Annotated in this window: 46 protein-coding genes, 1 tRNA gene and 1 other RNA gene; 15 read left to right on the top strand and 33 right to left on the bottom strand. The window is 55.1% G+C overall.

The features are described from left to right. Nucleotides 1-81: 81 nt before the first annotated feature. The 13 genes from FOI68_RS21420 to secG form a co-directional block, all read right to left on the bottom strand. Entirely contained in the window at nucleotides 82-1281 is a 1200-nt protein-coding gene (locus tag FOI68_RS21420) for an ATP-grasp domain-containing protein (protein WP_143864240.1), read from the bottom strand. Further along, on the bottom strand, nucleotides 1278-1985 hold the full coding sequence (locus FOI68_RS21415) for a methyl-accepting chemotaxis protein (protein WP_185973999.1): 708 nt from the start codon (nucleotides 1983-1985) through the stop codon (nucleotides 1278-1280). Before FOI68_RS21415 ends, FOI68_RS21420 begins: the two co-directional genes overlap by 4 nt. A gap of 139 nt (nucleotides 1986-2124) precedes the next feature. Beyond that, nucleotides 2125-2958, bottom strand: a complete 834-nt coding sequence (locus FOI68_RS21410; protein WP_143864238.1) for a lipid II flippase family protein — start codon at nucleotides 2956-2958, stop codon at nucleotides 2125-2127. Between the two features lie 74 nt (nucleotides 2959-3032). Further along, a complete protein-coding gene (locus FOI68_RS21405) occupies nucleotides 3033-3578 on the bottom strand; it encodes a TlpA family protein disulfide reductase (RefSeq protein WP_143864237.1) in 546 nt (181 codons plus the stop codon). A 21-nt stretch (nucleotides 3579-3599) separates the two neighbouring features. Beyond that, on the bottom strand, nucleotides 3600-4157 hold the full coding sequence (locus tag FOI68_RS21400; protein WP_143864236.1) for a MauE/DoxX family redox-associated membrane protein: 558 nt from the start codon (nucleotides 4155-4157) through the stop codon (nucleotides 3600-3602). Further along, entirely contained in the window at nucleotides 4154-5989 is a 1836-nt protein-coding gene (locus tag FOI68_RS21395; protein WP_185973998.1) for an ABC transporter ATP-binding protein, read from the bottom strand. Before FOI68_RS21395 ends, FOI68_RS21400 begins: the two co-directional genes overlap by 4 nt. A gap of 10 nt (nucleotides 5990-5999) precedes the next feature. Beyond that, nucleotides 6000-6527 carry a thioredoxin domain-containing protein gene (locus tag FOI68_RS21390; protein WP_143864234.1) on the bottom strand — a complete coding sequence of 176 codons (528 nt, stop codon included), beginning with the start codon at nucleotides 6525-6527 and terminating at the stop codon, nucleotides 6000-6002. 128 nt (nucleotides 6528-6655) lie between these two features. Continuing rightward, the gene (locus FOI68_RS21385) at nucleotides 6656-6874 is read right to left on the bottom strand and encodes a hypothetical protein (RefSeq protein WP_143864233.1); all 219 of its coding nucleotides are present in this window, start codon (nucleotides 6872-6874) and stop codon (nucleotides 6656-6658) included. Between the two features lie 331 nt (nucleotides 6875-7205). Then, on the bottom strand, nucleotides 7206-7583 hold the full coding sequence (locus FOI68_RS21380) for a hypothetical protein (protein ID WP_143864232.1): 378 nt from the start codon (nucleotides 7581-7583) through the stop codon (nucleotides 7206-7208). A 658-nt stretch (nucleotides 7584-8241) separates the two neighbouring features. Next, nucleotides 8242-8598, bottom strand: a transfer-messenger RNA (tmRNA) gene (ssrA, locus tag FOI68_RS21375). Between the two features lie 303 nt (nucleotides 8599-8901). Then, nucleotides 8902-9375, bottom strand: a complete 474-nt coding sequence (gene smpB, locus FOI68_RS21370) for an SsrA-binding protein SmpB (RefSeq protein ID WP_029098170.1) — start codon at nucleotides 9373-9375, stop codon at nucleotides 8902-8904. A gap of 97 nt (nucleotides 9376-9472) precedes the next feature. After that, on the bottom strand, nucleotides 9473-11929 hold the full coding sequence (gene rnr, locus FOI68_RS21365) for a ribonuclease R (RefSeq protein ID WP_143864231.1): 2457 nt from the start codon (nucleotides 11927-11929) through the stop codon (nucleotides 9473-9475). Between the two features lie 157 nt (nucleotides 11930-12086). Further along, complete coding sequence (gene secG / locus FOI68_RS21360; protein WP_029098168.1) at nucleotides 12087-12329, bottom strand: preprotein translocase subunit SecG; 243 nt, start codon at nucleotides 12327-12329, stop codon at nucleotides 12087-12089. 216 nt (nucleotides 12330-12545) lie between these two features. Between secG and FOI68_RS21355 the strand changes: the two genes are divergently transcribed. The 3 genes from FOI68_RS21355 to FOI68_RS21345 all read left to right on the top strand — a co-directional run bounded on the left by FOI68_RS21355 (nucleotide 12546) and on the right by FOI68_RS21345 (nucleotide 14514). Further along, on the top strand, nucleotides 12546-12941 hold the full coding sequence (locus FOI68_RS21355) for a YqzM family protein (RefSeq protein ID WP_029098167.1): 396 nt from the start codon (nucleotides 12546-12548) through the stop codon (nucleotides 12939-12941). Nucleotides 12942-13018: 77 nt separating this feature from the next. Further along, nucleotides 13019-13756: an ABC transporter ATP-binding protein gene (locus FOI68_RS21350; protein WP_143864230.1), complete on the top strand. Its 738-nt coding sequence runs from the start codon at nucleotides 13019-13021 to the stop codon at nucleotides 13754-13756. An 11-nt stretch (nucleotides 13757-13767) separates the two neighbouring features. Further along, nucleotides 13768-14514 (top strand): ABC transporter permease, encoded by a 747-nt coding sequence (locus FOI68_RS21345; RefSeq protein ID WP_143864229.1) that lies wholly within the window; start codon nucleotides 13768-13770, stop codon nucleotides 14512-14514. A 284-nt stretch (nucleotides 14515-14798) separates the two neighbouring features. Here FOI68_RS21345 and FOI68_RS21340 read toward each other — a convergent pair whose 3' ends face one another. From FOI68_RS21340 to FOI68_RS21325, 4 genes are all read right to left on the bottom strand, one after another. Continuing rightward, a complete protein-coding gene (locus FOI68_RS21340; RefSeq protein ID WP_029098164.1) occupies nucleotides 14799-15455 on the bottom strand; it encodes an ABC transporter ATP-binding protein in 657 nt (218 codons plus the stop codon). Further along, nucleotides 15452-17104, bottom strand: coding sequence for an ABC transporter permease (locus FOI68_RS21335; protein WP_035288971.1), 1653 nt, complete (start codon nucleotides 17102-17104; stop codon nucleotides 15452-15454). The genes FOI68_RS21340 and FOI68_RS21335 overlap by 4 nt, the downstream gene beginning before the upstream one ends. Nucleotides 17105-17106: 2 nt before the next feature. Continuing rightward, complete coding sequence (locus FOI68_RS21330; RefSeq protein WP_029098162.1) at nucleotides 17107-18204, bottom strand: Fe(3+) ABC transporter substrate-binding protein; 1098 nt, start codon at nucleotides 18202-18204, stop codon at nucleotides 17107-17109. 207 nt (nucleotides 18205-18411) lie between these two features. Then, nucleotides 18412-19401 carry an ABC transporter substrate-binding protein gene (locus tag FOI68_RS21325; RefSeq protein ID WP_143864228.1) on the bottom strand — a complete coding sequence of 330 codons (990 nt, stop codon included), beginning with the start codon at nucleotides 19399-19401 and terminating at the stop codon, nucleotides 18412-18414. 96 nt (nucleotides 19402-19497) lie between these two features. Between FOI68_RS21325 and FOI68_RS23645 the strand changes: the two genes are divergently transcribed. The 5 genes from FOI68_RS23645 to FOI68_RS21305 all read left to right on the top strand — a co-directional run bounded on the left by FOI68_RS23645 (nucleotide 19498) and on the right by FOI68_RS21305 (nucleotide 23027). After that, nucleotides 19498-19638, top strand: coding sequence for a hypothetical protein (locus FOI68_RS23645; protein WP_160297119.1), 141 nt, complete (start codon nucleotides 19498-19500; stop codon nucleotides 19636-19638). Nucleotides 19639-19833: 195 nt separating this feature from the next. Further along, nucleotides 19834-20844: a FecCD family ABC transporter permease gene (locus tag FOI68_RS21320; protein WP_044898998.1), complete on the top strand. Its 1011-nt coding sequence runs from the start codon at nucleotides 19834-19836 to the stop codon at nucleotides 20842-20844. Further along, complete coding sequence (locus tag FOI68_RS21315; protein ID WP_044898997.1) at nucleotides 20841-21878, top strand: FecCD family ABC transporter permease; 1038 nt, start codon at nucleotides 20841-20843, stop codon at nucleotides 21876-21878. Before FOI68_RS21320 ends, FOI68_RS21315 begins: the two co-directional genes overlap by 4 nt. Before the next feature lie 20 nt (nucleotides 21879-21898). Then, a complete protein-coding gene (locus tag FOI68_RS21310) occupies nucleotides 21899-22723 on the top strand; it encodes an ABC transporter ATP-binding protein (protein WP_035299346.1) in 825 nt (274 codons plus the stop codon). Nucleotides 22724-22841: 118 nt separating this feature from the next. Beyond that, entirely contained in the window at nucleotides 22842-23027 is a 186-nt protein-coding gene (locus FOI68_RS21305) for a DUF4083 family protein (protein WP_238550937.1), read from the top strand. A gap of 64 nt (nucleotides 23028-23091) precedes the next feature. Here FOI68_RS21305 and eno read toward each other — a convergent pair whose 3' ends face one another. The 9 genes from eno to rpoN all read right to left on the bottom strand — a co-directional run bounded on the left by eno (nucleotide 23092) and on the right by rpoN (nucleotide 33367). After that, nucleotides 23092-24378: a phosphopyruvate hydratase gene (gene eno / locus FOI68_RS21300; RefSeq protein WP_029098156.1), complete on the bottom strand. Its 1287-nt coding sequence runs from the start codon at nucleotides 24376-24378 to the stop codon at nucleotides 23092-23094. A 110-nt stretch (nucleotides 24379-24488) separates the two neighbouring features. Further along, on the bottom strand, nucleotides 24489-26030 hold the full coding sequence (gene gpmI / locus FOI68_RS21295; RefSeq protein WP_143864227.1) for a 2,3-bisphosphoglycerate-independent phosphoglycerate mutase: 1542 nt from the start codon (nucleotides 26028-26030) through the stop codon (nucleotides 24489-24491). A gap of 13 nt (nucleotides 26031-26043) precedes the next feature. Continuing rightward, on the bottom strand, nucleotides 26044-26811 hold the full coding sequence (gene tpiA / locus FOI68_RS21290; RefSeq protein WP_143864226.1) for a triose-phosphate isomerase: 768 nt from the start codon (nucleotides 26809-26811) through the stop codon (nucleotides 26044-26046). A 14-nt stretch (nucleotides 26812-26825) separates the two neighbouring features. Continuing rightward, nucleotides 26826-28010 (bottom strand): phosphoglycerate kinase, encoded by a 1185-nt coding sequence (locus tag FOI68_RS21285; protein WP_029098153.1) that lies wholly within the window; start codon nucleotides 28008-28010, stop codon nucleotides 26826-26828. 101 nt (nucleotides 28011-28111) lie between these two features. Beyond that, complete coding sequence (gap, locus tag FOI68_RS21280) at nucleotides 28112-29116, bottom strand: type I glyceraldehyde-3-phosphate dehydrogenase (protein WP_029098152.1); 1005 nt, start codon at nucleotides 29114-29116, stop codon at nucleotides 28112-28114. A gap of 31 nt (nucleotides 29117-29147) precedes the next feature. Beyond that, entirely contained in the window at nucleotides 29148-30500 is a 1353-nt protein-coding gene (locus FOI68_RS21275) for a Na+/H+ antiporter NhaC family protein (RefSeq protein ID WP_143864225.1), read from the bottom strand. Between the two features lie 24 nt (nucleotides 30501-30524). After that, entirely contained in the window at nucleotides 30525-31544 is a 1020-nt protein-coding gene (locus FOI68_RS21270) for a sugar-binding transcriptional regulator (protein ID WP_035299339.1), read from the bottom strand. A 173-nt stretch (nucleotides 31545-31717) separates the two neighbouring features. Further along, nucleotides 31718-31987 (bottom strand): glutaredoxin family protein, encoded by a 270-nt coding sequence (locus tag FOI68_RS21265; RefSeq protein ID WP_044898990.1) that lies wholly within the window; start codon nucleotides 31985-31987, stop codon nucleotides 31718-31720. Nucleotides 31988-31990: 3 nt separating this feature from the next. Next, on the bottom strand, nucleotides 31991-33367 hold the full coding sequence (rpoN, locus tag FOI68_RS21260; RefSeq protein ID WP_143864224.1) for an RNA polymerase factor sigma-54: 1377 nt from the start codon (nucleotides 33365-33367) through the stop codon (nucleotides 31991-31993). A 274-nt stretch (nucleotides 33368-33641) separates the two neighbouring features. On the opposite strand from rpoN, the gene FOI68_RS21255 reads away from it, so the two are divergent. Together FOI68_RS21255 and FOI68_RS21250 are read left to right on the top strand one after the other, a co-directional pair. After that, nucleotides 33642-33719 (top strand) — tRNA-Arg (locus FOI68_RS21255). A 267-nt stretch (nucleotides 33720-33986) separates the two neighbouring features. Then, entirely contained in the window at nucleotides 33987-34361 is a 375-nt protein-coding gene (locus FOI68_RS21250) for an AAA-type ATPase lid domain-containing protein (protein ID WP_464165361.1), read from the top strand. A 75-nt stretch (nucleotides 34362-34436) separates the two neighbouring features. Here the strand turns inward: FOI68_RS21250 and FOI68_RS24140 are convergent, their stop codons facing one another. From FOI68_RS24140 to FOI68_RS21240, 3 genes are all read right to left on the bottom strand, one after another. After that, nucleotides 34437-34562: a hypothetical protein gene (locus FOI68_RS24140; RefSeq protein WP_255309701.1), complete on the bottom strand. Its 126-nt coding sequence runs from the start codon at nucleotides 34560-34562 to the stop codon at nucleotides 34437-34439. A 70-nt stretch (nucleotides 34563-34632) separates the two neighbouring features. Then, a complete protein-coding gene (locus FOI68_RS21245) occupies nucleotides 34633-35844 on the bottom strand; it encodes a branched-chain amino acid ABC transporter substrate-binding protein (protein ID WP_143864223.1) in 1212 nt (403 codons plus the stop codon). Nucleotides 35845-36238: 394 nt separating this feature from the next. Next, nucleotides 36239-36700 carry a copper amine oxidase N-terminal domain-containing protein gene (locus tag FOI68_RS21240; protein ID WP_143864222.1) on the bottom strand — a complete coding sequence of 154 codons (462 nt, stop codon included), beginning with the start codon at nucleotides 36698-36700 and terminating at the stop codon, nucleotides 36239-36241. Nucleotides 36701-36913: 213 nt separating this feature from the next. Here FOI68_RS21240 and FOI68_RS21235 point away from each other — a divergent pair, with 213 nt between their 5' ends. From FOI68_RS21235 to clpP, 5 genes are all read left to right on the top strand, one after another. Beyond that, a complete protein-coding gene (locus FOI68_RS21235; RefSeq protein WP_029098144.1) occupies nucleotides 36914-37135 on the top strand; it encodes a hypothetical protein in 222 nt (73 codons plus the stop codon). 123 nt (nucleotides 37136-37258) lie between these two features. Further along, nucleotides 37259-37864, top strand: coding sequence for an RNA polymerase sigma factor (locus FOI68_RS21230; RefSeq protein ID WP_065067337.1), 606 nt, complete (start codon nucleotides 37259-37261; stop codon nucleotides 37862-37864). After that, the gene (locus tag FOI68_RS21225) at nucleotides 37851-38411 is read left to right on the top strand and encodes a zf-HC2 domain-containing protein (protein ID WP_143864221.1); all 561 of its coding nucleotides are present in this window, start codon (nucleotides 37851-37853) and stop codon (nucleotides 38409-38411) included. The genes FOI68_RS21230 and FOI68_RS21225 overlap by 14 nt, the downstream gene beginning before the upstream one ends. Continuing rightward, nucleotides 38411-39550, top strand: a complete 1140-nt coding sequence (locus FOI68_RS21220; protein ID WP_143864220.1) for a bactofilin family protein — start codon at nucleotides 38411-38413, stop codon at nucleotides 39548-39550. Before FOI68_RS21225 ends, FOI68_RS21220 begins: the two co-directional genes overlap by 1 nt. Nucleotides 39551-39669: 119 nt before the next feature. Beyond that, a complete protein-coding gene (clpP, locus tag FOI68_RS21215; RefSeq protein ID WP_029098140.1) occupies nucleotides 39670-40266 on the top strand; it encodes an ATP-dependent Clp endopeptidase proteolytic subunit ClpP in 597 nt (198 codons plus the stop codon). Nucleotides 40267-40370: 104 nt separating this feature from the next. Here clpP and FOI68_RS21210 read toward each other — a convergent pair whose 3' ends face one another. The 4 genes from FOI68_RS21210 to FOI68_RS21200 form a co-directional block, all read right to left on the bottom strand. Further along, nucleotides 40371-40904, bottom strand: a complete 534-nt coding sequence (locus tag FOI68_RS21210) for a hypothetical protein (protein ID WP_143864219.1) — start codon at nucleotides 40902-40904, stop codon at nucleotides 40371-40373. Nucleotides 40905-41058: 154 nt separating this feature from the next. Further along, a complete protein-coding gene (locus tag FOI68_RS21205) occupies nucleotides 41059-41238 on the bottom strand; it encodes an H-type small acid-soluble spore protein (RefSeq protein ID WP_029098138.1) in 180 nt (59 codons plus the stop codon). Between the two features lie 24 nt (nucleotides 41239-41262). Further along, nucleotides 41263-41436 (bottom strand): hypothetical protein, encoded by a 174-nt coding sequence (locus FOI68_RS23640; protein ID WP_156110492.1) that lies wholly within the window; start codon nucleotides 41434-41436, stop codon nucleotides 41263-41265. 187 nt (nucleotides 41437-41623) lie between these two features. Continuing rightward, on the bottom strand, nucleotides 41624-42181 hold the full coding sequence (locus FOI68_RS21200) for an AAA family ATPase (protein ID WP_143864218.1): 558 nt from the start codon (nucleotides 42179-42181) through the stop codon (nucleotides 41624-41626). Nucleotides 42182-42363: the final 182 nt, after the last annotated feature.

Genomic DNA, 42363 nt, shown 5'->3' with positions numbered 1-42363 from the left:
AACTGTGTTTGACATATAACCAAATGTCATGGGTCTATGGTACTATAAAAGTGTCGTATAATCTACATTGTACGACATCGCCTAGTATGTCCTTATTGTATTGGAAAATAGACCGGAGTGCCTTTCCAGGTCAGTCCATCCATCCTTTTCCTCCCCCCGGTCCCATGCGGGGGGCGCATCGGTACATGCACGAGTCCCATGTTTCCCGCCTTTTTTCGACAAACACCATGCTTCATTCGCCTCCTGCTCCCTGCCCTCTTCCTTTCTCCCTCGTGCGTTATCTCGTGCGTCATGCCGACGATGTTGTTCAACCCATTCCCCTCTTCTCGGTTGATTCCAATAAAAAAACCCTGCTTGCAAAGCAAGGCGCTGTTTCTGTTGGTGCGAATCCCGCCGGTATCCGCGTGCAAACGCAAACGACAAGGGTCCATCACCTTGCTGACACACGCAGCACAGGCTGATGGACCCTCGTTTTTCCCGGAGTGACGGCGGAATGAGCTGACCCGATTTGGAAATCCGCACCTCAAAGTGCATCGGAAATCGGCGGAGCTGCATTTCACTGCCCAACTGCTTCATAAACGCCTCGATTTTGGAGAGGGCCTCCTGCAGCACGCTCTTCCCCGTGAAATAAATCCGATCGGACGTGTCGGCTTCGTGCGCAAACATCCGCTTGAACACGTTCAGGACGACAGGTTCCCCCTCCGCATCGTAAAACGCATCGACCGCGTATTCGTCTCCCTGGATCCACGCTTCCAGGATGAAGCTGCTGGCGCTCACGACCGACTCGGGATAGATCTCCTTTGCCGCTCTCATGTCCGCCTGCAGCTGCTTGCACATCGCCGGCCATTCGTCCGGTTTTTCCACCAGGTAAACGCCGACGCTGCGAAAGCCTTTCGTCGGCTTGACAACCAGGGGAAACGGAAGTGTCTCCACAGGCAGGCGGAAAATCTCCTCATAGGAACACTCGCGGAAAAAGAAGTCGGGATACAGCTTTCGCAGTGTCTCACGAAACTTGATCTTGTTTTTGAACAGCTCCGCCTGTTCCATGAGCGGCGTTCCCTTCAGAAGCGGATACACGGACGCCACCGCATACTCGGAATTGCACAGAAGAGCAAGGTCCGGATCGCGTACACGATCCGCAACCTCGTCCAACTGCCGTATCTCCAGCGTTTTGTCCAGCGGAATGCGGATATCCCCGCACTTCACCGCCGGAACGCCCAAATTCGCAAGAGTCTGGGACAAAAGCAGAGATACGTACGGTTTATCCAACACCATCATCATGCCGATTGTTCCTCCTTACCCGCATCGCCGCGCACCACAAACTTTTTGACCAGCTCATTGAGCTGTTCGGAGGTCGCTTTCATCTGACCGGCAATCTGTCTCATTTCAGACTGGAGCTCGGTTTGATTTTGAATGTTGTTGCTGATCGTCACCAGAGCCGCCGTCACTTCCGCGATGCTTTCGGTTACCTGCCCCAGATTTTGGGACGAAGCGTCTGTTCCGTCAGCCTGCGCGTCCACATTCGCCTCGAACGTCTTGATCTGCTCCGTGGAACTTTCAATCGACGTTTTGATCTCTTTCATGTGTTCGATCAGCGACATGACATTTTGTTTCTCCCGCAGGATAATCTCGCTCTGCTTGCTAAGCGTGTGAATGGTCTCACTGAGCGAGTTCTGCAGTTCGCCAATAATGCCGTGGATATTGTCCGAACTGTTCTTGGATTCTTCCGCCAGTTTGCGAACCTCTTCGGCAACTACCGAGAAACCTTTGCCGGCTTCACCGGCCCGCGCCGCCTCAATCGAAGCGTTCAACGCGAGCAAATTGGTCTGTGTGCTGATGCTGGTCATGGTCGTCACGATGTCGCTGATTCGTTTCATGCTGTCTTCCAGTTGCTTGGCAATGTCAACCGACTTCTTCACTTCGACCTCGATGTTGTCCATGCCGACCAGCGCCTTGTTGGCAACGCCTTCGGAGTTTTCGGACAAGCTCTTGTGCCATTGCAGTCGAGGGAGTTTGTGTCCTGTATAAAAAGGGGGTTTCTCTTCAGTCTGACCACTTCTCAAAGTGGATTTGGCTAATATTGAATCATACATCCTGAATTACCTTAAGCTTGTCTGTATACCATCATAAAAATCTTGCAACAAAACCGATGAACAAAGCGCCAGGATATAACATTGCTACAGCTATTAACGTTCCACATAAGCGGCTAATTGATAAATAAACCATAATTGACTTAACCGTATCAAATGACATTTTCTTGTTTAACCCTCTATCAATTACAATTGCTGCATAAGGATCAACTAGAAACAAAAGTAAGAAGGCACTAAGTGCATTAATGGCTGGAGAAAGACTTGCAGCACGTGCCATATACTCAGGGTTTATCCAAGCCGCATAGTAGGCGGCAATTGAACCAACTGTAAACAGGGAGTATAGGATTGCATTCATAATGATAATATGCTTTGGAATCCCTTTTAAACTTATCTTTTTCCACATTTCCAGTGTTGGTCGTCTCCAGCACTTACTTAATTCTAACAGTCCGTTTTTGGAAAAGAAAATTGATTTAAAAATCCTTAATGCGGTTTGATTTGTATCCATTTTATTAATACCAAGTTTATAGAAATTTACGGTTGTAGGCATCATGAAAATGGCACTTGCAGTACCAAGCGCCGCTCCTAAAACAACAAATAGTAGAATAAAAAAAGGATCGAACTTGTTAGTTATTGCCCGATCAATTATTCCTCCAATTGGGGCCATGTATAATAAAGTTGTGGTCCTGGATCCAAATGTTAACATCGAATATAGGGAGTTAGCTATAGCGAGTTTTCCAGTAGAGATACCACTTAATCTTGCTGCATACGCGGTAGTATCTACAAAATTTGTTAAAGCAATCATTACTAAGATAAATAATATCTTGCCTAGCTCTACTTGCCCCTCTAGTATAACGTCCACCCAATTCATCTCTGTTTAAAAACCCCTATCACGTGACACAATTTTGATTCCAATTAGATCCAGTATAACACGTATTTCGGCTATCAACTCACTTGTTGGGAGTTAACCCGTAAAACAGCAATTATTTGCTCATGGCTATTTACTGCATCCGCATAAGAAATATATCCTTGCTCATCCACGATAACCATGGTTGGAACCGTCTTTATTAAATATTGTTTGACAATATTATCTGATCTAATTAGAGAAATTTGATCAGGGATATCGTATTGCTTTCCTTTGCTATAGTTACTTACAATCACGTATATTTTTTGATTTGGATTTTTTAATTGGATGATAGAAAGATTTGAAAAGATATCTTTACAAGAGTCACATGTTTCACTTAAAAACAAGATAACCGCTTTTTTACCAAAATTATCAGACAGGTTAACTACTTTTCCCACTTGATCCCTCTCACGAAATAAGGGGGCTTTATCTCCAACAGCCAGTGTTGCTTCTTCCAGTCTCTTCCCACTTAGCCGAAACCTATTTAAAAACTCGATAAGAATTTTAGAAAAGAAATATATAATCATTAGTTGAACTATTACGATTACCCATAAAGCTATATTAGAAATAATTAGGAAATTGTTCATTGTTTTTCTCCTTATTAGATGTCATGCGTCTTTTAGCAGAGCCTCACAGCGCTTTTTCAATTCACCGAGATTTTTAAGTATCTGAAAGGTAAGGATAAGTGCTACCGTAATGATGGCAATGCAAATCGAATCAATGCTAAAAACATCTGAAAAAGACTGTCCCCAAATAACGCTATTAATTGATAGAGTATTACTTGGATTCATATATAAGTAAGCGGCCATAAACCCAAGTAATAAATTTCGTAATACAAGTATCCAAGATAATTGATGATTACCCGCTATTCCCCCGCATCCACAAGAGATATTATTTCTGCCTCTTAATAAATTGATGGATATAGCACAAGTAAATATCAACAACAAAATAACCGCGATTCCAGAAGTTAATCCAGGAAACAAACCAAGTAGGAGAAACAACCCTACACTTAATTCGAAATAAACCTCTAATATAGAAAAGAATCTTACAAAACGGTTAGGCAAGAGATTGTATTCCTTTACCGTTAAGATATGCTGATCCATCTTGTTAAGCTTTGATAAGCTTGTGCTTAAAAACAAATACATCAGGATGATCCGAATGATCAAACTTGAATACTCCACTTCTCCTCCTCCGTTTCTTCAGATTCAACATCACTGATGTACCATCTTGCTTGAGACATGAACATCTTATAGTATTCTTTTCCCAAATTCATAAGTTGCTGATGGTTTCCTTCCTCAATAACCTGGCCATCCTTTAACACCAAAATTCTATCCGCTAATCTAGCTGCGGCTAATCGGTGAGAAATAAAAATGACCGTTTTATCCTTTACTAACGTTTTGAAGTTACCAAATACTTCCATTTCCGCTTTTGGATCAAGAGCAGAAGTTGGTTCGTCTAATATCACTACTTGACCATTACGAAAAAGAGCCCTAGATAATGCAATTTTTTGCCACTGGCCCCCAGATAAATCAACACCATCTCCAAAGAGTTGCCCAAGATTTGTTTCATATTCGTCCGGCAACTTACGGATAAATACATCTGCACCACTTTTACAGGATGCGAGTTTTATTTGCTCGACATCGTGAATATTTTTGACATTACCGAAACCTATATTATCCGAAATGGAGAAAGGGTACTTTACGAAATCCTGGAATATAGCGGTGATATTTTCCCTTATAGAATTTTGTTTAACCTCTTTGATATCAATGTTATCAATGAAAATACGTCCCTCAGTAATGTCATATAATCCTAGGAGGCATTTCACTAAAGTTGTTTTTCCGGATCCATTTTCACCAACAATTGCTATCTTCTCTCCCTTTTTTATGTCGAATGAAACATTCTTTAACGAATACTTTGTTTGACCCGGATATTTAAAAGAAACATTCTTGAGGGAGATCTGATCAACAAATGACCAGTCAACTTGTATTTCTTGCGTTTTACTATTAGAAGGCAAATATTCGTAATCAAGAAAATCAAAAAAATCCTTAATGTATAAGTTTTCTTCATACAATGATGAAAGGAGCACTGAGATTTGATTTATAGAACTTTGTGTTCCTTGAACCGCTTGGCCAATTGCAACAAAGTCCCCAATTGTAAGTGTCTTTTTTTTAGCAAGCCAAACAATAACACCAACCGAACAGGCATATAAAATAGCGGTTAGACCATCCAAAGCAATTTGAGAATATTTTTCTTTACGTAACAATTTAAGTGATTCAGAAGCATTTTTTTTAAATTTTTTGGACCATCGGTCTAACAAATATTCTTGTAACCCAAATAGACGAATTTCTTTAGCAAAATCCCTTTCATTTAATAAATTAGTAATATAATTCGTCTCTCGTGCTAAGGGTGTTTGCGTATATTGAAACCAGAATCTTTCTTTACCGTATTTCGTTTGCATAACCATAATGGGGATCGCTGCTAATACACTTAAAATTGTCAGCATCCAATGTGTACTTATGAGAAAGATTAAGAAAGAACAAGTTGTAATAATGCTTTCTGCCAGCGACAAAAGCCCTTTAATAGGACTTAAAAACCGACTCCCCTGCGCACCTTTAATCCTTTCCATATGGTCATGGAACTCAGGTAAATCATAATAGGCAAGAGGAACAGTCGATGCTTTTTTCGAAATCATCTTTTGCAAATCATGATTTAATTTAATTTCTATAGATCTATCTAATAGTTCTTTAATTTTCCTTAAAGCCGCTGCAAAAATGCTTATTAAAACTTGAGCAAGCAGTATCCAGAAAACATCTGCATAACTGCTGTTTGCTTTATGTTGTAATATTTCTACAATGCTATCAATCAACTGCTTTGAAAGCCATAAAGTGATAAGTGGATTAATCCCTCTAAAACATGATATACAAATCGAAAAAACGAGCCATTGTTTGTCGATTTTTATAACAAACTTGATTGCTGCCATAATGGTTTTAAAATTCATATTAAAACTCCTAAACGGAATAGGCTTTATTTTCATTTGATAAATGAATTAAATCTCTGTACCATGTCCTTATACCTTCAGCAATATAAACAACTCTTTCAATCTTGCCTTGAGAATTAATGATGATAAATGACGGGTTTGTGTGTATGTTTAATTTCCTCATGTCCTCATAAGAAACAGGAATAATCGGAAAAAGGTCTTGATAAATGTTAATAAATTCAGTCGTTAAAGTAGGAATCGAATTTTCAACAAGACAAACAAAAGGGATACCTGGACGATTACTTAAATAGTCTTCTAACTCTCCATGACATGATGCACAGGATGGGGATGCAAACATAAAAATTGTAAAATTGTTTTTTTCAATCTCTGGATAGTGAACGATTGATTTTATATTTAGCCCAATTGGAGAAGAAGCTACTCTTTTCCTAATGGTTGATTTTGGTAAGGTTTCTACTTCGACCTTTAGACGTTGAAGTATCAAATATGTAAGTATATATAAAAGGGAATAACAAGCTACTGATAAACTCACGAGGACCAAGTATATATCCCACCTATTTATTTTTTATAGACAAAGAGGTCATCCAAAATATGACCTCTTTGTCTAATGGTATTCATTAAAAACTTAGCCGCGGAATGCAAACATATGTCTTTAATACACTATGTGGGTTATTGTTTAATACCAAATACACAACACCTATCGTTTCTGTATTCATCACAAAGTGTCCCATAATTTTTATCAATTACTTGCACTACTTGATCGCTAAATCCCAAACCATACATGGAAAAGCACTCACCCGGTTCTCCACAAACCGTTACTGTCTTTGTAATAGAACATTCAACGACCATAGGACCAATCCCTAATTTATTGGAAATCTTATCAAACATTGTATATAACCTCCTTTTTTGTATTAAATATCAAATCACTAAAATTCGCAATACCTTTTAAGCAAAATAGTTCCAATTTACTATCTTTTCCTAATTGAATATCACCTGTTGTGCGAAAGTTTTGTTTCATTCAACAACCATCACACATCACCTGATTACAACGTACCGACTACTACAAAAATGAACCTTGATGAACCATCCCCAACAGAATGTCTGCCGGGAATTCTAGCTTTGGTTGGAAAGTATCAGCCAAACCTAATTCCTTTAAGGTTAAATTGGTTATATAACCAATGTCTAAGATTATACAGACCTAGCTCTTCTCAAGGCAGTATTATCCGTTATCCCCGTTATCATACAATAATTTATATACATCCTTTTCGGTACAGCCTGGCTTTGTACGTAATAAGTCTTCGGTCAATTGAAACACTCTAAGTGTCTTTATAAGTTTTCTTAAATAAATCATCTGTTCTTGACCAGCTAAGCTTAAAGAGTAATCTCCAGTAGGAAGTATCCATGCATAATTATTACGATTGTCTATTAATCCTAACAGTTGAGCAGCATGTCTATAATACCTGCCCTGCCGATCACCTTTTTTTATATGTCGTGCAATCATACTATAAGTACTTCCTTTGTTCTGTTGAACAAATCTAACAGTTCTGATAACATCGTGTAATACATCGGCTTGTGGTACTTCCTTTGAGCTAAGCATTCCGTTCCCCCCTTAATGATCAACTCTTTATGCCTCCCAATAATTGTATCATATTTTGGAAAAATATGTCGAACTCTTGTCTTACAAAAAAGTAAATAGCCAGACTCAACGAAATCATGCTTGAGTCCGGCTTATTGTCTTCTTAAGCAATGCCGTTATATTTTATTTATTTTTTATCGAACCATCAACATTAGATACTCCACATGAGCGGAGAGTGTCAAAAAACGATAATTAATAGCGGTATCTTTGCCTTTAAAGTATAGGTATTGCTGGAGAATAGGGCTCCACACACAACATATCCATATATTGGAAAACTTGTTATGATTTGGTTGTGGACAACTCGTCTAAAAGATTTACATAAATCCGACTCATTCAAAACTCTTGTCTACGAGACGTCTACAAATTCTCACATATGAAAAGCCCAGACCGCATAAGGTCAATATTTTTATGGTGGGTGCGGGGGGATTATCGATATCTCCATTTTTTGCTCAGTCGCACTCTGTGCTCCTTCGCCTTTTGTGGTGGATATCGATGCGCTCACTCGCTTCGCTCCCTCGCGGACAACCTCCCGTCCGTTCGGACTTGCCAGATCGGATCCCTCCTCCTCGCCACGGACATAACATAAAAAGCACCACGAGGGTGCTTTTTATGTTATGTATGGTGGAGGCGGGGGGATTCGAACCCCCGTCCGAAAACGGCGACACATAAGCATCTCCGAGCGCAGTCACTCTATTGGGAATTCGGCGGCAAACCTGCGGAGTGACACGCTAGTTTACTGCCTAGCCTGATTGGTCTTCTTCCTTTGGCCCCAGGCGGAGACCTCCGGCGTAGCCCGTTAGAAGTGAGCCCTAATCACGCCACACGGGCCGATGGAGTGTTAGAGCCTCGCTGGTTATTAGGCAGCGAGAGAAAGTTGTTTGTTGCCAGTTATGGCTTTCCGCGTTGTTGACGGGGTCCGCAGCCCCCCGGCTCGCTTCTTATGCTCTACCATTCCCGTCGAATCCAGAACGCCCCCAGGATAGAATGAAAAAGGTGAAAAAAAGTCTAGGCGAAGATGGCAACTGTTCCGCACCTAGACTGTTGTTTCGGGGTTCATTGCCTTATTACTATAGCACACGCGGCATCCAAAACTCAACGTCGATTTGTGCCAGTCCTGCCATCGTGCACCAGGCGCGGGACCTGCGAACAACGGCTTGTCGGCCACCGCTCGGCTGCGAGCAGCGTACCTTGCCTGCGAGTACGCTACCAGCAGACGCAGCACCATTCGTAACGATCCAATGCCACCGCAGAAAACAAGATGAACTCGTCTCCCGCCTCGTTACACCTTCTGCCGCTCGCGCAGCGCGCGCTCCACTTCCCGCTGGGCGTCGCGCTTTTTGATGTCCTCGCGCTTGTCGTAGTTCTTCTTCCCTTTGACCAGCGCCAGCTCCACCTTGGCCCAGCCGCCCTTGAGGTAGAGGCTGAGCGGCACCAGCGAGTACCCTTTCTCGCGGGTGAGGCCGTTCAGTTTGAGGATTTCCAGACGGTGCAGCAGGAGTTTGCGCGTCCGTTCCGGCTCGTGGTTGTAGCGGTTGCCCTGTTCGTACGGGCTGATGTGCATGTTGTACAGGAGCACTTCGCCGTTGTGAATGCGGGCGAAGCTGTCCTTGAGCTGTACGCGTCCGGCCCGCACCGATTTGATCTCCGTGCCGGTCAGGGCAATGCCGGCTTCGTACACGTCTTCGATGTGATAGTCGTGACGCGCTTTGCGGTTTTGGGCCAGCGTCTTCACACCGGTTTTTGCTTTCGACATGGGAGATCACCTCGCTTGCCTGGTTTCCGGACGGCTGTACAATCCGCCAATATCGTACCTGTTAGTCTAGCAAATTTTGCGCCGTGTGACAAGATGGTTACCGCCGCTTCCGTTTCGCCTGCCCGGCCACGTGTTTCTTTTTCGACTTTTTGGCTCGGATCAGGTCTTCCCAAAACGCCTTTTGCCGGGTCGTCGGCGATTCAGCCGCCTCGTCGAGCGGCACGACGTCGCCCTCGGACGCGTCCGCTTGACCGGCACCGGTCTGCCGGGCCGCTTCGGTCTGGCGGCGCTGCTTGCGTTGCTTGCGCAGCACGGCAGGATGGGGCTTTTCCTGCTTGGCGGCGCGTTCTTTGGCGCGCTTGCCTTTGCGCTCGCCGCCGCGCCCGTCGATCACCTTGGGGGTGCGTTCCCGGCCGCGGAAGGTGTTGGGCTTCTTCATCCCGACGATCTCAAAATCGATGGCCCGCTCATCCACGTTGACGTTGGAGACGCGCACCTGCACCACGTCGCCGATGCGGAACTGCTTGCCCGTCCGCTCCCCGATCAGGGCGTACGCCTTTTCGTGGTAATGGTAGTAGTCGTCGGTCAGATAGCTGATGTGCACCAGGCCCTCAATCGTGTTGGGCAGTTCCACGAAGATGCCAAACGACGTGACGCCGGAAATGACGCCTTCGAACTCCTCGCCGATCCGCTCCAGCATGTACTCCGCTTTTTTCAAATCGTCCGTTTCCCGCTCGGCGTCCACGGCGATGCGTTCGCGCTGGGACGCGTGTTCCGCAATGATCGGCATCTGCTCCACCCAATAGGCCAACCGCTTTTCGGACAGCTCGCGGTTCTCCAGCCACTCGTGAATCCGCCGGTGGACGATCAGGTCGGGGTAGCGGCGGATCGGGGAGGTAAAGTGCGTGTAGAAGTCGGTCGCCAGGCCGTAGTGACCCAGGCTTTCCGCGTCGTAGCGCGCCTGCTTCATCGAGCGCAGCATCACCGTGCTGATGATGACCTCCTCCGGCGTCCCTTTCACCTCCTCCAGAAGCTGCTGGAGGGCGCGCGGGTGGACGGAGTTGCCCTTGCCGCGCACGGCGTAGCCGAAGTTGGTGACAAACTCCATGAAGGCCATCAGTTTTTCCGGGTTCGGCTCCTCGTGCACCCGGTACATAAACGGCTGTTTCATCCAGTGGAAGTGCTCCGCCACGGTTTCATTGGCCGCCAGCATGAATTCCTCGATGATCGACTCGGCGATGGATCGCGTGCGGAAGCCGATCTCCGTCGGCGTCCCCTCTTCGTTGACGTAAATTTTCGCCTCGCGGAAGTCAAAGTCGATCGCGCCGCGGCGCATCCGCTTGGCGCGCAGCTTGCGGGCCAACTCCTCCATCAGGCGGAACATCGGCACCAGCTCGCTGTACCTTTCGATCAGCGCTTCGTCGTTCTCTTCCAAAATCTTGCGCACATCCGTGTAGGTCATCCGCTCGTTGGTGCGGATGACGCTGAGGTAGATGTCGTAGGTGACCAGGTTGGCCTCCGCATCCAGCTCCATGTCGCAGGTGATCGTCAGGCGGTCCACCTTGGGGTTGAGGCTGCAGATGCCGTTGGACAGGCGGTGCGGCAGCATGGGGATCACCCGGTCCACGAGATAGACGCTGGTGCCGCGCCGATACGCTTCCTGATCCAGCGCGGAATGTTCCCGGACGTAGTAGCTGACGTCGGCGATGTGGACGCCCAGCAGGTAGTTGCCGTTGGGCAGCTTCTCCAGCGAGACCGCGTCGTCCAGGTCTTTCGCATCCGCGCCGTCGATGGTTACCATCATCCGGTCGCGCAGGTCGCGCCTGCCCTTGATCTCCTCCTCGGAGATTTCGTCCGGCACCGCTTCCGCCTCGGCCAGCACGTCGGCGGGGAACGCTTCCGGCAGGCCATACTTGCGGATGATCGAGAGAATGTCCACGCCCGGGTCGTTTTTGTGCCCGAGGATCTCGATCACTTCGCCTTCCGGGTTGGCGCGTCCTTCCGGGTAGCGGACGATCCTGACGACGACCTTGTGCCCGTCCACCGCCCCGTTGTAGGCCGTTTTCGGGATGAAGATGTCCCTGCCGATCCGTTTCTCATCGGGAATGACGTAGGCGTAGTACGTTTCGTCCTTGAACGTTCCGACCACTTCCGTCACGCCGCGCTCCACGATGCGGATGATCCGCCCCTCCAGGCGGTTGCCGCCCGTTTTCTTTTCCACCCGCACCAGGACCGTATCGCCGTGCATGGCGCCGTTCATGTCGTTGGCATGGACGTAAATGTCGTCCTCTCCGGGCGTGTCAGGGATGACAAACCCGAACCCTTTGGGATGGCTTTGCAGCCGGCCGCGCACCAGGTTCATTTTTTCCGGCACGCCGTAGCGGTTGGTTCGCGTCCGCACGATTTCGCCCCGCTCTTCCAACGCGTTCAGCGTTTTGACCAGTTCTTTAAACGCCTCGGAGTCGGCCAGTCCAAACGCCTCCTCCAGCTCCTTCACGGTCATGGGGTGATACGCCTGTTCCCGCATGAACGCGAGGATGTCCTGTTCTTTCATTCCGTACCCTCCTTTGCCGCGCATACGTTGCCGCGACTTTTCCTCTTCTATATAGTATTCAGTATTCTCCGATTTCGCCGTAGGCAATCCTAGCCGTAGGCAATCCTAATAGAAAAAAGACAGCAAGTCAAACTTGCTGCCTTTGGCGAGTCGTATGTTACGCACCGCTTCTCAAGAAGTACCCGAGCAGAATGGCAAACACCATGAACAACACGGCAAACACAACCGTCAGTTTGCCGAGCAGGGCGTCAATTCCGCGGGCCTTCTGCTTGCCCATCAGTTGTTCCGCGCCGCCGCCGATCGCACCGGAGAGACCGGCGCTTTTTCCGGACTGCAGCAGCACGACAAGAATTAAGCCAATACTTGCGATCACAAGTAAGATTTTCGCAGCCAATACCATGTGTATTCACCTCAAAGCGAATTTCCCATACGTGAAGAAACCATTACTTCCACTCTACCACAGTTGGATCGGATCAGCAACCCTGGTTGATTGACCGTTTTTTATCCAAAAATTGTGTACGTTCTTTGTCTGTTTTTCCGTTTCCTTGCAACTGTCACGATTTTGCCGTAAAATTGCAGTTGTACCGTTATACTTGCCGTAGGAGGTCCTAGTTACATGGCTGGTTCCAACAAAAAAGACATGAATCAAAATGACGTGGTTGACTCCGCGAAGGCCTTTTTTACTTCGTTTGGTATCTTGTTTCTCGTTTTTCTTATTGCTCTTGTCGGTTCCGCCATTTTCCCGCCGAAACACGGCGAAGAGGCCCAAGGTGGCGGAGCGCCAACGGCCAACATTGACGCGGAAGCCGTGTACAAGCAAAACTGTGCATCCTGTCACGGCCAAAACCTGGAAGGAATTGTCGGCCCGAACCTGACCAAAGCAGGCAGCAAGTACAGCGCGGACGATATTGCGAAAATCATCAAGGACGGGAAAGGCGGCATGCCCCCCGGCATCTTGAAAAAACAACCGGAAATCAAAGCAGTTGCCGAGTGGCTGGCTCAGCACAAGTAAATACATAGGCAGCCACGGGCGTTACACACCGGAGACTTCTCCGGTGTTTTCTCATTTCTCGAGAGGAGGAACGGCAGATGGCCCCGCTGCTGGAACTGGAACAACTGGGCAAACGGTCGGCGTCGCAGCCGGACGGCTGGCTGTTTGCCGACCTGTCGGCCGTGGTGGAAGAACCGGCCATCATCCACATCCTGGGGAAGTCGGGACAGGGCAAAAGCACCCTGCTGCGCATCCTGGCCCTGCTCACCCGCCCGGACAGCGGGACCGTCCGGCTGGCGGGAAAACCCCCGGAACAATGGACGCCGGAGCGCTGGCGCATGACGATGAGCTACGTCTCCCAGCATCCGGTCATGCTGCCCGGCAGCGTGGAGGACAACCTGCGGACGGTCAGCCGCCTGCACCAGCGCTCCTTTCCCGCCGATCGGGCCCGGGAATGGATGGAGCAGCTGGGACTGGGCGGACTGGATTGGGCCAAACCGGCCGACCAGCTCTCCGGCGGGGAAAAACAGCGCGTGGCGTTGGTCCGCTCGCTGCTGCTGCAGCCGGCCGTACTGCTGCTGGACGAAGTGACCGCCTCGCTGGATGCGCTCAGCAAACAGGCGACCGAGCGGCTGCTGGCCGACCTGCACCGCCGTGAGGGCACCACGCTCATCTGGATTACGCACGACTGGGAGCAGGCGCGCTCCGTCGGCCAGCGGGTCTGGTTCATGGCAGACGGCCGGCTGCTGGAGGATGCGCCGAGCGATCTGTTTTTTGACGCTCCCACCACTGAGGAGGCGCGCCGATTTTTGGCCGCCGCCATCCAAGAGGGATAGGAGGGATTGGAATGTCATCGATGTCGCTGTGGCTGTCGTTCTCGTTTGTCCTGATCGCGCTGCTGCTCTCCCTCTGGCAGAAGCTCGGCCTGGAAAAGGAGATCGCCGTCAGCACGGTCCGCTGCGCCGTCCAACTGCTGGTGATCGGGTACGTGCTGCAGGTTGTGTTTCACGCCGACCACCCCGTCTACCTGGCGCTGGTGCTCGTCATGATGATCGCCGTCGCCTCCTGGAACGCCTCGCGCCGGGGGGACCGGCTGCCGGGGGTACTCTGGCGCATCGCCGTCGCGCTGACGATAACGGCGACGGTGACGATGGGGCTGCTGCTGCTGTTCCGTTTGGTGGAACCCACACCGCAGTACCTGATCCCGATCTCCGGCATGATCATCGGCAATGCCATGATGGTCAGCGGCCTGTTTCTCAATCACATGAAGCGTGAAACGGAAACCGCCCGCGGTGAGATCGAGACGTTGCTCTGCCTGGGCGCAAACAAGCGGCAGGCGATTCACGACGTGTTGAAACGGGCGGTAACGGCCAGCATGATCCCCACCTTCGACACGATGAAAACGATCGGGCTGGTGCAGCTTCCCGGCACCATGACCGGCATGATCATCGCCGGGGCCAATCCGATCGATGCCGTCCGCTACCAGATTCTGATCATGTTCGCGTTTTCCTCGTCTGCGGCGATTTCGGCCGTGTTGGTCAGCCTGCTTTGCTACCGGCTCTGGTTTACCCGCGAATCCATGCTGCGTCCGTGACGCGTTCAAACGATGCTGCCCTCCTTGCGACGGCAGCTTTTTTTCTACGGCTGACCAATTAACGAACGTTTTCCGCGTGTGGAAGGTATTCTTCAGGAAGCGAATTTACCTAAAGAAAAATCCCCACCAAGTCTACAGCAAAAGAGTTTACTCTTTGCTGTAGACGTAAAGCGGGGATACCATCACTTCGAGTGAGGCTTTCTTGAATTCAGGAGCCAAGGGGACATCCCAATCCTGATCGAATGGCTGATGAAGCAGACTCGGCGAGGACATTCGTCCGATCGTCAGGCGCGGGCGGACACGCGCGCAGGCGATATGCTGACAGCCCGGTCGCAAATCGCCTCGATATCCCGGACATCGTGGGTGACCAACAGACATGTCATGCCGGCCTTTCGCAGAATGTCGCGCAGTTCCGCTCGAATCGTCTCCTTTAATCCAGCGTCCAGATTGCTGAACGGCTCGTCGAGCAGTAACAGGGAAGGTTTGGTCGCAATGGCCCGGGCGAGCGCGACTCTCTGCTGCTGGCCGCCGCTCAATTCGTGGGGATACCGGTTTTCCAAGCCGGCAAGCTGAACGAGATCGAGCATTTCGGCCAAACGGAGGTTTCTCTCTCTCCTGGACAGGTGGTTAAGTCCGAACGTAATGTTTTTCGCCACGGTCAAATGCGGAAACAGTGCGTAATCCTGAAAAACCATGCCGACGCCGCGTTTTTCGGGAGGAACGAACGTGCGGTCGTCGACTACGGTTCGACCATCGAGCACAATTGTCCCATGCGACGGCGTTTCCAATCCGGCGATCAGCCGGAGCAGCGTACTTTTCCCGCTTCCGCTCTCTCCAATCAAGCCCACAATTTCCCCTTTGGCCATCGAAAAGGAGAAACGATCGTATACCGGGGTTTTGCGGTATTCGAAGGACAGGTTTTCGATGCGAACGAATGTCATGAGTTCGACCTCCTCCCGAAGTGGTGAATGGCAACCACTGATATCAGGCTGATCCCGATAATGCACAGCGACGGAATCGAGGCTTCGATAATCTGTTCGTCGCCAGCGTACTGGTATACTTTGGTGGCCAGCGTGTCGAAATTGAACGGTCTCAACAGCAGGGCGAGCGGAAGTTCTTTGACAATTTCCACAAAAGTAAGAATCAATCCGCTTCCCAGCGATCCCGCGATGAAGCGAAGATCGACCCGGAAAAACGTTTCCGTCATCCCCAGCCCCATCACCCGTGCCGCTTCCGTATACGTTTTGCCCGTTTTTTCGAATCCGGTTTCCACCGCGTTGTAACCGATCGCCATAAAGCGGACGACATATCCGCAAATCAGCATGGCTACGGACATGCTAAGCACGAGCCGGTCCTCCCCGAGCCCGATCCGCGCGTAAACCGGGGAAAGCGCATGATCGATTGCGGTAAACAGCGCCAAAATCCCGATCGCAACAATCGTTCCCGGTATCGAATAACCCGAAGTCACGACTCTGGACAGCAAAACGGAGAGCCAAACCGGCAGATGCCGACAGGTGTTGGCGACGACGGCGGACAACATCATGACGATCGCCGCGGCGGCCAGCGACACGAAAAGCGTGCTCCTGATCAAATCCCAGAACGCAGGCGTCAGCACTTCGTCATACGTCCATCCCGCCCATGTGATCAACTGCAGGACAGGAATCAGAAAGGCTAGAGAAAAGATGAACAAACAGAACAAAACCGCCGCCAGCGCGGAAACTCCCCGCAATGCTTTCAGCTTGAGCGGTCTCGTTTTGCTGGTCGAGGGGCTGAAGGATTGGCGCTTTCTGAGCAGGCGTTCGACAATGAGCAGCCCGATTAACACCGCCATCAGCCACGCAGCCAGACGCGATGCCGAATCGAGATCGTACATGCCAAACCAGGTTCGGAAAATGGCGACCGATACGGTGGGAATGCCAAAATAGCTTGATACCCCATAATCGCTCAGCACTTCGAAAACGACCAGTGCCGCCGCCGCTGCCAAGGCTGGCCGTGAAAGCGGCAAAACCACCCGCACGAAAATCCCAAGCGGTTTTTGCCCGAGCAATCTCGCGCTTTCCACATAGGAAGCGCACTGACGTTCCAGAAACGTCCGGGTCATGAGATAAACGTACGGATACAAAAACAAAGTGAAAATAAACACCGCGCCCCGCATGGACATCAGGTTGAACCACTCCTGCGGGAGGACAAGGCCGAAATGGTTGCGCAGCGTCGACTGGACGACGCCTGTATAACCGAACATGGTGCTGTACGTATAGGCCGCGATGTAGGGAGGTACGGCCAGGGGAAGCGTCAGCGCCCAGTTGAAAAACCGCCGGAGCGGAAAGTCGTAAGCGGTTATCAGCCAAGCCAGCGTGATGCCGATCACGACAGTCAGTGCTCCCGTCCACAGGACGAGCTGCAGCGAATTCAGCGCATATTTGAGCAGCAGGTATTCTTTGATGTGCGCCCAATTGTCGTTCGGTTTTTGAAAAAGCGAACTGACGATATGAAGAATGGGCAGCGGTATGACCACTGCCCCGATCAAGCTGATCCACAACCATCCGTTACCGTATCTCTGGATGTTTCGCTTCAACGTCCGCATGCGCATGCTTACTTCCAGCCCGCTTTATCAAAAATCTGGACCGCTTTCGGATTGTTCCGGCCGAGCGCCGCAAAATCGATCTCCTGCATTTTGAAATCGCCCCACGATTTCAGCAGATCCGCCTTTTCGGCCTGCGGATTTACCGGGTATTCAAAGTTCTCTTCGGACGCTATCTTCTGCGCTTCCGGACCGGTCAGGTATTCGACCAGTTTGATCGCATTTTCCTTGTTTTTGCTGTGCTTGGTCAGTCCGATGCCGCTGATGTTGACGTGCGTTCCGGTCGTTTGCTGGTTCGGGAAGAAGACGCGAATCGTCTTGCCGACCTTGGCTTCTTCCGGATCCTTGGAGTTGATGAGCAGCCCGACATAGTACGTGTTCATGATGGCGATATCGCCGATGCCTGCAACGACCGCCTTGGCCTGATCCCGGTCGCTGCCTTCCGGTGGACGGGCCATGTTGGCCACAATGCCTTTCGCCCATTGTTCCGCCGCTTCCTCGCCGTTCAGCTCAATGAGAGAAGCGAGCAGAGACTGGTTATACAAGTTGTTCGAGGAACGAACCAGAATGCGGCCCTTCCATTTTTCGTTCACCAAATCCTCGTAAGTGGATAATTCTTCGGGTTTGACCCGATCCGGATGATAGACGATCACGCGCGCCCGCGTGGACAATCCGACCCAGTAGTTCTCCTTGTCGCGGAGTTTTTCGGGAACGTTTTGATTCACAACGTCAGATTGCAACGGTTGGAGCACGTCGGCTTCCTTGGCCTTGTTCAGCACGCCTCCGTCCACCGTGATGAACAGGTCCGCGCTCGTGCTCGCACCTTCACGCTTCAGACGCTCGATCAATTCTTCCGCGGTGCCTTTGACTACATTGACCTTGATTCCGGTTTGCTCGGTGAATGTGGCGTAAAGCTTGTCGTCGACCTCGTAATGCCGCGCGGTAAAAATGTTGACTTCACCCGGCGATGCAGAAGCCTTGGGCTGTTCCGTTCCCGCCGTGTTTGATGTAGGCCCGTCCGTCTGTGTGGTTGGGGTTGTCCCGCCGCAGGCGGCGGTCATAGCGGCGAAAACGGTGAGTAGAACAAAGACGAATATTCGACGTATCATGATTATCCCCCCAATATTATCAATATTGAAAAATCAATAGCATAATTTGACAAAACTGTCCAACGATTGATCATGCATCGTTTTTTCGCATAGGGCATGAATCACGTCGGCGTCTTTCCTTTCGCATATGGGGAAGGCCGACCGCACAATGAAGCAACATGCTGCCGGAATCATTTCCGGCAGCATGCCGTACCTCACATGCTGTTTTTACTGTTGGAGCAGGTATTTCTCCAGTTCGTCCACCACTTTGTTGGCGCAGATTACGCCGCCAGAGGTGTTCCAAATCGTGTCGTCCACCTTGAACGCCTTGTTGTTTTTCACCACGTTCAGGTTTTTCCACAGCGGATCGTTGGTCCACTCTTTTTCCAGCTTGGTCGCTTCGCCGTCTCCCGTCTCGTAGGAGAAGTAGAACATGATGTCGCCGTCCATTTCCGGAATCCGCTCTTTGGTCACTTCGGCGGCGAATTCGTCTTTGTTTTGCGATTCCGGACGGGCTACGCCCAGGTCTTTCAGGATCGTGCCGGCGAACGTGTCATTGTAGTAGATGCGTACACGGCCGGGCATGAAGCGAACGAGAGAGACTTTGGTCTTCGCCTTGTCGCCCACTTTTGCCTTGAACTCTTCGATGCGCTTGTTCCAATCGGCCAGCACTTTTTCGCCTTCCGCTTTCTTGTTGAGCGCTTCCGCGTACAGCATGAAGTTTTCTTTCCAGTCGCCGCGCGGTTCTTCCACGAAGACGGTCGGCGCGATGGCAGTCAGCTGCTGGTAAATCTTTTCGTGGCGGAACTTCATGCCGAGGATCAGGTCCGGCTTCAGCGCCGCGATCGCTTCCAGGTTCGGCTGGGATTCGGTACCAACCGTTTTGGTGCCCTCGAGCTGCGGTTTTACGAAATCGTAAAAGGTGGTTGGGTCAGTCCAGGAACCGACCGCACCCACAGGTTTAACACCCAGGGCCACCAGCGTTTCCACCCCCTGCGAGGTGAGGACGACTACGCGCTGCGGGGTGCCTTTGATCGTGGTTTCCCCCATCGCGTGTTTCACGGTGTAGGATTGATCGGAGCTGCCTGCTGCCTGTTCGGCCGGCTTTTGGTCAGCTGCCTGCTGTCCGCCGCCGCAGCCGGTGACGATCAGCAGGAGGGCCATCAGCAGGGCAAAAAACGCTTTGCCGCGTACCGTTCGGTATGTACGAGTAAACATGCAATTGACTCCCTTCCATGATGATAATGAGAATTAAAATCATTTACACCCAATATCCTACTACCACGGTCGGACGAAGTCAACAGGAAAATGATAATGAATCTCACCATCATGTTTGTGCCTGTTTCCGATCGCATCGTCCGCCCTGAACGCCTTGAGGCTTTTACCGCGTTCCGTTTTTTCCCGGCATTGCTCTTTCCCGCTTTCTCCCGCCTGCTCGCCTCAGGCCAGACGTGAAATTCCATTTCCGCTGCCGCCCGAGCGGCCGACTGCCGGCTGCTGTGCCGGAATGTCTCCTTTCCTATATATACACACTGACTTTTTTCCTACACGAACGGTGATAATGAATCTCAAAATCATTGACAATGCACTCCTGCAAGAACTACACTGGAATGTGAAACGAGTAGAAATCGTCACCCAAGGATGAAGATCATGAAATCGTTACTGCACAACAATCCGCTCAAAATCGCTGGCGTCTGTATCGGACTGTTCCTTCTTTTATATTTGAGCTACGCCAGCCTCGTCTTCGGCGTCATCGACACCAGTTGGCAGACGGCGATCGACGCCTACACGCACTTTAACGGTTCCAATGAACACATCGTCATCAAGGAAGTTCGCGTCCCGCGGGTGCTGAATGCCCTGGCCGTCGGAGCCAGTCTGGGCATCGCCGGCGCGCTGCTGCAGTCGCTGACGCGAAACCCGGTGGCCGACGTCGAACTGTTCGGCCTCAATGCCGGGGCCGCCCTGTTCGTCGTGTTTGCGGTGACGTTTGTCGGCATCAGTTCCCTTACCGCGTTTACCTGGATCTCCTTTTTGGGAGCGGCGGTCAGCGGACTCGTCGTCTACCTCTTGGGATCGCTGGGACGCGACGGCCTGACGCCGGTAAAGCTGACGCTGGCCGGCGCAGCCATCACCGCATTGGCCGCATCCGCCCGGCACGGCATGCTCGTCCTGAACGAAAAGGCGCTGGACGAAGTGCTGTTCTGGCTGTCCGGTTCGGTGGGGGGACGCAAGCTGGAGTTTTTGCAAGCCGTCTTTCCGTACATGGTGGCGGCCTGGGTGGGAGCCTTCCTGCTCGCCCGTCCGATCCAGACCCTGCTGATGGGCGATGACGTCGCCAAGGGACTGGGGCAGCGGACCCTGCTGGTAAAAGTCATGACCGGCGTGGTGATCGTCCTGCTTTCCGGCAGTTCGGTCGCCGTGGCAGGGCCGATTGGCTTTGTCGGACTGGTCACGCCGCACCTCGCCCGCTATCTGGTCGGGCTGAACACGCGGTGGGTGTTCTTGTACAGCGGCATCCTCGGTTCCGCCATCCTGCTCGCAGCGGACATCGCCGCCCGTTTCATCGCCAAGCCTGCAGAGGTGCCCATCGGAGCGATGACCGCTCTGGTCGGCATCCCGTTCTTCATCTACGTGGCGAGAAAGGGGCTGGAGAAGAAATGAAGTCGTATCTGCCGCTGCGCAACAAGAAAGGCTCCTTTTCCTTTCACATTCACAAGAAAACGCTGCTGTACGCTGCTGTCTGCCTGCTGCTGACCGGAGCCGTCACGGTAGTCAGCCTGGGGATGGGCGAAATGAACATCTCTCCCCTCAACGTCCTGAAGGCGTTTCTGGGGATGGGAGAGGAACAGGATGCGCTGATCGTAATGCAGTTCCGTCTCCCCCGCGTCGTCATCGCCCTGTTGGTGGGGGCCGCTCTGGGAGCGGCCGGGGCCATTCTGCAGGGGATCGTCCGCAATCCCCTGGCTGCGCCCGACATTCTCGGGGTAACGGGAGGTGCTGCGGTTGCGGCCGTCTCCTTCCTGCTCTACTTTGAATCGGCCAGCATTCAATGGCTTCCCCCCTTCGCGTTTCTGGGAGCGACGCTGACGACGTTCATCCTGTACGCGCTCGCCTGGAAAAAAGGGGTGACGCCGCTGAGGCTGGTGCTCATCGGCGTGGGCATCAAAATCGCCGCCAGCGCGGTGATCACGGTGCTGATCCTGTTCAGTCCGTTTGTCCTGCAGAACAAGGCCACCCTGTGGCTCACCGGCAGCATCTACGGCGTCGACTGGAACGATGTGAAGATGATCGGCCCGTGGGTTGTCGGCCTGATCGCGCTGGCTGCGCTGCTCGCCCGCCGCGTCAACGTCCAGCAGTTGGGCGACGAGGTGGCGACGAGCGTGGGCAGCCTGGTTCAGTTCGACCGCTTTGCGCTTTTGATCATCTGCGCCGCGTTAACCGGGGCGGCCGTCTCCGTCGGCGGGGAAATCAGCTTTGTCGCCCTGCTGGCGCCGCACATCGCCAAAATGCTGGTTGGCCCCTCGTTTGGAGGCGCCCTGCCGGTTTCGGCCCTGGTCGGCAGCCTGATCCTCTTGATTGCCGATCTGATTGCGCGAACGGCCTTTTCCCCGATCGACATCCCTGTCGGCGTCTTTACCTCGGCGGTAGGGGCACCGTTTTTCATCTACCTGCTCTACAAAAACCGAAACCGGTAAGCTGAAAGGAGAGAAGCAGCGTGCATGCCTTGGAAACCCGTCAGTTGACGTTGTCCTACGGAGAACGGAATATCATCGAAGCGCTCGATCTGCGCATCCCGCGCGGGCAGATCACGGTCTTCATCGGCAGCAACGGCAGCGGCAAATCCACCTTGCTGCGCTCGCTCGCCCGGCTGTTGAAGCCCAAGCAGGGGGCGATCCTGCTCGACGGCGAGTCGATCGCCAAGCAGTCGACCAAGGAAGTGGCCAAGCGGCTGGCGATCCTGCCGCAAGGGCCGACAGCGCCGGAAGGCTTGACCGTCCTGCAGCTCGTCAAGCAGGGGCGCTATCCGTACCAGAGCTGGCTGCAGCAGTGGTCGGAGGAAGACGAACGGATGGTGACCAAAGCGCTGGCAGCCACCCAACTGACCGAACTGGCCCACCATCCCGTCGACTCGCTGTCGGGCGGACAGCGGCAGCGTGCCTGGATCGCCATGACCCTGGCCCAGGGGACGGAGACCATCCTGTTGGACGAACCGACCACCTACCTGGACATGGCGCACCAAATCGAGATCCTCGACCTGCTGTACGAGCTGAACCGGACGGAACAGCGTACGATCGTCATGGTGCTGCACGACTTGAATCTGGCCTGCCGCTATGCCCACCACATCGTCGCCGTGCACAACCGGAGCGTGTACGCCGAGGGCAGCCCGGACGAGGTCATGACGGAAGAAATGGTCCGCCACGTGTTTCAGATGGAGTGCCAGATCACTCACGATCCGCTCTACGGCACGCCGATGTGCATCCCGTTCAGCAGAAGCCGGTTGACCGCTGTCGCCGAGCCGAGACAGAAGGTTCACGCGTAGACTCGGCGCCGAAAAATCGGCACAAAAAACGGCATGACACCCGCCAGCCGAAACGTTACAATGAAGGACAAACGGTACACATTCGCGAGGCGGAAAGGAGATTCTCCCTTTGTCCAGTGTGGGTTTTCCCGGGTTGCTGCTTTTGCTGGTCATGTTTGCGCTGATTGCCCTGTTCGGCGTTGCGCTGGCGCTGTTTATTCGCAAGCTGCTGCAGCGCCAGGCGGACAAACGCGACAGTCTCACGCGCATCGAACAAAAGCTCGACAAACTCATGGAACAACAAGAGAATCGACAGCGGCGATAAGCGAACAAAAAAGGTGCCTTCCCTGTCAGGGAACGCACCTTTTTTGCATTTCCGATTGCTGCGCTTACTTCTTCAGGTTGTAGAAAGCGGCGCGGCCGCCGAAACGTGCGGTGTCGCCCAGCTCGTCTTCGATGCGCAGCAGTTGGTTGTACTTGGCCACGCGGTCCGTGCGGGACGGAGCCCCCGTCTTGATCTGGCCGGCGTTGGTCGCAACCGCGATGTCGGCGATGGTGGAGTCTTCCGTTTCGCCGGAGCGGTGGGAGATGACCGCCGTGTAGCCGGCCCGTTTCGCCATCTCGATGGCGTCAAAGGTTTCGGTCAGCGTACCGATCTGGTTTACTTTCACCAGGATGGAGTTGCCGGTCGCATTTTCGATACCGCGCGCCAGACGCTCGGTGTTGGTCACGAACAGGTCGTCGCCGACGAGCTGCACTTTGCCGCCGAGGCGCTCGGTCAGCACTTTCCAGCCGTCCCAGTCGTCTTCGGAGAGACCGTCTTCGATGGAGATGATCGGGTACTTGCTCACCAGGTCTTCGTAGAAGGCGATCATTTCTTCCGTGGTCTTCACGACGCCTTCTCCTTCAAAGTGGTACTTGCCGTCCTTGTACATTTCGGTAGCGGCCACGTCCAGCGCCAGGAAGACGTCTTTGCCCGGCTCGTAGCCAGCGGCCTTGATCGCTTCCAGAATGGTGGTGATCGCTTCCTCGTTGGACTTCAGGTTGGGAGCAAAGCCGCCCTCGTCCCCTACCGCCGTGTTCATGCCCTTGGCGGCGAGCACCTTTTTCAGCGAGTGGAAAATCTCCGCCCCCATGCGCAGCGCTTCCTTGAACGATTCGGCTCCGACCGGCATCACCATGAACTCCTGGATGTCCACCGTGTTGTCCGCGTGCTTGCCGCCGTTGAGGATGTTCATCATCGGCACCGGCAGCGTCTTGGCGTTGAAGCCGCCCAGGTAGTTGTAGAGGGAAACGCCCAGGGACGCGGCTGCGGCGCGGGCGACTGCCATGGAGACGCCGAGAATCGCGTTGGCGCCCAGTTTGCCTTTGTTCGGGGTGCCGTCCAGTTGGATCATCGCCGTGTCGATGCCCACTTGGTCCATCGCGTCCATGCCGATCAGCTCAGGCGCGATGATCTCGTTGACGTTCTCCACCGCTTTCAGTACCCCTTTGCCGAGGTAGCGGCTCTTGTCACCGTCGCGCAGTTCCACTGCTTCGTACGCGCCTGTGGATGCGCCGGACGGAACGGCGGCGCGGCCCATGGAGCCGTCTTCCAGAAATACCTCCACTTCCACGGTCGGATTGCCGCGGGAGTCCATGATTTCGCGTGCGTAAATGTCGGTAATCATCGTCATTGTGACCATCTCCTTTATTATGATGGAGAACCCCGCACCAGCCTGGGACTCGCGGGTGCGGCGTTCGTCGTTGGCCTAGCGGGTGCGCCTTGCTCGTCACTCGCTGCCGTTTACTTGGCGATCAGCGATTTCCCGGTCATTTCCGCCGGCTGCGGCAGGCCCAAAAGCTCCAGCATGGTCGGCGACAGGTCGGCCAAAATGCCGTCCTCCCGCAGTGTCACGCCTTCCTTCGTGACGATCACCGGCACGGGGAAGGTGCTGTGGGACGTAATCGGACGTCCCGCTTCATCCAGCATCAGGTCGGCGTTGCCGTGGTCGGCCGTGATGATCGCCGCGCCGCCCTTGGCGAGAATCGCGTCCACCACTTTGCCGAGGCACTCGTCCACGGTCTCCACCGCCTTGATCGTCGGTTCCATTTTGCCGGAGTGACCCACCATGTCGCAGTTGGCGAAGTTGAGGATGATCGCGTCGAAACGCTCCGCTTCGATCTCTTTCAGCACCGCCTCGGTGACTTCCGGCGCGCTCATCTCCGGCTTCAGGTCGTAGGTGGCCACTTTTGGCGACGGAATCAGGATGCGCGTCTCGCCGGGAAACTCCTGCTCCCGCCCGCCGCTGAAAAAGAAGGTGACGTGCGGGTATTTTTCCGTCTCCGCGATGCGAAGCTGCTTCAATCCGTACTGTGCCAGCACTTCGCCCAGCGTGTTGTCCAGGTTGGTCGGCTTGTAGGCCACATAGCCGTTCACCGTCTCGGAAAAATGCGTCAGGCAGACGAAGTGGAGGTTGCGCGGATGCCCTTCCCCCCGGTCGAAGCCGCGGAAGTCGTCGTTGGTAAACGCCTGCGAAATCTGGATCGCGCGGTCCGGCCGGAAGTTGAAAAAGATGATGGAATCGCCGCTCTGGATGGTGGTGACCGGCTTGCCCTGCTCGTCCACGATCACCGTCGGCATCACAAACTCGTCCATGATCGACTTCTCGTACGATTCCTTGACCGCCTGAATCGGGTCGGTGTAAGCCGGCGCGTCCGCGTACACCATCGCCCGGTACGCCTTTTCGATCCGCTCCCAGCGCTTGTCGCGGTCCATCGCGTAGTAGCGTCCCTGCACCGTGGCAATCCTGCCCACGCCGATCTCGGCGATTTTGGCCTGCAGTTCTTCGATGTAGCCGACGGCGCTGTCCGGGGCCACGTCACGCCCGTCGAGGAAGCCGTGGATGAAGACGCGGTCGACGTTCTGCCGTTTGGCCAGCTCCAGGAGCGCGTACAAATGCTCGATGTGGCTGTGCACGCCGCCGTCGGAAATCAGGCCGAACAGGTGCACCTGCTTGCCGTGTTCCTTGGCGTGGCGGAATGCGCCAATCAGCGTTTCGTTTTCGAAAAAGGCGCCTTCGCGAATCTCTTTGGTGATCCGGGTCAAATCCTGGTACACCACGCGGCCTGCCCCGATGTTCAGGTGGCCGACTTCGGAGTTGCCCATCTGCCCCTCCGGCAGCCCGACAGCCAGTCCGCTCGCCTGCAGCGTGGCGTGGGGATACTGCTGCCAATAGCGGTCAAAGTTGGGCTTGTTGGCCTGCGCCACGGCATTGCCGTAGGTTTCCTCCCGCAGCGCAAAGCCGTCCAGAATGATGAGTGCGACCGGTTTGGGTCGATGTGCCATCTGACTCCCCTCCTTACGACTGACGCTGTCCGGCGGCTCCGGCCACCAACTGCAGGTAGCTTTCCGCCGTCAGGCTGGCGCCGCCCACCAGCGCTCCGTCAATGTCCGGCTGCGCCATGAAGCTGTCGATGTTCTCCGGCTTCACGCTGCCGCCGTACTGGATGCGCACGGTCTGGGCAGCCGCCTGGCCAAACCGCTCGGCGATCGCGCCGCGGATGATCGCGATCGTCTCGTTGGCGTCTTCCGCCGTGGACGATTTGCCCGTACCGATCGCCCAGATCGGTTCGTAGGCGATCACCACGTCCGCCATCTGCGCGGCCTCCACGCCGGCCAGCGCCGCTTCGGTCTGCCTGCGCACGACCGCAGCGGTCTCGCCCGCCTCCCGCTGCTCCAGGCTTTCGCCCACGCAGACGATCGGCTTCAGGCCGTGTTTCAGGGAGGCCAGCACCTTTTTGTTGACGGTCTCGTCCGTTTCATTGAAATACTGGCGCCGTTCCGAGTGGCCGATGATGACGTAGCGGACGCCGATCTCCTTGAGCATCAGCGGGCTGATCTCGCCGGTAAAGGCGCCCTGCTCCTCGAAGTGAACGTTTTGCGCCCCCAGGGCGATCGGTGTGCCCTTGAGCGCCTCCGCCAGAGCGGCCAGAGCCGTAAACGGCGCGCAAATCACCTGTTCCACGCCAGCCTCAGCGCTGCCCGCTTTCGCCTCTTGGACAAAGCGGACGGCTTCGGCAATCGTTTTGTGCATCTTCCAGTTTCCAGCGATAATTGGGGTTCTCAGAGGAATCTCCCTCCTTATTCGTTGTCCTGCAGCACGGCCACGCCGGGCAGCTCCTTGCCTTCCATGAATTCCAGGGAAGCGCCGCCGCCGGTGGAAATGTGCGTCATCTGCTCCGCCACGCCCGCTTTCTCCACAGCCGCCACGGAGTCGCCGCCGCCGATGATCGTCGTGCCGGAGCAGGCGGCCATCGCTTGAGCCACGCCAATCGTCCCCTGGGCGAACGCGTCCATTTCAAACACGCCCATCGGCCCGTTCCACACCACCGTGCGGGAATCGACGATCACGCCGCGGAAGAGTTCCACCGTTTTCGGACCGATATCGAGCGCCATCCATCCGTCCGGAATCGCGTCGACGGAGACGGTCTGTTTCTGTGCGTCAGGCGCGAAGCGGTCCGCCACCACCACATCCACCGGCATCAGCAGTTGGACGCCGCGCTCCTCGGCCTGTGCCATCAGCGAGCGGGCCAGATCCAGCTTGTCGTCCTCGCAGAGGGAGGCGCCGATGCCGTACCCTTTTGCCTTGAGGAAGGTGTTGGCCATGCCGCCGCCGATGATCAGATGGTCCACCTTGGTCAGCAGGTTTTCAATCACGGCAATTTTATCTTTAACCTTTGCGCCGCCGACAATGGCCGTAAACGGACGCTCCGGACGGGTCAGGGCGCCGCCCAGGAAGCGGATTTCCTTTTCCATCAACAGGCCCGCCACCGCCGGTATGTACCGGGCGATGCCCGCCGTGGACGCATGGGCACGGTGTGCGGCCCCAAACGCGTCGTTGACGAACACATCGGCCAACTGCGCAAAGCGCTGTGCCAACTCGGGATCGTTCTTTTCCTCACCTGCATGGAAACGCACGTTTTCCAAGAGGATCACGTCGCCGTTCTGCATGTTGGAGACGGCCGCTTCCACGTCCGGTCCGACGGAGTCGTCCAGCTTTTTAACCTCTTTGCCGAGCAGCGCGGAAAGATGGGCGGCAACCGGCGTGAGGCGCATCTCCTCGACCACCTGCCCTTTCGGACGGCCGAAATGGCTGGCGAGAATCACCTTGGCGCCTGCGTCCAGCAAGAACCGAATCGTCGGCAGGGCGGCACGGATACGCGTGTCGTCGGTAATCACGCCGTCCTGCATCGGTACGTTGAAGTCGACGCGGCAGAAAACGCGCTTTCCTGCCAGGTTCACATCGCGGATAGACTTCTTGTTCATGAACGATCCTCCCCACAAGAATGGCTTATGTTCGGAAAATAGCGTATGGGAAAAAGGGAGAGGACGCTCTCCCTTTTTTCACAACAGTTCTATTTTACTTTTTACAAGCCACGTTCTGCAACAAATTGGCACAAGTCTACGACGCGGTTGGAGTAGCCCCATTCGTTGTCGTACCAGGAGACGACTTTGACCATGTTGCCTTCCAGTACCATCGTGGACAGCGCGTCGATTGTGGAGGAGGCCGGGTTGCCGTTGTAGTCGGAGGAGACCAGCGGTTCTTCCGAGTAGCCGAGGATGCCTTTCAGCGGGCCTTCCGCCGCTTCCTTCAGCACGCGGTTGACGTCTTCAACCGTCACGTTGGTTTTCAGTTCGGCCACCAGGTCGACGACGGACACGTTCGGCGTCGGTACGCGCATCGCAAAGCCGTTCAGCTTGCCTTTCAGCTCCGGCAGCACGAGCGCCACTGCTTTGGCCGCCCCGGTCGAGGTCGGGATGATGTTGGTCGCAGCCGCACGGGCACGGCGCAGGTCCTTGTGCGGCAGGTCAAGGATCTGCTGGTCGTTGGTGTAGGAGTGAACGGTCGTCATCAGGCCGCGCACGATGCCGAACTTCTCATGCAGCACTTTGGCGAACGGAGCCAGGCAGTTGGTCGTGCAGGACGCGTTGGAGATGACCGTGTGCTTTTGCGGATCGTATTTGTCCTCGTTGACGCCCATCACGATCGTGATGTCCTCGTTGGTCGCCGGCGCGGAGATGATTACCTTTTTCGCGCCGCCTTCCAGGTGCTTCGCCGCGTCTTCCCGTTTGGTGAAACGGCCGGTGGATTCCACCACGATCTCTACGCCGTAATCCGCCCACTTGAGCTGCGCCGGATCGCGCTCCGCCAGCACCTTGATTTCCTTGCCGCCGACGATCAGCGTGTTTTCCCGCGCTTCCACGTCCAGGTCCAGCACGCCGTGTACGGAGTCGTACTTCAGCAGGTGCGCCAGCGTCTGCGCGTCGGTCAGGTCGTTGACGGCGACGATTTCCACGTTCGGGTTGTTCAGCGCTGCGCGAAACACGTTGCGGCCGATGCGGCCAAATCCGTTGATACCCACTTTTACCATAACAATACCTCCTGCTCGCTCATATGGCTTTCTACTTGGTTTTTACAAAAACGCCCGCCGTTTGAAAGGAACGGGCAGTGACTATCGTTACAATCGGCAATAACAGGGGAAAGAACAAATACGGCAACGTCTCGACGGTGGACACGCCCAAGGTGACGGCCATCACCATCGCCAGGCCGTTCCAGGGAATGAGCACCGGCATCACCAGCGTCGAATCCAGCATCGTCCGGCCGAGCAGCACCTTTCCCGCTTCCAGCCGGGAGAACCGCTCCAGCAGCGTCGAGCCGAGCACCAGCAGCGGAATCGTCTGGTTGCAGCTAATGGCGACTACCAGCAGGGACAGCAGTACGGCCTTGCCGGCGAAGACTGCCGGCCGCTTCGTCTCCCCCATCAGGCGGTCGACCAACGGGGCCAACAGGTTGGCCTTGTTCAGGATGCCGTTCAAAAAGCCGGCCAGGCTAATCAGCACCAGCACGTTCAGGATGGACGCCATCCCCCCTCCGTGCACCAGTTGGTCCAGCGGCGTGCCGGAATGCAGCTCGTATCCGCTCAGGACGGAGCGGACGATGGTCCCGGCGTCCAGCGGCGAGGTCGCCAGCACGAGCGCCGCGGCTGCGGCGATGCCGAACAGCAGGGCCGGGATTGCCCTGACCCGCAGGGCAAACGAGCCGATCAGCACAATCAGCGGAACCAGCGGCAGCCAGCCGACGGAAAAGAACCGGCGCAGCAGTTCCTGGTAATAGCCGATCGTTCCCGCTTCGCCCGTCTGGCTGCGCAGCAGGTCGATCAGCAGGAACAACAGCGCGCACGCCCCCACCGTGAACAGGGCGGGGCGGTTGGTGCGGCGCTCCTCCTCTTCCGTCATGCTGACGCTGCTCAACACCAGCAGTCGGCTGCTGGAGATGGGGGAAAACCGTTCCCCCACCATTGCGCCGCTGATCAGCGCGCCTCCCACGATCCCGCCCGGCACGCCGGCCGTGTGGGCGATCCCCATCAACGACAGGCCGATCGTGCTCAGCGTCCCCACCGAGGTGCCCAGCAGGAAGCTGGTCGCCGCCGTCAGGAGAAAGGAGAGAACCAGCAGGCAGCGGACGTCGACGACGGACAGCCCGTAGTAGATGATGGCGGGAATCGTGCCCCCCATCATCAGGAGGGGGATGAGCAGCCCCACCAGAAACAGGATGAGCAGCACCGGTTTGGTCTGCTTCACGCCGTCCCAGCCGAACGCGAACAGCTCCCTCCAGGAATAGCCAAGGCGATTTACACTAACAAGTGTGACCAAGATGGCGAAAACCATCCCCAGAAACAGCGGAAAGCCGAAACTCAGGCTCAGCGCGATTCCGGCGATCAGCGACAAGACGGGGAGCACTGTCAGCACGTTCATGAAGCGCTCTTCCTTCCGCTGCAGTCATGCGGACAGAATGGCCCGCGCGGCCCCTTCGTCCGTGATGAGTACATTCTGGCACGACTGTTTGGCAAAGGAAAGGATCGCTTTCGCCTTGCTCTCGCCGCCCGCGATGGAGAGTACCGCCTCCGCCTTTTTGACGTCCTCGAGCTGAAGGCCGATTGTCGGCATGCGGTGAACCGTCTCGCCCGCTTCGTTAAAGTAGTAGCCAAACGCTTCCGACACGGCCCCGGCCTGTTCCAGTTCGCGCAGCTCCGCTTCGGAGTAGCTGCGCCGCCTCGCCATCGTGACGGCGTCGCCGATGCCGTGCAGGACGATCCGGGCGTGCTTCAGCAGGGCCAGAACCTCTTTGATCTGAGGTTCCCGCAAGAGGCTCTGCAGCGCTTCCGGATGCAGCCGATCCGGCACGTGCAGCAGCCGGTAGGTTCCGCCGGTCTTGGCCGCCATCGCCGATGCCAGCGTGTTGGCCTGCAGCTCCACCCGCTCGCCCAGGCCGCCGCGGGCCGGGACAAACTGGACGCCTTTAAACGCGGGGGCCGGCGTCAGATGCTGGGCCACGCTGGCAATCGACGTTCCGCCGGTGACGGCGACGATGTCCCCTTCCCGCACGTACTGCTTCAGCACGCGCGCTCCGACGCGTCCCAGCTCCTGTTTGACCCAGGGCGAATGGTCGGCGTTTCCCTGGACGACGATCACTTCGGCGATGCCCAGCACGCGCTGCAGCCGCTCCGCCAGCTCGGTCAGGCCGAACAGTTCGCCGACCAGCGGTTCCAGCTCATCCAGCACACGCTGTCCTTCTTCGCTCAAGCTCATCCCGGCTGCCGTGACGTGAAGCAACCCGGTCTCCTTCAGCAGATCCACCTCGGCGCGCAGGATGCGCTCCGTGCTTTGGAGCTCCTGGGCCAAAGCGCGCCGGCCGATCGGCTGCAGGTGATCGATCGAGCGAAGCAGCATGTACCGCTGCCGCATCACGTCAACCAGGTCGGGCAGCAGTTTTTGTTGCATCTCGATGAAACGCCGCATCTGCCTTCTTCCTCGTCTGCTTGTTTTTGTTCCGGGACGTTTTTTGTCCCGGTATATACATTTTTTGTCCCGGTTGGAGCAAAAAAATAATCTCACTTCCCTTTGAATGTAGCACACCTGTAAAAAACATGCAAGGTCCCTCAGCCCACCAGAGCCGAGGGACGTGTTGCCGGTTACCTCGAGCGGCGAACCAGCTCCGCTCGCAGTTCTTCCCAGGTGACCACGCTGGTGACGGAGCGGAATGCCTCCTGCCCGTCGATCTCCACGACGGGGATGACCAGCATGTACCGCTCGTGCAGCGCATCATCCGCCTCGATGTCGACCACGGTCAGGCGAAGCGGAAACTCCTGCTCCAGAAGGCGGATCGACTGCTCCACCTGCTCGCACAGATGACAGTGTTTCCGCCCGTACAGCACGATTTCAAACGGTTTGCCTGCATGCATCTCTCAAAACCTCTTTCGCTTCGCCGACGAGGGGATCATCATCTCTTCCCGATATTTGGCCACTGTCCGGCGGGAAATCTCGATCCCTTCCTGCAGCAGCATCTCGGCCAGCTTCTGGTCCGACAGCGGCTGTTTCCGGTCCTCCTGTTCGATCAGCGCCTTGATCCGGCGCTTGACGCTCTCCGACGAGGCCGCCTGGCCGCTGGCCGTCGACAGCGCCGACGTAAAGAAGTACTTCAGTTCGAAAATCCCCCGCGGCGTCTGCACGTATTTGTTGCTGGTCGCGCGGCTGATGGTCGACTCGTGCAGGTTGACCCGCTCGGCGATCTCCTTTTGCGTCATCGGCTTCAGGTAGTGGACGCCGCGATCGAAGAACTCCCGCTGCATCTCGACGATCGCCTGGGTGACGCGCATCAGGGTCAGCCGCCGCTGCTCCAGGCTTTTCGCCAGCCACATGGCGGCGTTCAGCTTTTCGTGAATAAACTGCCGGGCGTCGTCCTGGCTCTTTTGCTGGCGCAGCATCTTCTCGTAGAAGCTGTTGATTTTGATCCGCGGCGTCGCCACGTCGTTGACCAGCACCACGTAGTCGTCGCCCACCTTTTCTACGGCCACGTCGGGGATGACGTAGCGCGTCTCGGCGCGGGAAAAGGAGGCACCCGGACGGGGGTTGAGCGTGCGCAGCAGATCCGCCATCGCCTGTACGTCCTGCACCGTACAGCCGACCTTCTCGGCGATCCGCTGGTAGCGGCAGTCGGCCAGATCGTGCAGATGATGGCTCACCACCTGCACGATGTTGTCGTCGTCCAAGCCCAGGTGGCGGAGCTGCAGCAGCAGACATTCTTCCAGGCTGCGGGCGGCCACCCCGGCGGGATCAAAGTGCTGCAGGACGGCCAGCACGTCTTCGATCTCGTTCAACGCCACGCCCAGGCGCTCCGCCGCTTCCTCCAGCGGGATTTCCAGATAGCCTTTTTCGTCCAGATTGCCGATCAAAAACAGGGCGATCTTCCGCTGCAGCGGCGTAAAGCCCTTGACGTAGCCAAGCTGCCGTTCCAAATGTTCGTACAGCGTCACCGTCTCTTGATGCACAAAGTCGAGCGGATTGTAAGTGCTTTCATTTTTGCCCGCGGAATATTCGCCTGTGGCCCGATTTCCCACGATCTCCTTCCAGTCGATTTCCGGAGCCGGCCGCTCCTGTTTTACAGGTGCCGCGTCCACCGCCTCTTCCTGCAACTCGATTACGGGATTTTCGTTTGCCTGCTCCTGCAAATAGGAGATCAGATCAACGGCCGAATACTGCAAAATGGTAATCGCCTGCCTCAACTCCGGCGTCATCACCAGCTTCAGCGTCTGCTCCTGATAAAGACCCAGTCCCATGTTCATCGAGTTCGCCCCCCTTCTTTCCATGCAGCAGATTTAGGCACTTCTGTCTTTTCTCATTATATTCGCTCAGTCATGCAATTTTCCTGCCAATATTTTATTTTCGATATGTCCGCTCGCCCAACGGACCGCCATTGATTGCTGTGCGATCCGTTGAAAAACGTGAGAAACGCAGCAGCAGCGGCGGGACTTCCCCGGCCTTCAAAAGATTTTTTGTCATTTTCCATTTTTTGCATTTGCATATGCTTAAAATATGTTCTATAATAAAGATCGTCACGCGCCCGTAGCTCAGTGGATAGAGCGGCGGTCTCCGGAACCGCGTCTTGCGTAGGTTCGACTCCTACCGGGCGCACCATACGTGGCAACAAGGAATAAACGCGATTCTCTGCCAGCCGGAGGGTCGCGTTTTTTTGTGTGTGCATGCCCCCTGTCCTGTTCCGGCGTTTCGGTTACACCGACCTGCATGTCGTGCGCACCGATCCGTAAGGGTACGGCTCGAGGCGGATTTTTTGGACAAACTTTCGCCGGTTGAAAATCGTCCCTCCCCGGCCCAAAAAAAAAGCCCCTGGCACCTGCGCGAGGCAAGGAGTCAGGAGCACCATGCACACATGTTTCCTTCACATTGAAGTTCAACAAGAAGTACGGTGTGGATCGTTTGATTTCACAGGAGACGCTGGAGATTCTCTCCGGTTACGCCTGGCCGGGCAACGTGCGCCAGTTGGAAAATGTCATCGAACGCCTGGTGATTACGACCGACTCGATCATCCATCCGCGGGACCTGCCTGACTTGATTCACCAGCACACCAAGGAGCGGCTGCCCGATCCGCCCTTTTCGTCACTGGATGAAGCCCTGCGGGAAGTGGAGCGGCAGATGGTCGTGCGCTCCTACCAAAAATGCGGCAGCTCCCGCAAAGTGGCCGCCGATCTGAACGTGAGCCAAACTCGCGCTTCCAGGCTGATTCGCAAATACTGCGGTCATCGTGCCGATTCGGAGTAAGCGGAATCCCTGCATTACATCCGCTGACAGCAAAACGCCCTGGAGATTGCTCCTCTCCAGGGCGTTTTGCTGTATTCACTGCGGGTCCTGTTTGTTCAGGTTGCGGTCCCGTTCCGACTTTTGCTTTTGGGACGTCTGCGACTTGCTGCTGTGTCCCTGATTGCCGCCGTATTGGGTGCTGCGGTTGTTGGACATGCGCATCCCGTTCCTTTCTGCAGATGGTCTTCACGCCACCTGTAGTATGTCCCAACCGGCCGGACTCAACCGCCTGTTACTTCGCTTCACCCACGTACACTTTCTGGCCGTTTTCGTATTTGTACACGTAGACGGAAGCAAACTCGTTGTCGCCTTTTTCGTCGAACGCCACTTTGACGAACTGGCCTTGGAAGTCCCTGATCTTGTGCACCTGCTCCAGCACCTGCTCGCGCGTCGGCTTTTGGCCGTTGTTGGCCTTGATCGCCTCTTCCAGACCGTGCAGCAGGACGTTCATCGAGTCGTAACCGAAGGACGTGAAGATCCCCACCTTGTTGCCGGTGGCCTGCTCAAATTCGGAAATCCACTTCTTGCCTTCCTCGGTCGCCCCGATGTCGCCAACGACGGATGTGAACACGACGTTGTTGGCATTGTCGGCGCCGGCGATTTTCACTAGATCGAGGGAGTCGTAGCCGTCGCCGCCCATCACGATGCCCTTGAAGCCTTTGTCACGAAGCTGCTTGATGAGAACGCCGGCGTCGGAGTAGTAACCGCCGAAGTAGATCATTTCCGGTTTGGCGGCGATGATTTGGTTGATCACGGCGCTGTAGTCCTTTTCACCGGCGGTAATGCCTTCGTAGCCGACCACCTGGACGCCGTCCTTTTCAAACTGCTTCTTCACCTCGTCGGCCAGCCCCTGGCCGTACGCCTGCTTGTCGTGTACGATGTAGGCCGTCTTGACGCCCAACTGGTTCTTGGCGTAAATGGCCGCCTTGGACCCCTGCTGGTCGTCGCGGGCGCAGATGCGGTGCACCACTTTTTTGCCTTCTTCCGTCAGATTGGCCCCGGTCGAAGACGGCGATACCATGACCAGTTTTTCCTGTTCGTACTGGGCGGATGCCGTAATCGACGCGCCGGTGGTCACGTGGCCGACGACGCCGATGACATCCGGATTGGAGATGAGCATCTGCGCGACCGCCACGCCCTGTTTCGGGTCGGCCTGGTCGTCCTGGGCGAGCAGTTGAACGTCAAAGCCCAGTTTTTTGAAATCTTCCTGTCTCTGCTTCAGGGCGTATTCGGCCCCCGCCTTGGCGGTGCTGCCGTAATCGGAGTACTGGCCGGACAGCGGGCCGACCGAGGCGATCACCAGTTTTTGCAGCGAACCGGAAGCGGAGCCGGTGCTGCTGCCGCCATTGCTCGACTGCTGCTGTCCGCCGCCTCCGCAGCCGGCCAGGGCGGTGCCCAGGGCCAAAACAGTTGCAAGAAAAGCAAATGTTTTCTGTTTTTTCATCGTGAGAAATCCCCCTTTTACTTTACGAGCAAACCATTACAAGAAAACAGTGCCACTTGCTCATATTTTAAAATAAATACGAAAATTTGCAACAGATAAAATAGATACAAGATATAGGCGATACCTATAGGAACGATTACATGATGATGAAAAAGGAAAGCCGCCCCCGGCCGGGAAGCGGCGCATTCGCGTTCGGCATCTTTGTCTATTCCTTGTATTTGCGGGAGTACGCTTTGCTCGTGACATAGAGCGTCAAGGCGATAAACCCGACAAACATGACGACACTGGCCACAATGACCGTCGTTTCCATCTGCGATTCCCCTCTCCCACTGCTTTCTGCCTTATTATACGGGAAAAGGACGAGCGGTTACAACGGATGAATCCGCCAGGCCGCTTACTTCTCCGTCTTGATGGACAGGTTGTAGGTCAGATGCTTGGCGTCGTAGGAGACGGTCGCCCCCAACTCCTTCGCCACGAACACCAGCGGCACGAGCACGGCGCCGGTCGTCACGCGCGGGGGATGCGGCACGTTGGTCTCCTTGCCGTTTTTGTACGCGAAGGTTTTGTTTTGGTACATGCGCAGCGCGTACTTGTTGTTTTTGGCGATCAGCACGGAATGGGTCATGCTGTCCCAGGCGGCCGTACCGTCGAGGGCAATGGCAAGCGTGCTGGCGTTGACGTAGGCCACACCGTTTTCCGTCACTACGTCCTGCGGGAAGACCAGTTCCTTTCCGTTCAGCACGACTTTGATTTTTTGCTGTTGGACCGGTGCCGCCTGGGCAGAGGCGGCGGCTGCCGCGACGCTTCCGGTCAACAGTGCTGCCATCAGCAGCATGGCTGGCATTTTGCGAAGCATGGTAACACCCCTTGATCAATGAAATAATTACCAATTTGAAAATATTTGACATTAATCGTTTTATTCCCTCTTTTTTCTCCCAAAAGTTCCCTATGAGCCTTCCTGCTCCAACATGCCACACTATGAAGAAACGGCACATATCCCGCGAACAAACGTTTTTGTGCACAACCTGTTAACAACTCTGTGGATAAGTCCAAGGAGGGAGCGGCTCTCGTGGCGAACGAGCGATTGTACCTCATCTACCAGGAAGCGAACGACGAGGAATGTCTGCTGACCATTCAGCCGTTCACGGACGAACAGGCATTGGCGGAGGCCATCAACAAGCTGCAGGCCCGGCAGGTGGAGGAATACACGATCATCAAGGGGCGGAAAATGAACGCGACGCTTCGCCTGGCTGTCGAGCTTGCCGAAGCGGAAGAGGCGGAGGAAGCCTGAGTCCGCCTCGGGACAACCCTCTTTCCGGCGATCGTTTCTCCTGCTATGTTGGAGAAGGGACCCCGTCTGTTGAAATTTTGGCGGAGGCGATCCCGTATTGTTGTACGGGAGGAGGGATGCGTGATGGATCAGGAACTGGCGCGAATCAACAGCGAAGCCGCCCGGTTGGCCGAGCAGTTTGTGAACGGACAGCCGCGGGCGTTTCACCGGCTGGTCCTGTTGTTTGCGCCGCGCGTGATGCGCATCGTCCGAAAGTTGGTCAGCGGCTATCACGACGGTGAGGACCTGTACAACGAAATTTGGCTGAAGGTCGCGCAGAATCTGCATAAATACGATCCCGCACTGCCCTTTCACTCCTGGCTGTACCGCATCGCTTCCAACACGTGCATCGACTTCCTGCGCAAAAAACGGGAGATCGTGCTGGAGGACGAACAGTTGTTGCTGCACGTACATAAACACCCCGCAGCGCCTGTCAAAAGCCCGGAGCGGTTCCTTGTGGAAAAGGAGACGCACACTGAGCTGACCGCGCTCATGGACACCCTGAACGAAACCGACCGGCTGATTCTGACCCTCCGTTTTGTCGAAGACATGAGCTATGAAGATATCGGCAGCATCGTGGGGATGAACAAAAACACCGTGGGCACCCGGCTGTTCCGGGCCCGCAAGCAGTTGAAAGAATTGCTGGAGAAACATCGGGAGGAAAGGAGAATGGCCGATGCCGCATATTGACGATCTGACACTGATGATGTACGGGGACAACGAGCTGTCCGCCGAAGAAGCGGCCCGCGTGGAAGACCACCTGGCCCACTGTTTTCACTGCCGGCAGTCGTGGGAGCAGATGGCCGGCGAGCAGCGTCTGCTGGCGGAGACATTTTTCGCCGCGGATACGTCTCTGCCGCCGCTGGAGCTGGACTCGCTGACGGCGGCACAGATTGAAGGCATTGCCATCCTGCACAGGCGCCATCGCCGCCGCCTGCTGTGGCGGGCGGTGCTTGGGACGAGCGCTCTTCTGGCTGTTGCGGCAGGTTACCTCATTTTTTGGCAGAGCGTGTGGTTTCACTGGGTTTCCTCGGCGTGGAACTCCTGGACATCCCGCTTCTTTTGGGGGTCGGCCCTGTGGCTGAAGGACAACGCCGGAGACCTGTTCGACGTCCCCGGCGCATACGTGGTGGCACTGCCGCTGCCGCTGCTGCTGCTGATCGGTCTGCTCCTGCTGGTGAACATACGCTTCCATCCCTTCCCTCCATCCCGGCTGCGGAATCGGGAGGTTGACTGATGGGACGGATCAGACAAATCGTATGCCTGCTGCTGTCTGTTTCCCTGCTCGTGCCGGCAAGCGCGGTCCATGCATTCAGTGCGGTGTCGAGCCAAAGTTACGTGCTGCCGGCTGACGCGGTTCACGACGGCGATCTGGCCGTCAACGCCAGCACGGTCACGATCGAAGGAACGGTGGACGGCGACCTGTACGTGTTTGCGGAAAACGTGCAGGTAAACGGACGCGTCACGGGAGATGTCCTCTCGTTCGCGGCCGCCACTCGGATCGGCGGCACCGTCGAGGGGGATGTGCGCGCCTTCACGCAAAACCTGTCGATCTCGGGCAGGGTGGAACGAAACGTCACCGCCGGTTCCAGCCATATCGTGCTGGAACAAAGCGGCCAGGTGGGCGGCAGCCTGCTGATGTTTACCCCCCATGCCGACCTGTACGGCAAAGTGGCCCGCGAAGCCAACGGCAAGGCGAACACGCTGCGCATTACGGGGGAAATCGGGGAAGGCATCTCGCTTCTCCACTGCGGCTCCCTGCGGATTGACGCGCCCGCCGTGATCGGCGGCGATCTGGTCTACTCCAGTCCGCAGCGGGCTGTGATCGGTTCCGGCGCCGTCCTCAAGGGCAGGGAGCTGTATTCCCCCCCGGCGGTGAATGCCGACCAAAACGTCTTTTCCTACTTTCCCATCCTGCTGGGCCTCTCATCCCTGCTCAGCACGCTGCTGCTCTGGCTGGCCGTGCGCTTTCTCTTCCCGGCCGGGCTGAGCTGCATCTATAGCCAATTGGACCGGCGCCCGGGACAGGCGCTCACCTGGGGAACCGGCTTCGTGCTCGGCCTGCCGCTCCTCTCGCTCGTGCTGCTGGTGACCGTCGTCGGGATTCCGGTGGCGGTGACGCTGCTGTTGGCATTCCTGCTCCTTACCTGGTCGGCAAAGGTGTTTGTCGGCTCCTGGATCGGCATCCGCCTGGCCGAGCGGTTCCGCTGGCGGCTCTCCCCTCTGCTTGCCGAGCTGCTGGGCGTGGTGGCGCTGCAGTGCCTGCTGATTATCCCGTTTGCCGGCTGGCTGTTCGCCCTGCCGGTCTGGATGGCATTCCTTGGGGCGCTGGCCGGCGCGGTCCGTCAGGCGAATAAAACATTTCTGACGCCATAAGGTTTAGGATAGGCGGGATTGGGAGAGAACTGAGAAGAGGGCTTGCAGTTACCTGTTTGACCTTTACTGACCTTTCGTGTATGATAATCTTACCAAGAGAGGAGGAAGGCTCAATGCATATGAACTTGATTCCAACCGTCATCGAACAGACAAATCGCGGTGAACGTGCATACGATATTTATTCGCGCCTGCTGAAGGACCGCATCATCTTTCTCGGAACGCCGATCAACGACACCGTCGCCAACATCGTCGTGGCGCAATTGCTGTTCCTGCAGGCGGAGGACCCGGACAAAGACATCCACTTGTACATCAACAGCCCGGGCGGTTCGATTACCGCCGGTATGGCGATTTACGATACCATGCAATTCATCAAACCGGACGTGTCCACCATTTGTGTCGGCATGGCCGCGTCCATGGGGGCCTTTTTGCTGGCGGCGGGCGCCAAGGGCAAACGCTTTGCCCTGCCAAACAGCGAAGTGATGATTCACCAGCCGCTCGGCGGCGCGCAAGGCCAGGCGAGCGACATCGAAATCGCCGCCAAACGCATCCTGAGAATGCGCGAACACCTGAACAAAATCCTCGCCGAGCGCACCGGTCAGCCGCTGGAGCGGATTCAGAAAGACACGGACCGCGACAACTTCCTCACCGCCCAGGAAGCGCTGGAGTACGGCCTGATCGACAAAGTGATCACACCGGAATCCTCTTCGAAAAAATAATAGGCTTCACGGGATATTCCCCTCGAAGCGCGGCACCCGGCCTGTACGCCGGGTGTTTTTTGTTTATGGCCTTTTCCTGCGAGATGCTGCCCTTGTTCTTCCTCCTACAGACGGCTTAGATAACGGCCGATCTGTTCGGCATCCTGGCTGATGTCGAGCCAGACTCCCCCGATGGAAAACGCAAAATACAGGCAAAACATGAGGGCGATCCCGTGCAGATCCTTGGGAGCCGGATCGTTTCGCAAGATCCTCCAGCACCATGCGGAATAGACCAGCAGTAATCCATACCGGTACAGATCGCTTTCCCTGCGGAGAATCGCCTCGATTTTCCGTTCCACCGCTTCCATCAGGCGTGCGTTCCCCGCCTCCTTCGGCCTGCCGGTTACTGTTTGATCGGGCGTCACAAACGAATAGTACTCGGTCGTTTCCCCTTGTCCCTCTTCCCGATACTCCACCTTATATTTGTAGGGCAAGAATACGGCGCTTTTTTGCATGTAGTCATCCTGATAGATACTGCTCTGCTCCTTCAGGACAATCCAGACCAACAGCGAACTGAACAGCACCAAAGCCGCCGCCCCTACCTGCCCATACGTTTTTGCGCTTACTGCCATGCCTAATGATTGATCGTAACGCCGCATCGTTTTCAGATCCTTTTCCCAATGGTTTTGATACTACTAACTATATGAAACATTTACTGAAAACGGAAGATGCGTATCCCCCCCTCCCCAGCTACGGAAAGCCAGACATAACTCGAGGGGAAAGGCCGTCATGCCCCTCCCCTCGTTTTTGCAATTACTTCTCCACCAACTGTCCGACCTCGACCGTCATGCTGTTGGCCGGGTTGCCTTCGGCGTGTACGCGGGCCGTCGCGGTTCGTTCATCCACACCGTCGATCCAGACCGGCTGCCCCTTGTATTGGACTTCGATTTTGTCCGAGGAGCGCAGGATTTCCTGTGCGCGCTTCACATCCATGCGTGAATCCCTCCCTTGGTGCTGTCAGCGGTTGTCGCGGGCCGTGCTGGCTCCGGTCATGGTATCGGTGGTCGTCTCCTCGATCAGTCCGTTCTGGTCGGTCACCTGTCCGCCGCCGAGCCCCTCGTTTATCATGCGGTCAATGTCCATGTCAAACTGGTCGCGTCCTTCGTATTGGGCGTCACGGTTGTTCTCCACACGTCTTCCTCCTTCAGCGCGGCTGTGTACCGGGTGATGGAAGCTCCCATTCGCATGCGGTTGCGGGTGGAAGCCTCTCCTGTTTCATCTGTTAGCATTTCCCCGTCCGGCGGGAAAACATGCAGCCGTCCCGACCGAAAAGACACGTTCCGGGAGGTTTTTATGCGGCTACGCCAAATCCCTCCGATTAATCAAGGACCCTCTCGGCAGTCTTTGCCAACACATCGATACGTTTTCTCACGTAATCGACTATTTCCTCTACCGGTACCCCATCCGTCATGATCTTCTCTTCAAAGCATGTGTCCTGATAGGCCTCCACACACGCTGGGATCTGCCGGTAACACCAGTTCCCCTCCGCTTCTCCTCGCCTTCTGAGCCGTTCATAGAGGGTTTCCTGGTTGGCGATCAAGCAAAAATGGCAGGTTTGTTCATCCAGTTCCTTGAACCCGTTGAAAATGTATGAGAAGTATTCCTTATGGATAATCGTCATGGGGACAATCAAGTGTTTCCCGTAGGTCATTTTCAGCAACCCGGCGACCTTTACCGTCAGTACCTTCCACAATTCCAAATCCTGAAAATTATCTGTCTTTTCCTCGCGCTGCCTGATCTCTTCCGGAACGATGCGGCGCAGCATAAAACCAACCTCTTCAGGGTCGAACAGCATGCTGTTCGGTATGGATGCAACCAGCCTGCTGGCAACCGTCGTCTTCCCGGCGCCATACGCACCGTTTATCATTACAATCATGGTCGATCGTCCTTTTGCAAGGGATGTGAAACAGCCGAGCAGGAGCCACCGTCGCACGGAACGGAAAAGAAAAAGAGGCACCGGCAAAGAAAGAAGTGGTCATATCCCCGTCAAGTAGACAGTAAAAAAAGAGGAATCACCTAAGCGGCGATCGCTTCTCGATATTCAACCGGGGAGAGGTC

Source organism: Brevibacillus sp. LEMMJ03 (assembly GCF_007197875.1).
Classification (GTDB): Bacteria; Bacillota; Bacilli; order Brevibacillales; family Brevibacillaceae; genus Brevibacillus; species Brevibacillus thermoruber.
The sequence above is the reverse complement of the archived record's forward strand: the minus strand, read 5'-3'. Positions and strand labels throughout refer to the sequence as shown.

What these genes read in the sequence shown, in the direction of transcription:
- FOI68_RS21420 (WP_143864240.1), bottom strand. Translation starts at nt 1,281, where the DNA reads ATGATGATGGTGTTGGATAAACCGTACGTATCTCTGCTTTTGTCCCAG.
- FOI68_RS21410 (WP_143864238.1), bottom strand. Translation starts at nt 2,958, where the DNA reads ATGAATTGGGTGGACGTTATACTAGAGGGGCAAGTAGAGCTAGGCAAG.
- FOI68_RS21405 (WP_143864237.1), bottom strand. Translation starts at nt 3,578, where the DNA reads ATGAACAATTTCCTAATTATTTCTAATATAGCTTTATGGGTAATCGTA.
- FOI68_RS21395 (WP_185973998.1), bottom strand. Translation starts at nt 5,989, where the DNA reads ATGAATTTTAAAACCATTATGGCAGCAATCAAGTTTGTTATAAAAATC.
- FOI68_RS21385 (WP_143864233.1), bottom strand. Translation starts at nt 6,874, where the DNA reads ATGTTTGATAAGATTTCCAATAAATTAGGGATTGGTCCTATGGTCGTT.
- FOI68_RS21380 (WP_143864232.1), bottom strand. Translation starts at nt 7,583, where the DNA reads ATGCTTAGCTCAAAGGAAGTACCACAAGCCGATGTATTACACGATGTT.
- smpB (WP_029098170.1), bottom strand. Translation starts at nt 9,375, where the DNA reads ATGTCGAAAGCAAAAACCGGTGTGAAGACGCTGGCCCAAAACCGCAAA.
- rnr (WP_143864231.1), bottom strand. Translation starts at nt 11,929, where the DNA reads ATGAAAGAACAGGACATCCTCGCGTTCATGCGGGAACAGGCGTATCAC.
- secG (WP_029098168.1), bottom strand. Translation starts at nt 12,329, where the DNA reads ATGGTATTGGCTGCGAAAATCTTACTTGTGATCGCAAGTATTGGCTTA.
- FOI68_RS21355 (WP_029098167.1), top strand. Translation starts at nt 12,546, where the DNA reads ATGGCTGGTTCCAACAAAAAAGACATGAATCAAAATGACGTGGTTGAC.
- FOI68_RS21350 (WP_143864230.1), top strand. Translation starts at nt 13,019, where the DNA reads ATGGCCCCGCTGCTGGAACTGGAACAACTGGGCAAACGGTCGGCGTCG.
- FOI68_RS21345 (WP_143864229.1), top strand. Translation starts at nt 13,768, where the DNA reads ATGTCATCGATGTCGCTGTGGCTGTCGTTCTCGTTTGTCCTGATCGCG.
- FOI68_RS21340 (WP_029098164.1), bottom strand. Translation starts at nt 15,455, where the DNA reads ATGACATTCGTTCGCATCGAAAACCTGTCCTTCGAATACCGCAAAACC.
- FOI68_RS21335 (WP_035288971.1), bottom strand. Translation starts at nt 17,104, where the DNA reads ATGCGCATGCGGACGTTGAAGCGAAACATCCAGAGATACGGTAACGGA.
- FOI68_RS21330 (WP_029098162.1), bottom strand. Translation starts at nt 18,204, where the DNA reads ATGATACGTCGAATATTCGTCTTTGTTCTACTCACCGTTTTCGCCGCT.
- FOI68_RS21325 (WP_143864228.1), bottom strand. Translation starts at nt 19,401, where the DNA reads ATGTTTACTCGTACATACCGAACGGTACGCGGCAAAGCGTTTTTTGCC.
- FOI68_RS23645 (WP_160297119.1), top strand. Translation starts at nt 19,498, where the DNA reads ATGAATCTCACCATCATGTTTGTGCCTGTTTCCGATCGCATCGTCCGC.
- FOI68_RS21320 (WP_044898998.1), top strand. Translation starts at nt 19,834, where the DNA reads ATGAAATCGTTACTGCACAACAATCCGCTCAAAATCGCTGGCGTCTGT.
- FOI68_RS21315 (WP_044898997.1), top strand. Translation starts at nt 20,841, where the DNA reads ATGAAGTCGTATCTGCCGCTGCGCAACAAGAAAGGCTCCTTTTCCTTT.
- eno (WP_029098156.1), bottom strand. Translation starts at nt 24,378, where the DNA reads ATGACGATGATTACCGACATTTACGCACGCGAAATCATGGACTCCCGC.
- gpmI (WP_143864227.1), bottom strand. Translation starts at nt 26,030, where the DNA reads ATGGCACATCGACCCAAACCGGTCGCACTCATCATTCTGGACGGCTTT.
- FOI68_RS21285 (WP_029098153.1), bottom strand. Translation starts at nt 28,010, where the DNA reads ATGAACAAGAAGTCTATCCGCGATGTGAACCTGGCAGGAAAGCGCGTT.
- gap (WP_029098152.1), bottom strand. Translation starts at nt 29,116, where the DNA reads ATGGTAAAAGTGGGTATCAACGGATTTGGCCGCATCGGCCGCAACGTG.
- FOI68_RS21275 (WP_143864225.1), bottom strand. Translation starts at nt 30,500, where the DNA reads ATGAACGTGCTGACAGTGCTCCCCGTCTTGTCGCTGATCGCCGGAATC.
- FOI68_RS21270 (WP_035299339.1), bottom strand. Translation starts at nt 31,544, where the DNA reads ATGCGGCGTTTCATCGAGATGCAACAAAAACTGCTGCCCGACCTGGTT.
- FOI68_RS21265 (WP_044898990.1), bottom strand. Translation starts at nt 31,987, where the DNA reads ATGCATGCAGGCAAACCGTTTGAAATCGTGCTGTACGGGCGGAAACAC.
- rpoN (WP_143864224.1), bottom strand. Translation starts at nt 33,367, where the DNA reads ATGAACATGGGACTGGGTCTTTATCAGGAGCAGACGCTGAAGCTGGTG.
- FOI68_RS24140 (WP_255309701.1), bottom strand. Translation starts at nt 34,562, where the DNA reads ATGCGCATGTCCAACAACCGCAGCACCCAATACGGCGGCAATCAGGGA.
- FOI68_RS21245 (WP_143864223.1), bottom strand. Translation starts at nt 35,844, where the DNA reads ATGAAAAAACAGAAAACATTTGCTTTTCTTGCAACTGTTTTGGCCCTG.
- FOI68_RS21240 (WP_143864222.1), bottom strand. Translation starts at nt 36,700, where the DNA reads ATGCTTCGCAAAATGCCAGCCATGCTGCTGATGGCAGCACTGTTGACC.
- FOI68_RS21230 (WP_065067337.1), top strand. Translation starts at nt 37,259, where the DNA reads ATGGATCAGGAACTGGCGCGAATCAACAGCGAAGCCGCCCGGTTGGCC.
- FOI68_RS21225 (WP_143864221.1), top strand. Translation starts at nt 37,851, where the DNA reads ATGCCGCATATTGACGATCTGACACTGATGATGTACGGGGACAACGAG.
- FOI68_RS21220 (WP_143864220.1), top strand. Translation starts at nt 38,411, where the DNA reads ATGGGACGGATCAGACAAATCGTATGCCTGCTGCTGTCTGTTTCCCTG.
- clpP (WP_029098140.1), top strand. Translation starts at nt 39,670, where the DNA reads ATGAACTTGATTCCAACCGTCATCGAACAGACAAATCGCGGTGAACGT.
- FOI68_RS21210 (WP_143864219.1), bottom strand. Translation starts at nt 40,904, where the DNA reads ATGCGGCGTTACGATCAATCATTAGGCATGGCAGTAAGCGCAAAAACG.
- FOI68_RS21205 (WP_029098138.1), bottom strand. Translation starts at nt 41,238, where the DNA reads ATGGATGTGAAGCGCGCACAGGAAATCCTGCGCTCCTCGGACAAAATC.
- FOI68_RS21200 (WP_143864218.1), bottom strand. Translation starts at nt 42,181, where the DNA reads ATGATTGTAATGATAAACGGTGCGTATGGCGCCGGGAAGACGACGGTT.